We start from the raw sequence: 56,320 nt of genomic DNA, 5'->3' as shown, positions 1-56,320 counted from the left end.
ATTTCCGGGTACTGCGCCTGGAATTGGCTCAACAGCGGTGCAATCCACATCGTTCCCATGGAGTAGGGCACGGTGAAACGCAGCCAGCCGCGTGGGCCGGATTGCAGCTGGCTCACCGCGCTTTCAGCCTGTTCCAGTTCGCGGGCGATGCGCTGGCAGTGCTCGTAGTAGACCGAGCCGGCTTCGGTGAGGCCCAGGCGGCGCGTGGTCCGGTTCAACAGGCGGGCGCCAAGTCGGCTTTCCAGTTCCTGCACCTTGCGGCTGACCGTGGTCTTGGGTTGCCCGAGCAGGCGGGCGGCAGCGGTGAAGCTGCCCTGTTCGACCACCTTGACGAAGATCAGGGTGTCGTTGAGATCGTTGGCCATTGGGGGGCGCTCTTGCGGCAGCGGGATTGTGCCGGCGACGGGATGATTATTCCCTTCAATTCGTACTAATCAAGTCTGGATTAGAGGATTACTGTTCCCTCCTCCGCCAAGTCCGGATCTGCAGCCATGCGCCTGCGCTACCTCCCACAATTTCGACAGACCCGCCGTGTCCCGGCGCTCTCCGGTAATTCCCGTTACCGTTTTTTTGCCAACAAGCTGAATCCATTGGACTTTGAAGGGCGCTTCAGTGGCCCCGATGTGACGGATTTGTCTGTCGTTGATGGTGTGGAGCGGAAGGCCAGGGTGCGCTGGTTGCCCGTCTTTGTCCCACCAGTGGGAGAAAAATTTCCGTGAGCGGGACACTTCGCCTCGCTATTCGGTGGCCCATCGCCGCCATTTCGGCCGCACCTGCGCGCTGCCGCGCAGAAACGCCTCCGGGTTTTGACGCATGTGCCCGCACGTCCACCCGATTCGCCTTGTTGTTTTCCCCCGCTCTCCAGGATGCATGACATGAACGGTATCTCCTTCCCCTCCCGCATCACCCGGCGTCTTGCCGGCTTTGCCCTGTCCGCGCTCGCTGTTGCGGTTCTGGCCGCCTGCAGTGGCGGCCATGCCGAAGAAGCCGGCATGCCGCCGGCCCCCGAGGTCAGCGCTGCGCCTGTGCTGATCAAGCAGGTCAGCCAATGGGACGAGTTCAGCGGCCGCGTCGAAGCGGTGCAGAGTGTTGAGCTGCGCCCGCGCGTGTCCGGCTATATCGACAAGGTCAATTACGTCGAAGGCCAGGAAGTAAAGAAGGGCGATGTGCTGTTCACCATCGACGCCCGCAGCTACCAGGCCGAGTTCAACCGCGCGCAGGCCGAACTGGCACGCGCACGCACACAGGCGGGCTTGGCACGCAGTGAATCCGAACGCGCGCGTCGTCTTGCCGAACAACAGGCCATTGCCGCGGAAACGGCCGAACAGCGCCGGGCTGCTGCCGACCAGGCCGGTGCGCAGGTGATGGCCGCCCAGGCCGCATTGGACGCAGCGCGCTTGAACCTGGAGTTCACCAAGGTGCGTGCACCGATTGATGGCCGTGCCGGGCGCGCGATGGTCACCGCCGGCAACCTGGTTACCGCCGGTGACGCGGCCAGCGTGCTGACCACGCTGGTGTCGCTGGATACGGTGCACGTGTACTTCGATGCCGACGAATCCACCTTCCTGCGTTACGCGCAGATGGCACGCGAAGGCGAGCGCCCGAGCGAGCGCGACCAGGCATTGCCGGTGCAGGTGGGCCTCAGCGGCGAAGAAGGTTTCCCGCATGAAGGCAAGGTCGATTTCCTCGACAACCAGGTCGCGCGCAGCACCGGCACCATCGGCGTGCGTGCCCTGCTGGACAACCGTGAGCGCCAGTTCACCCCGGGCCTGTTCGCACGCGTGCGGTTGCTGGGCAGCGGTGAGTTCCAGGCCATGTTGATCGACGAAAAGGCCGTGCTCACCGACCAGGACCGCAAGTATGTGTACGTGGTGGACAAGGACGGCAAGGCACAGCGGCGTGATGTGGCGCTGGGTCGCAATGCCGAGGGCCTGCGCATTGTCGAACAGGGCCTGGCTGCGGGTGACAAGGTGATCATCGATGGCGTGCAGAAGGTCTTCATGCCCGGCATGCCGGTGCAGGCCAAGCCGGTGGCGATGCAGCCCTTGCCGGTTGCCGCCGGCAAAACCGCATCGCTGAACTGATCCACGGTTTGTTTTGATGCCGGCGCCAGGCCGGTCACGCGTCTTCGTCCAAACGGCCGAGGGCAGGGTGGCTGCATGCCGACGCCGGCCTTCTCAAGGATTTCCTCACATGGATTTTTCCCGTTTCTTCATCGACAGGCCGATCTTCGCGGCGGTGTTGTCGATTGTGATCTTCGCCGCTGGCCTGATCAGCATCCCGATCCTGCCCATCGGTGAGTACCCGGAAGTGGTGCCGCCGTCGGTGGTGGTGCGCACGGTGTATCCGGGCGCCAACCCCAAGGTCATCGCCGAGACCGTGGCCACGCCGCTGGAAGAGGCCATCAATGGCGTCGAGGGCATGATGTACCTCAAGTCGGTGGCCGGCTCCGACGGCGTGCTGCAGATGACCATCACCTTCCGCCCGGGCATTGACCCGGACGAAGCGGCGGTGAAAGTGCAGAACCGCGTCGCCCAGGCGCAGGCGCGCCTGCCCGAGGATGTACGTCGCCAGGGCGTGACCACGCAGAAGCAGTCGCCCACCTTCCTGATGGTGGTGCACCTGACCTCGCCCAATGGCAAGTACGACACGCTCTACCTGCGCAACTACGCACGCCTGCACGTCAAGGACGCGCTGGCGCGCATCCAGGGCGTGGGCGATGCACAGATCTTCGGTGGCGGTGACTACGCCATGCGTGCGTGGCTGGATCCGGACCGCGTGGCCTCGCGCGGGCTGACCGCCAGCGATGTGGTGCGCGCCATGCGCGAGCAGAACGTACAGGTGTCGGCTGGCCAGCTTGGCGCCGAGCCCATGCCCAACAGCCAGTTCCTGACCCTGATCAACGCCCAGGGCCGCCTGCGCAGCGAGCAGGAGTTCGGCGACATCGTGCTCAAGAGCGGTGCCGATGGTGAAGTGGTGCGGCTGTCGGATGTGGCCCGCGTTGAACTGGGCGCCGGCGACTACACCCTGCGTTCGCAGCTGGACGGAAAGAACGCGGTCGGCATCGGTATCTTCCAGGCCCCCGGCGCCAACGCGCTGGAAATCCGCGATGCGGTGATCGGCACCATGGACGAGATGCAGAAGCGCTTCCCGGCCGACGTGAAGTACGAGGCGGTGTACGACACCACCATCTTTGTGCGTGATTCGATCAAGGCCGTGGTCACCACGCTGCTGGAAGCCATCGCGCTGGTGGTGCTGGTGGTGATTCTGTTCCTGCAGACCTGGCGCGCCTCGATCATCCCCTTGATCGCCGTGCCGGTGTCCATCGTCGGTACCTTCGCCGCGCTGTACCTGCTGGGCTTCTCGATCAACACGTTGAGCCTGTTCGGCCTGGTGCTGGCCATCGGCATCGTGGTCGATGACGCCATCGTGGTGGTGGAAAACGTCGAACGAAACATCGAGGAAGGTCTGTCGCCGACGGCTGCGGCGCACCAGGCGATGAAGGAAGTGTCCGGGCCGATCATCGCCATCGCGCTGGTGCTGTGTGCGGTGTTCGTGCCGATGGCGTTCCTGTCCGGCGTCACCGGCCAGTTCTACAAGCAGTTCGCGGTGACCATTGCCATTTCCACGGTGATTTCGGCAATCAACTCGCTGACCCTGTCGCCGGCGCTGGCCGCGCGTTTGCTCAAGCCACACGGCGCGCCGAAGGATGGCCCGACGCGCTTGATCGACCGTCTGTTCGGCTGGGTATTCCGCCCGTTCAACCGTTTCTTCAAATCCAGCTCGGAGAAGTACGAGCGCGGAGTGTCGAAGATTCTCGGCCGTCGCGGCGCGGTGTTCCTGGTGTATGCGGTGTTGCTGCTGGGCACCGGCGTGATCTTCAAGCTGGTCCCGCCGGGCTTCATTCCCACCCAGGACAAGCTGTACCTGATTGCGGGCGTGAAGCTGCCGGAAGGTTCGTCCATTGCACGCACCGATGAAATGCTGCGCAAGGTGGCCAAGATTGCCCAGGAAACCGATGGCGTCGCGCACACTATTTCCTTCCCCGGCTTGAATGCGCTGCAGTTCACCAACACGCCCAACACCGGCGTGGCCTTCATCCCGCTCAAGCCGTTCAGTGAGCGCAAGGGCCGCACCGCCGCGCAGATCAACGCCGAGATCAACCAGAAAATCGCTGGTTTGAAAGAGGGCTTTGCGTTCGCAATGATGCCGCCGCCGATCCTTGGACTGGGTAACGGCAACGGCTACCAGATGTTCATCGAGGACCGTGGCAACCTTGGCTACGGCGCGTTGCAGAATGCGGTGCAGTCGATGCAGGGTGCGGTGGCGCAGACACCGGGCATGGCGTATCCGATCACCAGCTACCAGGCCAACGTGCCGCAGCTGGATGCGGAAGTGGATCGCGTCAAGGCCAAGGCGCAGGGCGTGCAGCTGACCGAGTTGTTCGACACGCTGCAGACCTATCTGGGTTCGGCCTACGTCAACGACTTCAACCAGTTTGGTCGTACCTGGCAGGTGATCGCACAGGCCGACGGCCAGTTCCGCGACAGCGTGGAAGACATCGGCAAGCTGCGTACCCGCAATGATCGCGGCGAGATGGTGCCGATTGGTTCCATGGTGACGGTCAAGGAAACCTACGGCCCCGACCCGGTGCTGCGTTTCAACGGCTACCCGGCCGCTGATCTGGCCGGTGAAGCCGACCCGCGCATGCTGTCCTCGGCCGAGGCGATGAACAAGCTGACCGAGATCGCAGGCAAGGTGTTGCCGGCCGGCATGGTCACCGAGTGGACCGACCTGAGCTACCAGCAGGCCACGCAGGGCAAGGCGGCGTTCATCGTGTTCCCGGTGGCGATCCTGCTGGCGTTCCTGGTGCTGGCGGCGCTGTACGAAAGCTGGTCGCTGCCGCTGGCGGTGATCCTGATCGTGCCAATGACCCTGCTGTCGGCCCTGTTCGGCGTGTGGTTGACCGGCGGCGACAACAACGTGTTCGTGCAGGTGGGCCTGGTGGTGTTGATGGGCCTGGCATGTAAGAACGCGATCCTGATCGTCGAGTTCGCCCGCGAGTTGGAGATGGGCGGCAAGGGCATCGTTGAAGCCGCGCTGGAAGCCTGCCGCCTGCGTCTGCGTCCGATCGTGATGACCTCCATCGCCTTCATCGCCGGCACGATTCCGCTGGTGCTGTCGCATGGTGCAGGCGCTGAAGTGCGCTCGGTAACCGGCATCACGGTGTTTGCCGGCATGTTGGGCGTGACGCTGTTCGGCCTGTTCCTGACCCCGGTGTTCTACGTCGCACTGCGCAAGTTCGTCTCCCGCAATGGCGGCGGCAAGCTGGTGCAGCACGGCGAGCCGACCATTTATCACTGACAGCTGGCGCATCGTCATTCACGCTGGTGCGGGAATGACGATCCCCTCGCGGAAATGAGGGGCTAACAACCCCTCGCGAGAATGCTGGGCTAACAATCCCCTCTCCCGTTTACGGGAGAGGGGTAGGGGTGAGGGCGCTCTTGCCCTCAATCCGTCATTCCTGCAAAGGCGGGAATGACAATCTGAAAGCCCTCTGCAGTCGTCCCAATCAAATCCCCCATGAGAAGAAATCAATGAACACTCACAACGACAAGATCGCGCTGGTCACCGGCGCCACCCGTGGTATCGGCACCGAAACGGTGCGCCAGTTGGCGCAGGCCGGTGTGCATACCTTGCTGGCGGGCCGCAAACGTGAAACAGCGGTGGAGCTGGCACTGAAGCTGCAGGCAGAAGGCCTGCCGGTGGAAGCACTGCAACTGGATGTCACCGATGCCGACAGCATCGCCGTTGCGGTGGAGCAGGTGGCCGAACGACACGGCCGCCTCGACATCCTGGTCAACAACGCCGGCGTGCTGCTGGAAGACCCCGCCGTGGCGCCATCCGCGCAACCGCTGGAAGCCTGGCACCGCACCTTCGACACCAATGTGTATGCGCTGGTGGCGGTGACCCAGGCCTTCCTGCCGCTGCTGCAGAAGTCCAGCGCCGGCCGCATCGTCAATGTGTCCAGCGTGCTGGGCTCGCAGACACTGCATGCCGACCCGGCCTCCGACATCTGGGATTTCAAGATCCCGGCTTACAACGCGTCCAAGGCGGCAGTGAACAACTGGACACTGAGCCTGGCCTACGAGCTGCGCAACTCGCCGATCAAGGTCAACACCGTGCATCCGGGCTACGTCAAAACCGACATGAACGGTGGCGAAGGTGAGATCGAGATCGCCGATGGCGCGCGTTCCAGCGTGCAGATGGCGTTGATCGGCAACGATGGCCCGACTGGCAGCTTCACCTATCTGGGCGAGGTGCTGCCATGGTGATGCGCGTGTTAACCGCCGCCGTCGCCAGCGCGTTGCTGGCCGGCTGCGTCAGTGTCGGCCCCAATTACAAGGCACCGCCAGCGCAGGCGGTGCAGTTGCAGGGCAGTGTTGATCCCGCTTTCAGTACGGTCTCGCCGGTGGCCAATTGGTGGTCGCAGTTTGACGACCCGGTGTTGGCACAGCTGGTGCACGGTGCGTTGGCGGAAAACCTTGATCTGCGCATTGCGATGGCGCGGGTGCGTGCCGCACGTGCGGTCTTCACCGAGCAGCGCCTGGACCAGGCGCCGCACGTGACCGCCGGTGGCAGCCAGGACCGCCGCAAGCAGCCCGATCCAGGCTGGGGCGGCGAGCGCATCTACAGCGAAAGCTACCAGCTCGGTTTTGATGCCGGTTGGGAGCTGGACTTGTTTGGCCGGCAACGCCGCGCCGCTGAAGCGGCACGCGCCGATCTCGGCGCCGAGCGCGACAACCTGGTCGATGCACAGGTCACGGTCGCGGCCGAAGTGGCCCGCAACTACTTTGAACTGCGTGGCACGCAGAAGCGTATCGCTGTGGCAAAGCAGACATTGCTCAACCTGCACGAAACCCAGAAGCTCACTGAAACACGGTGGGAGCTGGGTGCAGGCAGCGAGCTGGACGTGCAGAGCAGCCGCGCACGCTTGAAGGCAATTGAAGCTGATATCCCGTTGCTGGAAGTGGCGCAGGTGCAATCGCGGCATCGGCTCGCGGTGCTGCTGGGGCAACGCCCGGATGCATTGAACAGCTTGTTGGAGCCGCGCGAAGTGCCGGCCTTCGCCAAGGCATTGCCGCTGGGCGATACCACCGATCTGCTGCGTCAACGCGCCGATGTACGCGTGGCCGAGCGCCGCCTGGCGGCGGCAACGGCACGCGTGGGTGTGGCGACGGCGGATCTGTTTCCGCGCATCAGCCTGAGTGGTTTTGTCGGCTTCCTCGGCGGTGATGCCAATGGCCTGGTGAACGGCAACAACAAGGCCTGGTCACTGACCCCGTCGATCAGCTGGGCCGCGTTCGACTTCGGTACGGTGCGCGCACGCTTGCGTGCCAGCAAGGCGCAGGCTGACGGTGCCGCGGCTGAGTACGAAAAGGCGGTGCTGCTGGCATTGGAGGACACCGAGAACGCCCTGGTGCGTTACGCCAAGGAGCAGGCGCGTCTGGCAATCATTGCCGAGCAGGCACAGGCAGCGCGTCGCGCGGCAAGCCTGGCGCAGATCCGTTACCGCGAAGGCTCGGAGGATTTCCTCGCCTTGCTGGATGCGCAGCGCAACCAACTGGCGGCGGATGATGCATTGGCGTCGGCCGAAGCAACGGTGAACGTCAATGTGGTGGCGGTGTACAAGGCGCTGGGTGGTGGTGTGGTGCCGGTGGAGAGTGTGGCGCTGCATTAAGTCGATGTGCGATGGCGGTTGCTTTCCCCCTCTCCCCAACCCCTCTCCCGCGAGGGGAGAGGGGCTCTATGTCATGCGAGCTGAAGCAATATCGGCAACTGCAGCTGTAAAGCCCCTCTCCCCCCGCGGGAGAGGGGTTGGGGAGAGGGGGGAGAGCGACCCCAACAAAAAGAGGCGGCCAATGGCCGCCTCTTCTCATTCAGCGCTGGCTACCGCAGCTCAGGCCGCGTTGGCCTGCTCACGGCGCGGGCCTTCAACCAGCGCGCGGCCCACCATCTCCACCAGCAGATCGAGTTCTTCTTCATCCATGTCGAAATGCGGGGTGAAACGCAGCGAGTTCTCGCCACCGTGGATGACGTTGACACCGTGCATGCGCAGCCATTCCTCGGTGGAACCGGCGCCATAGCACTTGAACTGCGGCGCAAGTTCGCAGGAGAACAGCAGGCCGGTGCCCTGCACCTTGGTGATCAGCCCGCCGAGCTTGGCTTTCAAGGCTTCCAGCTTCTGCACCGACTGTTCGCCACGCAGGCGGATGTTCTCGCGCACCTGCGGCGACAGGCGGGCGAGGGTGGCGCAGGCCACGTCCAGCGCTCGCGGGTTGGTGGTCATGGTGTTGCCGTACACACCCTTGCGATACAGGCCAGCGGCATGCTCGGTCACCGCCAACACGGAGAGCGGGAACTGCGCGCCGTTCAGTGCCTTGGAATAGGTTTCCATGTCCGGCGGGTCGAGCGTTTCGTAGCCGGGGTAATCGACGAACGACAGCGTGCCGTGCGCGCGCAGCGCGGCCTGGATGGAGTCGATCAGCAGCAGGCTGCCGTGCTCGCGGGTCAGTTCGCGTGCCAGCTTGTAGAAGCTGGCGGGCACCGCGCGGCCCGGGTCGCCTTCGCCCATCACCGGCTCCAGGAACACCGCTTCAACAAACCAGTTGTTGGCTTCGGCGTCGGCAAATACCTTGCGCAGTGCAGCCTCGTCATACGGGGCGATGGTGATGACGCTGTTTTCGCCGCGGTAGCTGGCCAGGTGCTGGTCATAGGTCTTGCGGCTGGAATCGGAGTACAGCGCCGGGCGATCGGTGCGGCCGTGGAAGCTGCCCTTGATCACCACGCGCTTGATGGTGGCGCCGGCATGGCGCGCGCCCGGGTCGGTCTGCAGCTTGGCGTTGATGTCGGCGATGCGTGCGGCCAGGCCAACGGCTTCGGAGCCGGAGTTCAAACACATGAAATGCGAGAACGGACAGCCGCCACGGGTGTGGCCGATTTCCTGCTGCAGGGCGCGGGTGAAACGGCGCTGGGCCAGGCTTGGGGTCATGATGTTGGCCATCACCTGCGGCTTGGCTGCAGCGGCCATCACGTCGGCGGGCGTGTGGCCGAAACCGAGCATGCCGTAGCCGCCGGCGTCGTACAGCACCGCGCCCTTGAGCGAGACCACCCACGGGCCGGAGGCGGCCAGGGCGATGTAGGGCACCACGGCGTCGTCGGCGTAGAAGTTGACGAAGCCGGCCTGCATGGCGGCGATCTGGTCCTTTTCATCCAGCTCCAGCAGATCGGCGATTTCCGCCTTGACGCGGGCGTATTCCTTGCCGGCCGCTTCGATGGCGCGGGCCAGGTCGGGATGGGCGATGGCCAGGCGCTCGACGCTGGCATCGTCCAGACCCTGGGTAAGGCGGGTGCCGGCGTGCGCGCGAAGCGGGGCGAGGGGGCCGAGTACGGTCATGCTCATCTCCAGAAAAGTCTTGTATAGCCATTATCTGGAGATTCTGGACATATGGCAGCTGTGATCTCGACGTTTTTTCGGTTAATTTCGTCGAATCGACGATTCGGGTGTGCAATGTGAAGATTTCGGCTGCAGATGAGCGCTTGCTTTCGGTCCTGCGCGAGGACGCGCGTGCCTCTACTGCGCAGATTGCCCGGCGGCTGGGCCTGTCGCGTACCACCGTGCAGAGCCGCATCGACCGCATGGAACAGCAGGGGGTGATCGCCGGTTATACGGTGCGCACCCACGAGGACTACGAACAGGGGCAGGTGCGCGCGCACGTCCTGATTACCGTGCTGCCCAAGAAGATGCCGGCCGTGGTCAAGGCGCTGCGGGACATTGCCGAGGTGCGCTCGCTGCATTCGGTCAGCGGCAATCACGACCTGATTGCGATGGTGGTGGTGGGAGGCGTGGGCGAGATGGACGTCGTCACCGATGCCATCGGTGCGGTGGACGGTGTGGAGCGGACCACCAGCGCGATCATTCTTTCGACCAAATTCGAACGCTGAGAGGGTCGGGGAGCCATGGATTGGCGCTGTTTTGGCGTTGCTTTATAAGCCGTCATTCCCGCGAAGGCGCGAATGACGGCAATAAAGGGCAGAGGCAGGGCAGGAGCAAGAACAAGGGCAAAAAAACAGTCCTCCTGTCCCCGAGAGCTACAATAGCCGGCTCCCCCGCAAGACGTTCCGGCCTTGAAGAAGTCCGATTTCCACTACGACCTGCCCGAGGCGTTGATCGCCCAGGCCCCCCTGGCCGAGCGTTCGGCCAGCCGTCTGCTGCTGGTGCCGCCGGTGCCGGGTGCGTTCGATGATCGCCATGTGCGCGACTTGCCGCAGCTGCTGCAGCCCGGCGACCTGCTTATTTTTAATGACACGCGGGTGATTCCGGCGCGCCTGTTCGGGCAGAAGGCCACGGGTGGGCGTGTCGAGATCCTGATCGAGCGCCTGCTCGGCGGGCAACAGGCGCGGGCGCAGATCGGCGCCAGCAAGTCGCCCAAGCCGGGTAGCCGCATCCAGCTCGATGCCGACGGCGAGGCCGAGGTGCTGGGGCGCGATGGCGAGTTCTATGTGCTGCGCTTTGAGATCCCCGAGCCGCTGGAATCCTGGCTGGTGCACGAAGGCCGCCTGCCGTTGCCGCCGTACATCCACCGCGAGCCTGGCGCCGATGACCGCGAGCGTTACCAGACCGTGTTCGCCAAGCAGGTGGGCGCGGTAGCGGCGCCGACCGCGGGCCTGCATTTCGATGAAGCCCTGTTGGCGCAACTGCGTGAGCGCGGTGTCGAGTTCGGCCATGTCACCTTGCATGTGGGCGCGGGCACCTTCCAGCCGGTGCGCGTGGATGACCTCAGTCATCACGTCATGCACCGCGAATGGCTCAACGTCGGCGCCGAGCTGGTCGACAAAGTGCGCCGCACCCGCGCCGCCGGCGGCCGCGTGATTGGTGTGGGTACCACCGTGGTGCGTGCACTGGAGAGTGCCTGGCGCAGGAGCGATGCGATGCCTGAGGGCGAGCTGCTTCCGTATTCGGGTGAAACCCAGATCTTCATCACCCCGGGTTACCGCATCCGCAGCGTCGATGCGATGGTCACCAACTTCCATCTGCCGGAAAGCACGCTGCTGATGATGATCAGCGCATTTGCCGGCAAGGAGCGGGTGTTCGAGGCCTATGCGCATGCCATCGCGCAGCAGTACCGCTTCTTCAGTTATGGCGATGCGATGTTGCTGTTCCCCGCGCAGCAGGGTGCGGCAGTTTGACGCAGTGGGCGTGGCGATGAAAATGAGATAAGTTCTCATTTGTAACCGTTGCCGGCCATGATGGCCGGTTCCGACGACCACTTCTGGAGAATCAAATGCGTCATCCGAAGCGCGCCGCCGGCCATCTGGCTGCCCTGTGTTCCCTCCTTCTTCTGGGCGCCTGCGCCAAGACCGAAACCGCGCCTGCGGCGGCGGGCGACAAGCCTGCGGTTGCCGCGGCAGGCGAGGTCAACCTTTACACCACGCGCGAGCCGGGGCTGATCCAGCCACTGCTGGATGCCTTCACCGCCGACACCGGCATCAAGGTCAACACCGTGCTGCTCAAGGACGGCCTGACCGAGCGTCTGGCTGCCGAAGGTGAGCGCTCTGCCGCCGACGTGCTGATGACCGTGGATACCGGCCGCCTGCTGGACGTGGTGGAAGCCGGCCATACCCAGGTGGTGGCCTCGGACGTGCTCAATGCCGCCATCCCGGCCAACCTGCGTGGCGCGGACGGCCAGTGGTTTGCGCTGTCGCTGCGTGATCGCGTGCTGTACGCGGACAAGGACCTGAAGCTGGACGGCTTCACCTATCAGGACCTGGCCGACCCGAAGTGGAAGGGCCGGGTGTGCATCCGCTCGGGCCAGCACCCGTACAACACCAGCCTGTTCGCCGCGATGATCGCCCATGACGGTGCCGAGAAGACCGAAGCCTGGTTGCGCGGCGTGAAGGACAACCTGGCGCGCAAGGCCGCCGGTGGCGACCGTGATGTCGCCCGCGACATCCTTGCCGGCATCTGCGACATCGGCATCGCCAATGCCTACTACGTGGGCCGCATGAAGAACGCCGAGGAAGGTTCCGAGCAGCGCGCCTGGGGTGAAGCCATCCAGGTGGTGCGCCCGGTGTTTGCCGGCGCCAACGGTGGCACCCACGTGAACATTTCCGGTGCAGCCGTGGCCAAGCATGCGCCCAACCGCGACAACGCCGTCAAGCTGCTCGAATACCTGGTCAGCGATGGTTCGCAGAGCCTGTACGCGCGTGCCAACTACGAATATCCGGTCAAGGCTGGCGTCGAGCTGGACCCGGTGGTGGCCAGCTTCGGCACGATGAATATCGACTCGCTGCCGCTGACCGAGGTGGTGGCCAACCGCAAGCTGGCCAGCGAGCTGGTGGACAAGGTTGGTTTCGACAACTAAGGGTTGCCCGGAAATACGATCAGCCGGTGCCCTCGCAAGGGGCGCCGGCATCGTTTTTTCTGGAATATGCACGTGATGATGATGCGTCGATGGAATCCCTGGCTGGCCACCGCGGTGCTGGCGGCAATGGTCATGCTGGCGCCGGTGGTCGCGCTTGCATTGGCGGCGCTGCAGGGCAGTGCGGGCTTGTGGGGGCACCTGTGGGCGAACGTGTTGCCGGTGGCCTTGCGCAATACCGTGGTGCTGCTGCTGGGGGTTGGCGCCCTGGTCACCGTGCTGGGCACGGGCAGTGCCTGGCTGGTCACTGCCTACCGTTTCCCGGGCCAGCGGTTGTTGAGCTGGGCATTGTTGCTGCCGCTGGCGGTGCCAACCTATATCGCCGCCTACGCCTACCTGGACGTGCTGCATCCGCTGGGGCCGGTGCAGGGGCTCATCCGCGATCTGCTGGGCTACAGCAGCCCGCGTGAATTCCGTCTGCCCGACATCCGGCACCTGGCCGGTTGCATCGTCCTGCTCGGGTTCGTTCTGTATCCGTACGTCTATCTGACAACCCGCGCCCTGTTCATGACCCAGGCTGCAGGTCTGCTGGAAGCGGCACGGACGCTGGGCGCGACACGGGCGCAGCTGTTCCGGCGGGTGGCTCTGCCGCTCGCGCGTCCGGCCATCGCCGTGGGCGTGGCCTTGGCACTGCTGGAGGCACTCAACGATATCGGTGCGTCCGAGTTCCTTGGCGTGCAGACGCTGACTGTCTCCATCTACACCACCTGGGTCAGCCGCGGTGACCTGCCGGGCGCGGCGCAGATCGCCTTGGCGATGCTGTTGCTGGTGGCGGCGCTGCTGATGCTGGAAAAGCACGGTCGGCGTCGTCAACGCTATGCCAGCACCTTGCGGCCACGGCCGATGCAGCCGCAGCGATTGCGCGGAACCAAGGCTGTGTTCGCCTTCGCACTGGGCGCCTTGCCGGTGATGGTGGGCTTTGTGGTGCCTGCGGCGTATCTGGCGTGGGAAGCCGTGCAGCGTGTGCGCATTGCAGGTGTCTCGCCGCAGTTGTGGGGCGCCTTGCAGAACACCATCGGCATTGCCCTGGCGGCAACCGCCGTGGTGATGGCGGTGGGCCTGGTCGTGGCCTGGGCGCTGCGGCTTGCGCAGGTGCGGCGTGGCGGGCGGCTGGCGGCGGCCTGCAGCCGTGTCGCCTCACTGGGGTATGCCATTCCCGGCACGGTGTTGGCGATCGGCCTGCTGGTGCCGATGGGCGCGCTGGATGCGGCGTTCGCCGAGCTGCGTTTCGCCATTGATGGTGGGCGCGCGCAGATGCTGCTGATGGGCACGGCAACCGCGCTGGTGGTGGCCTACACCTTGCGGTTTTTGGCCATATCGGTGGGTGGCATCGAGGCGGGCCTGGCCCGCGTGCCGCAATCGCTGGACCAGGCGGCGGCCAACCTCGGCGAGAGCGCTGGCGGCATGCTGCGCCGTGTCCACCTGCCATTGTTGCGGCCAGCGCTTGCGGCCGCAGCGCTGCTGGTGTTCGTGGACACCATGAAGGAGCTGCCGGCCACGCTGGTGCTGCGGCCCATGAATTTTGAAACCCTGGCGACCTGGCTGTATGCCGAGGCGGCGCGGGGCACCTATGAGGAAGGCGCGGTGGCGGCTTTGTTGATCGTATTGAGTGGCCTGCTGCCGGTGATTCTGCTGGCACGGGCAGGCGCAGCCCATGGAGCGCGGCCATGACGGGTTCACCTCAGTTGCAGTTGCAGGCGCTGCAGCTCGGCTATGCCGGCGCGGGCGGCTTCAAAACGGTGGTCGATGGGCTGTCACTGGAGTTGGAACGCGGTGAAATCGGCTGTCTGCTGGGGGCGTCCGGTTGCGGAAAGACCACGGTGCTGCGCGCCATCAGCGGTTTTGAGCCGTTGCAGCAGGGGCGCATTGTCCTGGGTGGGCGCGAGCTGGATGGCCCCGGCGGCGCGGTGCCAGCGGAGAAGCGTCGGGTCGGGATGATGTTCCAGGATTACGCGCTGTTCCCGCACCTGGATGTCGCCGCCAATGTCGGCTTCGGGCTGCGCGGGCTTGCGCGGGCGCAGCGGCAGCAGCGGATCGATGCGATGTTGTCGCAGGTTGGCCTGGAAGGGCTGGGCAACCGCTATCCGCATGAATTGTCCGGTGGCCAGCAGCAGCGGGTGGCGCTGGCGCGTGCGCTGGCGCCCATGCCTGAACTGCTGTTGCTCGATGAGCCGTTCTCCAACCTGGATGTGACGACCCGCCAACGCCTGGCCGAGGAACTCCGGCAACTGCTCAAGGCCACCGGCACCACGGTGTTGATGGTCACCCATGACCAGTCCGAAGCCTTCGCCATGGCCGACCGCATCGGCGTGATGCAGGCTGGGCAGCTGCTGCAGTGGGATGCAGCCCCGCATTTGTACGGAGCGCCGGTGGACGCCTTTGTCGCCGGCTTCATCGGTCGCGGCGTGGTGCTGCCGGCGTCCTTGCTTGGGATGGGCGATGGAAGCGTGCTGGTGCGGCCGGAAGACCTGCAGCCTGATCCGGGCGGCCAACTGCAGGGCGTACTGGAATCGGTGGTGTTCCGCGGCCCGGGCTACAGCGGCTGGGTCCGTTTGCCGGGTGGTCAGCGCCTGGCGTTGGATTTCGCCGGCCTGCCACCTGCTGTGGGGGAGGGTATTGCCCTGCACTGGGCCAATCCGGCGCCGGTACGCTTCGGCCAATAGCGGCGGCAGCCTGCGATTCGCCCCGGCGGCGCATATCCGCGACAATTGCACGCATTCGTCAGCTATCGATTTCCATGTCCAGATTGCAGTTCAAGCTCCAGACCACCGATGGTCGCGCCCGACGCGGCCAGTTGTCGTTTCCACGGGGCACGGTGCAGACCCCGGCGTTCATGCCGGTCGGCACCTATGGTTCAGTGAAGGGCGTCCTGCCCGAGCAGGTCCGCGCGCTGGGCGCCGAGATCATCCTTGGCAACACCTTCCACCTGTATCTGCGGCCGGGCCTGGATGTGATCGCCGACCACGGCGGCCTGCATGGCTTCTGCCGCTGGGATGGCCCCATCCTCACCGATTCCGGCGGCTTCCAGGTGTTTTCCCTGGCGCATCGCCGAAAGATCACCGAAGAAGGCGTCACCTTCGCTTCGCCCACTGACGGCGCCCGGGTGTTCCTGGGCCCGGAAGAGAGCATGAAGATCCAGAAGACGCTGGATTCGGACATCGTCATGATCTTCGACGAATGCACCCCGTACCCGGCAACCGAGCCGGTGGCGCGCACCTCGATGGAACTGAGCCTGCGCTGGGCCCAGCGCAGCCGCAACGCACACGACGCGCTGGGCAACGATGCGGCGCTGTTCGGCATCGTCCAGGGCGGCGTGCACACCGACCTGCGCAGCCGCTCGGCCGAGGGCCTGCAGCAGATCGGTTTCGACGGCTACGCCATCGGCGGCCTGGCCGTGGGCGAGCCCGAGCACGAGCGCAACGCCATGCTCGACCACATGCACCCGATCCTGCCCGCTGACCGTCCGCGCTACCTGATGGGCGTCGGCCGGCCGGAGGACCTGGTCGAAGGCGTGGCCCGGGGCGTGGACATGTTCGATTGCGTCATGCCCACCCGCAATGCCCGCAACGGGCACTATTTCACCTCGTTCGGCACGGTCCGCATCCGCAACGCCAAGTACGAGCGCGACATGGACCCCATCGAGCCGGGCTGTGGCTGCCATGCCTGCACCAGCGGCTATACGCGCTCCTACCTGCGCCACCTGGACCGCTGCAACGAGATGCTGGCGCCGATGCTGGGCACCCTGCACAACCTGTTCTATTACGAAAAACTGATGGCCGACATGCGCGCGGCCATCGAGGCGGGAACCTTCCTGGCCTTCCGCGAGTCTTTCTACGCAGCCCGGGGCGCCAGCGTCCCGGCGTTGTCGGGGGAGTAGCGGCGCGTTCACGCCGCCCGGGACGATGTCCCGGGGGCGTGGCATACTTCACGGCTGACCACGTTTCGTGGCGATCTCCGGCCCCCGGCCGGGCAGGTCGCCGCCCAACACCAAGGACACAAGATGAATCCGATGGCTATCTTCCTCCCCGTCGCACAGGCCGCTCCGGCCCCGGGCATGGGCACTTTCCTGCTGCCGATCGCCCTGATCGCGGTGATGTACTTCCTGATGATCCGCCCGCAGATGAAGCGCCAGAAGGAACACAAGGCCATGCTGGACAAGATCAGCAAGGGCGATGAAGTGCTGACCTCCGGCGGCATCGCTGGCGTGGTCACCGACATCGGCGACAACTTCGTCACCGTGGAAGTGGCCGACAACGTCCGCATCCGCGTGCAGAAGGGCTCCATCGGCAATGTCCTGCCCAAGGGCACGCTCAAGTCCGCTGCCTGAGGCTGAGTTTCCTTTCCGTCATGTCGTGACGCCGGGGAAGGCGTCACGCAGGAATCCGCAATGCTCGAATTTCCACGCTGGAAGTATTTCCTGATCCTGATCGTCCTGGCGGTCAGCACGCTTTACGCACTGCCCAACATCTACCAGAAGGATCCGTCGGTTCAGATCACCGCCGGCCGTGGTGGCCAGGTTGACGATGCGCTCAAGCAGCGCGTCACCACCGCGCTGACCGAGGTGGGGGTCACGCCCAAGTCGGTGGAAGAGGAGGGCGAGAACAACCTCATCGTCCGCCTGTCGTCGCTGGATGAGCAGTCCAAGGCCAGCGAAGTGCTGCGCGAGACCACGGGTGAGAACTACACCGTGGCCTTGAACCTGGCCTCGACCGTGCCGGACTGGCTGTCCAAGCTGGGCGGCAAGCCGATGGTGCTGGGCCTGGACCTGGTGGGCGGCGTGCACTTCGGCATGCAGGTGGACCAGAAGGCCGCCATGGACAAGCGTTTCGAGGCGTTCGCCGAAGACGTGCGCACCACCCTGCGTGACAACCGTGTTGCCTACCGTTCGGTGGAGCGCCGTGGTGAGAGCGACATCGTTGCGACCCTGGGCAATGCCGCCGACGCCGACAAGGCGCGCGTGGCGCTGGCCAAGTCGCAGCCGACCCTGACGTATTCGGTCAGCGGCGAGCGCATCACCATCGGTGTGCCGCAGACGGAGATGGCCCAGATCGCCTCCGGCGCCATCGAGCAGAACCTGACCACGCTGCGCAACCGCGTCAACGAGCTGGGCGTGTCCGAGCCGATCATCCAGCGCCAGGGCGAAGACCGCATCGTGGTCGAGCTGCCGGGCGTGCAGGACACGGCTGAGGCCAAGCGCATGATCGGTGCGACCGCTACCCTGGAATACCGCGCAGTAGTGGACGGCAACGCGCAGGATGCCGTCACCAGTGGCCGCATTCCGCCGGAAGCCAAGTTGTACCGCGACCGCAGCGGCGCCCCGATCCTGTTGAACAAGCGCACCATCGTCACCGGCGACCAGATGGTTTCGGCCAGTGTGGCGACTGACCAGAACGGCATGCCGGCGGTCAGTGTCAAGCTGAATAGTGCCGGTGGCCAGCGCATGTTCGACTTCACCAGCGGCAATGTCGGCAAGCCGATGGCCGTGGTGTACACCGAGCGCATCCCGCAGGTGACCGTGGTCAACGGCAAGGAAGAGCGCAGCTTCCGGGTCAAGGAAGAAGTGATCTCGGTGGCCAACATCAACGGCGTGTTCGGCAAGGAGTTCCAGACCACGGGCCTGGAGAAGACCGAAGCCGAAAATCTGTCCAAGCTGCTGCGTGCCGGCTCGCTGGCCGCGCCGATGGATTTCGTCGAGGAATACGTGATCGGCCCGAGCCTGGGCAAGGAAAACGTGAACCGCGGCGTCAAAGCGGTGGTGTTCTCATTCGTGTTCACCCTGGTGTTCTTCACTGTCTACTACCGCATGTTCGGCGCGATCACCTCGGTGGCACTGCTGTTCAACTTGCTGATCGTGGTGGCGGTGATGTCGCTGTTCGGCGCCACCATGACCCTGCCGGGTTTCGCCGGCCTGGCGTTGTCGGTGGGCCTGTCGGTGGACGCCAACGTGCTGATCAACGAGCGTATCCGTGAAGAACTGCGGTTGGGCATGCCGGCCAAGGCTGCCATTGCGGCCGGTTACGAGAAGGCCTCCGGCACGATTCTGGACGCCAACCTCACCGGCCTGATCGTCGGCGTGGCGCTGTATGCGTTCGGTACCGGCCCGCTGAAGGGCTTCGCCCTGACCATGATCATCGGTATTTTCGCCTCGATGTTCACTGCGATCACCGTGTCGCGCGCCCTGGCGGTGCTGATCTACGGTCGCCGCAAGAAGCTCCAGTCCGTGGCGATCTGAGGAAGAGACCGAATACATGAAACTGTTTCCACTTCATATCGTCCCGAACGACACCAACATCGACTTCATGAGTCACCGCAAGCCGGTGCTTGCGGTGATGGTGATCCTGCTGCTGGCTTCGTTCGCGATCATTGGTTTCAAGGGCTTCAACTACGCGCTGGAATTCACCGGCGGTACCGTGGTGCGCACCCACTTCGAGAAGGCAATCGACGCGGACGACGTGCGCGAGCGCCTGTCCAAGGCCGGCTTCGAGAATGCGCAGGTGCAGAGCGTGGGTGGCGGCAACGACGTGATGATCCGTCTGCAGCCGGACGGTGAGCACAACAACGCCGCCGACGCCGCCGCGCAGGTGGCCGAGGAAGTGCGCGTGGCCGTGACCGCGGCTGACAACGTGGCCACGGTGCAGCCGGGCGAGTTTGTCGGCCCGCAGGTGGGCAAGGACCTGGCGATGAACGGCGTGTATGCCACGTTGTTCATGGTGATCGGCTTCCTGATCTACATCGCTGCCCGCTTCGAGTGGAAGTTCGCGATGGTGGCCAGCATCACCGCATTCTTCGACCTGATCCTGACCGTGGCGTACATGTCGCTGATGGGGCGTGAGTTCGACCTGACCGTGCTGGCCGGCATGTTGTCGGTGATGGGTTTTGCCATCAACGACATCATCGTGGTGTTCGACCGCGTGCGTGAGAACTTCCGCAGCCTGCGCGTTGAGTCGCTGGAAGTGCTGAACCGTTCGATCAACCAGACGTTGTCACGTACGGTGATCACCGCGGTGCTGTTCTTCCTGTCGGCACTGGCGTTGTACCTGTACGGCGGTGAGTCGATGGAAGGTCTGGCCGAAACCCACATGGTGGGTGCGGTGATCGTGGTCATTTCCTCGATCATCGTGGCGGTGCCGATGTTGAGCATTGGCCCGTTCAAGGTCAGCAAGCAGGATCTGCTGCCCAAGGCCCGCGACGAGGAAGAGCTGGCCCGTCGTCCCTGACGGTTCCACTGTCCTGCTGTGAAGAAAAGCCGCGCCCTGCGCGGCTTTTCTTTTTGCCGGTGGCGCCTGTGTGGCAAAGAAATTCCATGCGGTAGCGTCGGTTGTGTTCAATGCAGGCGCACACTACGATCCTTCGGGTTCAGCGCATGCCGGTGCCTTTGGCACCGTTTGTTGTTGCTGTTTTCCTGCTTACCTAGTTGAGGTTCTCATGGTCATCAAACCGCGTGTGCGCGGCTTCATCTGCGTCACCACCCATCCGACCGGCTGCGATGCGGCGGTCAAGGAACAGATCGACTACATCAAGGCACAGCCCAAGCTGGCCAACGGCCCGAAAAAGGTGCTGGTGCTGGGCGCATCGACAGGTTATGGCCTGGCTGCGCGCATCAAGGCGGCATTCGGCAGTGATGCTGCCACGCTGGGTGTGTTCTTCGAGCGTCCGGGTAGCGAGAGCAAGCCGGGCACCGCGGGCTGGTACAACTCGGCGGCGTTCGAAAAGTACGCCCACCAGGCCGGGTTGTATGCGCGTAGCGTCAATGGCGATGCATTCTCCGATGAGGTGAAGCAGAAAGTCATCGAGGTCATCAAGGCCGACCTGGGCCAGGTGGACCAGGTGGTCTACAGCCTGGCCGCGCCGCGCCGCAAGCACCCGAAGACCGGCGAGGTGATCAGCTCCACGCTCAAGCCGATCGGCGCGCCGATCACCCTGCGTGGCCTGGATACCGACAAGGAAGTGCTGACCGAAACCACGCTGCAGCCGGCCAGCGCTGAGGAAATCGCCGGCACCGTGCAGGTGATGGGCGGCGAAGACTGGCAGATGTGGATCGATGCGTTGCTGGAAGCCGGCGTGCTGGCGCCGGGCGCCACGACCACCGCGTTCACCTATGTCGGCGAGGAAATCACCCAGGCCATCTACTGGAACGGTTCCATTGGCGCGGCCAAGAAGGACCTGGACAACAAGGTGCTGGATATCCGCGGCAAGCTGCAGGGCATTGGCGGCGACGCGCGCGTGTCCGTGCTGAAGGCGGTGGTGACCCAGGCCAGCTCGGCCATCCCGACCATGCCGCTGTATCTGTCGCTGCTGTTCAAGGTGATGAAGGAGCAGGGCACGCACGAAGGCTGCATTGAACAGCTCGATACGCTGTACGACATTCTGTACAACGGTGCGCAGGGCGGGGCCAATGCCGCCGACCACATCCGCCAGCAACTGGTGGATGGCAAGGGTCGTGAAGTCGCACTGGTGGACGCTGAAGGTCGCCTGCGTGCGGACTACAAGGAAATGGCGCCGGAAGTGCAGGCCAAGGTGCTGGAACTGTGGCCGCAGGTCACCAATGAGAACCTGTACGAGATCAGCGACCTGGCCGGTTACAAGGCCGACTTCCTGCGCTTGTTCGGGTTTGGCATCGATGGCGTGGATTACGACGCCGATGTGAATCCGGACGTGGCGATCCCGGGGATCGTCGAGGTTTGATTCCCGGGTTCTGCTGGAAACGAGAAGGGCGCGCATTGCGCGGCCTTCTCGTTTTTGAAGTTTTGCGATTTAGAAGCTTGCCCTCACCCCAACCCCTCTCCCGTAAACGGGAGAGGGGCTTCAAATGCAACAGCGCTTCGCTTTAGCCCCTCTCCCGTTTACGGGAGAGGGGTTGGGGTGAGGGCAAGCTCTTGATGTCAAAAATCAGTTGAACTCAAAATCCATCTGCGCCGTAGGCGGCCCCACGAAATCACCCTGCACGTAGTCCACGCCGGCACTGAACAGCAGGCTCATCGTGGCCGCATCGGTCACGAACTCGGCGATGGTGCGAATGTCGGCGGACTGCGCCTTGGCAGTGATTTCCTGGGTCTTCTCCAACTGCTCCTTGGCCAGCGCGGGATCAGCAGTGAAGCTGCTGTCCAGCTTGAGGAACGCAGGCTGGAAGTGCGCCAGCAGCTGGAACGAATCCAGCCCTGAGCCGAACTGCTCCAGGCCGACCTTGCAGCCCATCGCGGCGGCCTGTGCCAGGAACTGCTGTGCATTGCGCAGGTGGGTGAACACCTTGGCTTCGGGAATCTGCAGCCACAACTGGCTGCCATCCACACCCTCGGCCTTCAAGCCGTCGCTGATGACCTGCAGCAGCGCGGCGTCGGAGAACGACTCCGGGGTGATGCGCACCATCAGGTGGGTGGTGTGCCCGGCACGATGACGCTCGCCCAGTGCGCGGATGGCGCTGACCACCACCCAGCGGTTGACCGGGGCCAGCAGGTCGTGGTCCTGGGCGATCGGCAGGAAGGTGTTCGGCCCGACCAGTTCGCCGTTGTTCTCCATCAGCAGCGAGGTGTCGTACAACTGCATCGGCTCGCCCATCAGGTTCAGCACCGGGCGGAAGCGCAGCTGGAAGCCATCGCCGGCAATGGCGTCGTGGATGCGCTGCACCCAGCGCTGGATGCGCTCTTCCTCGACACGGTCGGCCGCGCCAGGGTCGAACACCTTGACCGTGTTGCCGCCCAGTTCAACCGCGGCGCGGGTGCAGTCGTTGGCGCGGTTCAATACCTGGCCAACGCTGGCGATCTTCTCGCCCACCTGCACGCCACCGATGCTGACGGTGACCGTAGCCGAACGGTCGCCAATGCTGAAGACATGCGAGGCGAAGGCCTCGCGCACGCGTTCGGCCATGTCGGTGGTGTGCGCGTACTGGCCCTGGGTAAGCAGGGCGAAACTGTGTTCGCCGAAACGTGCCAGCTGTGCATCGTCGCCGAGGGTGGCGGCCAGGTGCTGGCCCATCGCGGCGATCAGGGCGTCGGCCGAATCCAGGCCGATATCCGGCAGCAGGCGTGCGTAGTGGTCCGGCTCGACCAGCAGGAAGCCGTACTGGCCGTCGCTGCGGGTAACCTGGGCCACAGCGTTTTCCAGGTGCACCATGAAAGTCGGGCGATTGAGCAGGCCGGTAACCTGGTCGCGCTGGCGCAGTTCTTCCACTTCGCGGGCCAGCTCCGGGTCGAATTCCTCGCGGCGGCGGAACACCACCTGGAAGCAGGCCTCGCCCTCGTAGGTGGCGGCGGTGAACTCCATCGTTGCCGGGAACGTGTCACCGTCCTGGTTGCGTGCATCCACCTCGTACTGCGGCGGCGGGGTTTCGCCCTTGCTCAACGACTTGAGCAGGTTCTTGAAATCCTCGACATGCTGCGGCGCCACCATGTCCAGCAGCGAGATGCCTTCCACGTCCTCGAACGATTCGTACCCGAACATGTCCAGGTAGGCCTCGTTGGCGCGGATATGCATGCCTTCATGGATATAGGCGATGGGGTCGCGCGAGGATGAAATCAGCGCATCGCAGCGGCGCTCGGTCTCGCGCATCTGCACTTCGATGCGGCGCAGGCCGCGGCGCGCCTGCAGGTCGATCCACTCGTTGCGCACCACCGAGAGCAGGTGGTCCGGTTGCTGGCGCAGGGCGATGGAGCGGATGCCGTTGGCCGCCGATTCCAGCAACTGCTGTGCGTCCACCTGGTCGGCCAGCAGGATCATCGGAATGTCCTTGCCGCTGGCGGCGATCTGCTGGGTCAGCAGCAGCTGCGGGATGCTGTAGGAGCTGGCTGCCAGCACCAGGTCGATGGGCTGGTTGGTGACTGCCTGGGCCAGCTCAGCCGGGCTCTGGGGCCGGAACGGGCGCACCGCGATGCCACTGTTGCGCAGCGTACTGACGATGGCTTCAGCGCTTTCAGGGCTGTCGTCAACGATCAACAGGCGCAAGGTGATGTCTTTGGCGTTCTGCATTCAGTACTCCCATGAGACGGGGTTTAATACACGAAGGGCAGGCGTGGCGTCTATGCGCGAACCGATTGACGTGACGGTTTTCTGACGTAATGCCGAATCACCGCCTCAAACCGCTTGTCCGGCAGCGTGGCCGGAGGCCCACGCCCATTGGAAGTTGTAACCGCCCAGCCAGCCGGTCACGTCCAGCACCTCGCCGATGAAATGCAGCCCCGGCACCAACTGCGACTCCATGGTCGAGGATGACACCTTGCGGGTATCCACGCCGCCCAGGGTGACTTCGGCGGTGCGGTAGCCCTCGCTGCCACTGGCCACCAGCGGGAAGTTGTTGAGCAGGTCGGCAGCGGTTTTCAGCTCGCGTTCGTCGAACTGGCGCACCAGCTTGTCACCCAGCCACTGTTCGCACAGGCGCAATGCCAGGCGCCGCGGCATCACTTCGGACAGCACCGTGCGCAGTTCCGAGGCGCCGCGCTCGCGCTTCATCGTGCGCAGCCACTCGCCGGCATCCTGGCCGGGCAGCAGATCCAGCCGCAGGTCATCGCCGGGTTGCCAGTAGGAAGAGATTTGCAGGATCGCCGGACCGCTGACACCGCGATGGGTGAGCAGCATGAAGTTGCGGAAGCGCTGCCCGTTGCAGCGTGCCTCCACCGGCACAGCGACGCCGCTGAGGTCGGCAAAACGTTCCTGGTGCTTGCCGCTGAGCGTCAACGGCACCAGGCCGGCGCGGGTGGGCAGGACGTCATGACCAAAGCGGCGCGCCACGTCGTAGCCGAAGCCGCTGGCGCCCATGCTGGGAATGGACAGGCCGCCGCTGGCGATCACCAGCGAGGCGCAATGGAACAGCCCCTGCGCGGTCTGCACACGGAAACCGTCGGCACCGCGCTCGATGTCCTGCACGGCGCAGTCGGTGCGCAGTTGCACACCGGCTTCCGCGCATTCGTCCAGCAGCATCCTGACGATCTGCTTGGAAGAGATGTCGCAGAACAGCTGGCCCAGTTCCTTCTCGTGATAGGCGATGCCGTGGCGCTCGACCATGTCGATGAAGTCACCCGGCGTGTAGCGGGCCAGGGCCGATTTGCAGAAATGCGGGTTGGCCGACAGGAAGTTGGCGGGGGTGGTGCCGGTATTGGTGAAATTGCAGCGCCCGCCGCCGGACATCAGGATCTTCTTGCCCGGCTTGTTGGCATGGTCGATCACCTGCTCCAGCCGGCCGCGCTGGCCGGCGGTAAGTGCGCACATCAGGCCGGCTGCACCGGCGCCGATCACCAGCACGTCGCAGCGAATGGGTTGGCTTGCCACGGACTGCTTACTCCGCCCTGGGCTTGCGCCAGGCCGGGATCACATCCAGCTGCATCTGGTCGTTGATCAACTGCACCTCGCCGTCCTGGATCAACACGCTCCAGCGCATTGCCCGCTGGATCTGCGTGCCCCAGCGCTCGACGAAGTCGGGCGGCAGGTCGAGCACGGAAAGGTTGTCAAAGCGTGCCAGATGCTTGCTCTGCTTCTGCCACCAGATGTCCGAGGCATTGCCGCCATAGTTGATGACCTGCACGCGGCCGCTGCGGTTGCAGGCCTTGCGGATGCGCGATTCGTCCGGATGCCCCAGGTCGATCCACTGCGCGATGTCGCCGGTGTAATCGAGCTCCCACAGGTCCGGTTCGTCGTCGGTGCTCAGGCCGCGGCCGAACTCCAGGCGGTCGTCGGCGTTCAGCGCAAAGGCCAGCAGGCGCACCATCAGGCGCTCGTCGGTTTCGGAGGGATGCTGGGCCAGGGTCAGGTTGTGGGTCGCGTAATAGCCGCGATCCATGTCGCTGATCTGCAGTTCGGCCTTGCGGATGGTGGCGGTGAGGGCCATGGGAACACCGGAAACAAAGAGCGCCATGATAATGGTTGCGTCATGACCCCGTTTGAATCGACCACCGATGCCGCTGTGCCCAGCCGCCTGCAATTGCCGCCTGGCAACTGGGAGTGCCTGCTGGACGGGCTTTGCGCGCGATTTCCCCGCATCACGCCTGAGCAATGGCGGGACAGGTTCGCGCGCGGCCGGGTGCAGGATGCGCAGGGCAGGGCGCTGTCGCCTGCGCAGCCGTGGCAGGTGGGGCTGGAAATCCGTTACTTCCGCGAAGTGGCCGACGAGCCGGTGATTCCCTTCGAGGAGCGCATCGTGCACCTGGACGAGCACCTGCTGGTCGCGGACAAGCCGCATTTCCTGCCGGTTACCCCGGCCGGGCGTTTTGTACACCAGACCTTGTTGGCGCGGCTGGTCTCGCGCACCGGCAATGGCGAGCTGGTGCCGCTGCACCGTATTGACCGGGGTACGGCGGGGTTGGTGCTGTTTTCCTGCAATCGGCAAAGCCGCGCGCGTTACCAGGCCTTGTTTCGTGAGCAGCGCATGCAGAAGCGCTATCAGGCGCTGGCACCGGCCTTGCCGGCGCTGTCGTTCCCGCTGCAGCGGCACAGTCGCATCGAGCGGGGCGAGCCGTTCCATGTGATGCGTGAAAGCAGCGGCGAAGCCAATGCCTTGAGCCGGATCGATGTGCTCGACGCAGAAGGGGACATCTGGCGCTATGCGCTGGAGCCGGTCAGCGGGCGCAAGCACCAGTTGCGGGTGCACATGGCGGCACTGGGGGCACCGATTCTTGGGGATGACTGCTATCCGCAGGCGCGGCAGCGGGCACCGGATGACTACACCGCGCCACTGCAGCTGCTGGCCAGCGAGTTGGCCTTCGATGATCCACTGAGCGGGGCACGGCGGGTGTTCCGCAGTACGCAGGTGCTGGGGGCCGATTCCCTTATCCATCGGGCTGGATGACACGGGGCCGGGTTTAGCTGTTGCCCTCAGCTGCCGGGGCGTCGTGCAAGCCAGCGGTCCAACTGCGCGGCAAAGGCCTGGCGGTCACGAGGGTGCAGCGACGACGGTCCGTCGGTCTGGATGCCGGCGCCACGCAGCTCTTCCATGAAATTTCGTACCGATAGACGTTCGGCAATGGTGTTGGCCGTATACAGCTCGCCGCGGGGATTGAGCGCCACTGCATTCTTCTCCAGTACGCGGGCAGCCAATGGAATGTCCTGGGTCACGACCAGGTCACCGGCAGCGAGGCGTTCGACGATGGCGTCATCGGCCACATCAGGCCCGCCGGCAACCTGCAGCGAGCGGATGAAACGGGAGGGCGGCGTGCGCAGGTACTGGTTGGCGACCAGGACGGTTTCGATCCGGGCACGCTCGGCAGCCCTGAACAGAATGTCCTTGATAACGACCGGACAGGCATCGGCATCGACCCAGATGCGGGCGGCGGGGGGATTGGGTTCCATTTGCGCAGTCTATCGATTGCCGGGCGTTGGGGCCGCTGTCTGAAAATGGCCGTGAACCCGGGCAAGTTGATGAATTTGCCCGGTTTGTTGACGGTGCTGAACCTGTGCGACTAGATGAATACGGTATTTATCGCTTTTTCGGCAAAAGGTGCGTATCTTTCGTCCCACTGTGCTTGCAAGGGTCACCGTGAATCGTGGCCTGATGCAGTTGATCTCACCGATCCGCTCATCGATCCGCTTTACCAACGCCTGCAACTCAGTCTCGGCCCCGATATCCGGTGGCTGCGATTTTTTTTCAACTTATGTTTCAGGAGTTTGTAATGTCTGATCGTCAGACCGGCACGGTTAAGTGGTTCAACGATGCCAAGGGCTTTGGCTTCATCACCCCGGAAAGCGGCCCGGACCTGTTCGTGCACTTCCGTGCCATCCAGGGCAACGGCTTCAAGACCCTGCAGGAAGGCCAGAAGGTGACCTTCGTCGCCGTGCAGGGCCAGAAGGGTATGCAGGCTGACCAGGTGCAGGCGGTCTAATCGACCCCCGCCACCGCAAGGTAGCCAAGAACGCCGGGAGCGAAAGCTCCCGGCGTTTTCTATTGTGGTGATGCCGCAACGACGCGGCTGTTCCGGCAGGCCAGATAGGATGGTTGCCGGCAATCGCAGGAATGTCCTGGCAGGTTGGAACTGACGGCCGGCATTGAGCGGAGTAGCGGGTAATCCGATGAGTAACGTGAAACTGCAATTCGACAACGCCTTGCTGCGTGAGCTGCCCGGCGACACTGAAACCGGCGCGCGTCGTCGCGAAGTACGGGGTGCGGTGTGGTCGCAGATTGCGCCGACTCCCGTGGCTGCGCCGCAACTGCTTGCCTGGTCGCCGGAGGTTGCAGCTTTGTTGGGGTTCGATGCGGCGATGGTGCAGGCGCCGCAGTTCGCCGAGGTGTTCGGTGGCAACGCGCTGTACCCGGGCATGCAGCCGTGGGCGGCGAACTATGGCGGCCATCAATTCGGCCATTGGGCAGGGCAGTTGGGCGATGGCCGTGCCATTTCGCTCGGTGAGCTGGTTGCGGGCGGGCAACGCTGGGAACTGCAGCTCAAGGGCGCCGGGCCGACGCCGTATTCACGCGGCGCCGATGGGCGCGCGGTGCTGCGCTCGTCGATCCGCGAGTTCCTGTGCTCCGAAGCCATGCATCACCTGGGCATACCGACCACGCGTGCCCTGAGCCTGGTGGCCACTGGTGAGGCGGTGGTGCGCGACATGTTCTACGACGGCCATCCGCAGGCCGAACCGGGCGCGGTGGTATGCCGGGTGGCGCCGTCGTTCATCCGTTTTGGCAGCTTTGAGCTGCCGTCCTCGCGTGGCGATGTTGCCTTGTTGCGGCAACTGGCCGAGTTCTGCATCCGCCGCGATTTCCCCGAACTTGCCGATGCCGGCGAGCAGCGCTTTGCACGCTGGTTCGAGCTGATCTGCACGCGTACCGCCGTGATGGTGGCGCAGTGGATGCGGGTGGGCTTCGTGCACGGCGTGATGAACACCGACAACATGTCTGTTCTCGGGTTGACCATCGACTACGGCCCCTACGGCTGGGTGGAAAACTACGACCCGGATTGGACACCCAACACCACCGATGCGCAGGGCCGGCGTTATCGCTTCGGCACGCAGATGCAGGTGGCGTACTGGAACCTGGTGCGTCTGGCGCAGGCGCTGTCGCCGTTGTTCGACGATGCGCAGCCTTTGCAGGCGGGGCTGGATGCATTCCGTGCGCGCTATGCGGATGAAGACCGTGCGCACCTGGTGGCCAAGCTGGGCCTGGGTGAATTCCGTGACGGTGACGAAACCTTGATGGAGCAGTTCCGTGAACTGCTGCAGCAAGGTGAGATGGACATGACGATTGCCTTCCGCGCCCTGGCCGATGTTGCGCCGTCGGCGCCGGATGCAGCGGTGCTGGACGAGGCGTTCTATTCGACCGAGGCGCGTGAACAGGTATTGCCAGCGTTGCAGGCCTGGCTGCAGCGCTATGCGCGGCGTGTGCTTGAGGCGGGGCAGCCGGAAGACGCGCGTCGCCGCGTCATGCAGGCGGCCAATCCCCGATATGTGCTGCGCAACTGGTTGGCGCAGGAGGCCATCGACCGTGCCGAACGTGGCGATCCGGCCGGCATCACCGAGTTGCTGGACGTGATGCGGCATCCTTGCGATGAACAGCCCGGCCGCGAGGCCTATGCCCGCAAGCGCCCGGAATGGGCGCGTGAACGTGCGGGCTGCTCGATGCTTTCGTGCAGCTCCTGACTTCTCCTTGATTGATCCGATATGACGACTTCCTACCCTGCGTGGTCCCACGCAATCCGTGATGTAAATGACTTCCCCAAGCCCGGCATCCTGTTCAAGGACATCACGCCCTTGCTGGCTGATGCAGACGGGCTGAGCGCTGCGATCAAGGCGATGGCCGCGCCGTGGCGCGACGCCGGTGTGCAGGCGGTGCTGGGCGTGGAGGCGCGCGGCTTCATCCTGGGCGCGGCCTTGGCGCTGGAGCTGGATGCCGGCTTTGTGCCGGTGCGCAAGCCGGGCAAGTTGCCGGGCGCCACGCTGAAGCAGGAATACGCGCTGGAGTACGGCAGCGACCGCATTGAGGTCTGTGCCGGCGCCATTGCCCCGGGCACGCGCGTGGTGCTGGTCGATGACGTGCTCGCCACCGGCGGGACTTTGGCAGCAGCACTGCTGCTGGCCGGCCAATTGCAAGCCCAGGTGCTGGGCGCGGCGGTGCTGGTGGAACTGGACGGCCTGGGGGGCCGTGCGCGGCTTCCGGCCGGCGTTCCGCTGCAGGCCACCCTGGTTTACTGAACCCGATACCTTTTCGTTCCTGATTGGAGTTGCCATGCCGAGTTTGAGCGAACTGCTGTCCTCCTTCGATGTGAAGCAGGGGCTGGTGTTGCCCGACAGTTGGCGGCAGGGGCGCACGGCTTATGGCGGCATCATCACCGCGCTGGGTGTGGCGGCGGCGATGCAGGCACATGCGGGGCCGATGCCACCGCTGCGTTCGGTGCAGGTGTCCTTCATCGGCCCGGCGGTTGGGCAGCTGTCGTTTACCCCGCAGCTGCTGCGCGAGGGCAAGTCCGTGGTGAATGTCGGCGTGGATGTGCACGCCGATGGCGCGCTGGCGGCGCGCTTGATTCTGGTGTTTGGCCGCGCGCGTGACAGTGCCATCGCCCATGACTTCTGCGAACGGCCGGCGGTCGCCGAGCCGCTGGCCTGCCGGGAGTTCAAGATGTCGGAGATGCCGTTTGCGCCGGCGTTCACCCGTAACTTCCAGATGCGACCGGCTGGCGGCGCCCTGCCGGTTTCGGGCGCGACGCATCCGGAATTTCTGATCTGGATGCGGCACAACGACGCCAGCGGTGTGGATCCGGCCGTGGCACTGGTGGCCATGGCCGATGCGCTTCCCCCGGCAGCGTTCACCGGCTTCACCGCACCGGCGCCGATCAGTTCGATCAACTGGAGCTTTGATCTGCTGGAGCCGGTGCCGGCGGGTGAATGGTTCCTGCTGCGTTCCTTCAGCGAGCATGCGCGCGACGGTTATTCATCGCAGGACATGCATGTCTGGAACGCACAGGGGCAGTTGCTGATGCGTGGCCGCCAGAGCGTGGCGGTGTTTGCCTGAGCGTGCGCCACAGGCAATGATCGCGGCTGGATTTCCCGGGGGAGAGGCGCATGCGGATGTTCGGCAGCGTGGCGCTGTTGGTGGCGATGCTGGGCTGGAGCGCCTGGTTTGTGATCTGCAATGTCTATGAGTTCGCCCCGGCGCTGAACCCGTGGGCGCTGGCGGTGGGTTGGGTAGTTGCGTTGCCGGGTTGGATCGGTGCCTGGCGGTCAAACAAGCGCAGCCGATGGGGCTGGGGGCTGTGTGGATTGGCCGCCAGCGTCGGCGTGTATCTGCTGCTGATCCACCGCGGCGTACTACTTTGAGTTGCCGGCCAGCGCCTTGCGAAGGAACGCCAGCACCGCCGGGCCGCTTTCGCGGTCAGCCCGCGCGTAGCCGGAAGGCGTGCCGCCCACCGGGACATACGGGCCGGTGTCATGGCGGAACGTGGTGGGCTGGTACATCTGCGTGATCAGGTGGCCGGCGTCGGAGTAATAGAGCACTGCGTCAGGTTGCGGCACGCTGCGGCGTTGCAGGCGGCGCAGCGCCACGGCCGCCATCTCACCGGAAGCACCCAGCTGGTCATCGCCCCCGGCGACCAGCAGCACCGGGCCGTTGATGCGCTCGATGGGCAGGGTGGCCTTCTCCAGTGCCGCGGCATGTTCGCCGGGTTGGTTCCAGTTGATTTTTTCCAGATACGGCAGGAACGGTAGGTCGCGTCCCTTGAAGGTAAGCGCGGGCAGATCCACCGCCCTGTAATCCGCCGGCGGAACATCGCGACGAATGCCGCGGAACGGTGCCGGGCTGCCGACCCACGACACCACGGCCTGCAGGCGCGGGTCGTGCGCCGCCGACGCCATGGCAACAATGCCGCCCCAGGAGCCGCCCATCACTCCGATGCGGCCGGCAAACGGCTGCGTCTGCAGCCAATCCGCCACGCGGCTGACTGGGTCAATCGGCACGCGCACCAGGTCGCTCGGCAGGCCGGGCATGCGGTAGTACGCCACCGCCACGGCGACAAAGCCGTTGGAAGCCAGCCACGCGGCGTAGTAATTGGCGGTGGCAATGCCGCCTTCCGCACCGCCCAGGGTGATGACGACCGGATGCCTGTGGCCATCGCGCAGTGCGCCGTGTGGACGATAGAGGTTGCCGACCACGCCTTCGATTTGCAGCGGTTCGGCGCGCACGTCGGCGGCGTTGATGCGGCGGAGCAGGGTCTGTTCGCCGATCAGGGTGTCGTCAACATAGGCCTGCAGCGTGAAGCGGGCTGGTGCATGGAGCAGACCATCGGCGCTGCTGACCATCGGCAGTGGACTGGGTTGGCCGCGGCCGTTCTCCGGCTGCATCGACCAGAACAGCCCCATCGCGTCCACGCCGATGTAGCTGCCGTGTTCGGCGCCCGCGCTGGCGGTGTCCATCTGGCCGTGGATGTCGGCGCGGAAGCGTGCCTGCGATATCCACTCGACTCCGCGGCTGTCACGCATGGACAGGCGAAGCTGCACGGCCTGGGTGGGCAGCAGGCCTTCCACGGTCATGCGTACGGGCTGATCGGCCGGGCCATCAAGCGGCGTGGCGACGAGCCGGGCGGCGAGGGCGGGCGCTGCGCAGGACAGCAGCAGAGCAGTGAGCAGGAATCGGCGCATGGGCGGCAACAGTGCGGAAAGGCCGCCATGGTGCGGTGATGCGAGGGGACTCCACAGGGTATTTGGCTTGAGGCGTGCGCCGGCTGGCGCGAGTGGGGCGCGCGCTCAGTGCGGCGATGTTCCCTGCATGCAGGCATCGAACGTCACGCGATACAGCCGGCTCAGTGGCAGGCGTGTGTCGTCGCTCAGGAACAGGGTGGCGTCGCCGTTGCGGCGGGGTTCCAGCGCGCGGATACGCGCACGGTTCACGATCACCGCACGCTGCACCTGGATGAAGCCGGCATCGGCCAGTTGCTCGGCCAGGCGGCTGATGCTCTCGCGCAGCAGGTGCACCTGCCGGCCAACATGCACGCAGGCGTAGTGGCCGGCGCTGTCGATGTAGTCGATGTCCTGCAGGGCGATGTAGTCGACGCTGCCGGCATTGCGGATGCAAAGTGATTGCGGGGTGTTGCCGGTGTCGCGCGACAGCTGGCGGCGCGCGCGGTCCAGTGCCAGGGCAAGGCGCGCGGCATCCAGCGGTTTGAGCAGGTAGTCCACGGCACCGAGCGCGTACGAGGCCACGGCATGCTCGGCATGGGCGGTGGTGAAGATGATCAGTGGAGCGGGTGCGGGAAGCTCGCGGGCCAACTGCATGCCGTCCTCCCGACCGAGCTGGATATCCAGCAACAACAGGTCCGCCGGTTCGCGTTCCAGCAGTTGCCGTGCCCGGGCGCTGTCGCCGGCCTCGCCGCTGACCTGCATGTCGCTGTGTGCGGCCAGCAGGTGGCGCAGTTTGTCGCGTGCCAGCGGCACGTCATCGACCAGCATCACCTTGATCATGCGGGCGCCTGTTGCTGCATGGGCAGGACAATGCGGGTGCGGCAATGCCGGCCCTCACGCTGGACTTCCACCTGCGCGCCCGCACCGTGCAATGCCTGCAGCCGCTCGCGGCTGGCCTGCAGGCCGATGCCCAGGCCCGCGCCAGCATCGCCGCATGGGTTGGTAAGCAGCAGTTCGAGCTGGCCGTCCTTCACCTCCATCGCCAGTGCGATGGGTGCGGCCGGCGCACCGGGGGCAGTGGCGAAGCGCACCGCGTTGTCGATGAACGGCTGCAACAGCAGGGTTGGCACCACGGCCTGCCACGCGTCGGCGGTGGCGCTCAGCTGCAACGGCAGTGGCCGCTCCTGCAGCAGTTGCTGCAACTCAACGAAGGCCACGGTGTTGGCGACTTCCTCGCGCAGCGTGATCTGCGGTGCGCTGTCGAGCAGGGTGCGCAGCAGTTCGCCCAGCTGTGCCAGCGCGGCGTCGGCGCGGCTGGCATCCCGGTAGCCGAGGCTGCCGATGGCATTGAGCGCATTGAACAGGAAGTGGTGATTCAACCGTGCGGCCAATGCTTCCTGGCGTGCCTGCGCCAGTCGCTCGCCGCGGCGTCGATACCGTTGCATGTAGGCCAATGTCTGACCGATGCCGATGACGGCGAAGTAGGTGGGCAGGGCGAACAGGCTGGTGGCCAGCATCGTCTGTCGCCACGCGTCGGGCAGTGCCATCGGCTGTGGCAACTGCGACAGGAGAATTCCCAGCAGCCAGCCACTGCTCGAAAGCACGGGGATCACCAGCATGCCGGTCAGCAGCAACCGGCCGAGCGCGGCGGTATTTTTCCCCAGCCCAAGCGGCCAGCGGTCACATAGCCGCCACAGCAGCGGGGTGGCCAGCATCCAGGGCAGGTAGACGCCCAGCAGGAAAATACCGTTGCCGAGCAGTGAGGCGAGCAACGGCTTGCTGCGGATCGGCCCGGTGATCTGCACCGCCGGCAGGGTCAGCAGGCCCAGCAGCAACCAGCCGCCAATGATCCACGGCCACGGGACGTTGACGGCCCTGTGGTGCGGCGTGGTTGCGGAGCGGGTCGAGGATGCCGGTTGCATCTGGGCAAAGACGTGCGGCGCCGTTGGACGCCGCTGTCGCTTACATCTTGCGCACGCGGAAGCGCTTGCCCTTGATCTTGCCGGCTTCCAGCCGCGAGATGGCCTTGCCGGCCTGCTCGCGGGCGATGGCCACATACGAGCGGGTGGGGAAGATGTCGATCTTGCCGATGGCCTTGCCCGGCAGGCCGGCATCGCCGGTCAGTGCGCCGAGGATGTCACCGGCGCGCAGCTTGTCGGTCTTGCCGCCATCGATGCGCAGGGTGGTCATCGCCGCCTGCGGCAGCTCGGCCGGGCGTGCGGTGGCCAGCGGGGTCTTCTGCCAGTTCAACGGATTGCCCTGTGCTGCTTCGACGGCATCGGCGCGGTTGCGTTCGCGGCCACTGACCAGGCTCATCGCCAGGCCACGGCGACCGGCGCGGCCGGTGCGGCCCACGCGGTGCTGGTAGGTGTCGATGTCGGTGGGCAGCTCGTAGTTGATCACCGCAGCAAGGTCTTCCACGTCCAGGCCACGCGCGGCCACGTCACTGGCGACCAGCACGTTGCAACTGCGGTTGGAGAACTGCAGCAGCACTTCATCGCGGTCGCGCTGCTCCATGTCGCCGTGCAGGGCCAAGGCCGAGAAGCCAAACTGGCGCAGCGAGTTGGCCACTTCGTCCACGTCCTTGCGGGTATTGCAGAACACCACCGCGGATTCGGGCGTGTACTTGAGCAGCAGGCCGCCCAGGGCTTTCTGCCGGTGTGCGGGCTCGGCCTCGAAGAACAGGTGCTGGATGGCCGGTGCTTCAGCCTGGCCGTCAACGGTGACTTCCACCGGATCGTTGAGCAGCGCGCGCGCCAGCTCGCGGATTTCGTCCGGGAAAGTGGCCGAGAACAGCAGGCTCTGGCGTTCCTTGTGGGTGCGGCCGGCGATTTCGCGGATCGGCTCCTCGAAGCCCATGTCCAGCATGCGGTCGGCTTCGTCCAGCACGAAGCTGCGGACCTGGCCGAGGTTCAACGCGCGCTTGCGCGCCAGCTCCTGCACACGGCCGGGGGTGCCGACCACGACCTGCGGGTCATGCGCTTCCAGCGAGGCCAACTGCGGGCCCAGCGGCATGCCGCCGGTGAGGATCAGCAGTTTGAGGTTGGGAATGCCGGTGGCCAGCTTGCGCAGCTGCTTGCCGACCTGGTCAGCCAGTTCGCGGGTAGGGCAGAGCACCAGTGCCTGGGTGCGGCCGATGGCCGGGTCCAGGCGGTTGAGCAGGCCCAAGCCGAAGGCAGCGGTCTTGCCACTGCCGGTAGGGGCCTGCGCGATCACGTCGCGGCCTTCCAGGATCGGCGGTAGGCTCAGTGCCTGCACGGGCGTCATCGTGGTGTAGCCCAGCGCGTCGATGCCGGGAGCGAGTGCCGGCGACAGCGGCAGGGAGGAGAAGTCATTCATGCGGCATTTTCGCAGAAGCCGCGTGTACATGCCTGCTCTGCTGTCAAAGCCCCTCTCCCGCGCGCGGGAGAGGGGTTGGGGTGAGGGGAGGCTTCCAGCTCACATAGCTCGCGCAGCTCAAAGCCACCTCCATCCGCCCCCTGCTTTCGTGAAGGCAGGCTCTACACGCACCTTCCCCCGCAGGCGGGAGAAGGCAGGGTCATAGCAATGCTCGAACTCCGAGGTTGATCACCAAACCACCAGCCAACAGCCAGGCGAACAGCAAGGCCGCCAGCAGCATCGGTTTGGGGCCGGCCTGGCGCAGGGCCGAGGCGTGCGTGGTCAGGCCCAGCGCAGCCATCGCCATGGACAGCAGTGCGGTGTCCAGGTCGACCATCAATTGGACCAGCGAAGCGGGCAGCAACTGCAGGGAGTTGAACGCGACCATGGCGATGAAGCCGAACGCGAACCAGGGAACAGTGATCTTCGAGCGTTCGCCGCCACCCTTGCGCTCACCACGGGCCAGCAAGGCCGACAGCCCGACCAGGAACGGCGCCAGCATCATCACCCGCACCATCTTGGTGATGACGGCCGCATCGGCCGCCGGTTCGCTGATCGCCCGGCCAGCGGCCACCACCTGCGCCACTTCATGCACGGTGGCGCCGGTGAATACACCGAAGCCGGTTTCATCCAGCGGCATCCAGCCGGCGCTGGCGCCCCATTGGTAGAGCAGGGGATACAGGAACATCGCCAAGGTGCCGAACACCACCACCGTGGCCACGGCGACCGCTACCTGCTCGGCGCGGCCCTTGACCACAGGTTCGGCGGCCATCACCGCCGCAGCACCGCAGATCGAGCTGCCGGCACCGATCAGCAGGGCCGAGTTGCGGTCCAGCCCCAGCATGCGGGTGCCCAGCCACCAGGCCAGGGCGAAGGTGGAACACAACACCAGGGCATCGATCACCACGCCCGCAACACCCACCTGGCCGATGTCCTGCAGGGTCAGGCGCAGGCCGTACAGGATGATGCCGGCGCGCAGCAGGGTGGCCTTGGAGAAGCCGACGCCCGCCGCAGCGCGTGGCGCCAGCGTGGTGTAGGCGGTATTGCCGATGGCAATGCCGATCACGATGGCCAGGGTCAGTGCGCTGATGCCATGGGCCTGCAGCCACGGCAACGAGCCCAGCCAGATCGAGACGCCGGCAATGGTGGCGGTCAGCAACAGGCCGGGCAGGAGTTTGGGAATCGGGTGGCTCAGGCGGTGTGCGGCGGTGTTCATGACGATGGGTTATCAGAAGATGCCCCATCCTGATCCCGGCGTTATCAGCTGTAAAACGGATAGTATTTGTAAATTCAACCTGTCTAATGGGTAGGTCATGCATCTGTCACTGCGCCAACTGCAGATCTTCTCGGCCATCGCTGAGGCCGGCACGACAACCGCGGCGGGCGAAACCATTGGCCTGTCGCAGTCTGCGGTGAGTGCCGCACTGAACGAGCTGGAGAGCCTGCTTGGCCTTGCGCTGTTTGATCGGGTCGGCCGGCGCCTGGTGCTCAATGGCCATGGCCGGGCGCTGCTGCCGGAAGCGCGCACGCTGCTGGCCGGCATGGCCGATATCGAGCGCCGCTTCAGCACGAGGCAGGAAGCGACCGCGCCGGTACGATGGCGGCTTGGGGCCAGTACCACCATCGGCAATTACCTGATGCCGGCACGCATTGCCGATCTGCTTGAGGTAAATCCCCGGGCGCATGTTGACCTGGTCATCGGCAACACCCGCGAGGTCACCAGTGCTGTCCAGCGGCTGGAAGTGGATATCGGCCTGATCGAAGGCCCCAACCATGAGCCCGGACTGGAGGTTGCCGAGTGGATGGATGACGAGTTGGTCATCGTGTTCGGCGCGCGTCATCCCCTGGCGGCGGAACTGAAGCAGGGCGCGGACATGGGCCTGTTGCGCCGGGCGTGCTGGCTGCTGCGTGAACCCGGCTCGGGCACCCGCGAGGCTGCTGAGCAGGCCTTGTTGCCGCATCTGCAGGGCTTTGCCGAAGTGCTGCAACTGGGCGGCACCGAGGCAATCAAGCAGGGCGCGGTAGCCGGACTGGGGCTGGCCTGCCTGTCGCGGCATGCGGTGGCCGACCTGGTGGCGCTGGGCCGGCTGCAGGTATTGCGCACCCCGTTGCCGCCGTTGAGCCGCCGTCTTTGGCTGGTGCGCCACCCCGGCAAGCGGGTGCCGGCCAGTCTGCGGCAGCTGCTGGGCTTGCCCGCGAACGTCTTCGCTGACGGCTAGTCCCGTACAATGGGCGGATGTCCTTGATTACTTTGCAGAACGTCGACTACAGCGTCGGCGGCCCGTTGTTGCTGGAAAAAGCTGAACTGTCGATCGAAGCCGGCGAGCGCATCGCCCTGATCGGCCGCAACGGCGCCGGCAAATCCACCTTGATGAAGTTGATGGCCGGCGAGCTCAAGCCCGACGACGGCGAAGTGCGCGTCCAGCAGGGCGTTCGCGTCACCCGGCTGGAGCAGTTGGTGCCGCACGGCGCCGACGGCAGTGTGTTCGACGTAGTCGCCGATGTCTTGGGCGAACTGGGCCACTGGCTGGCCGAGTTCCACCGCCTGAGCCACGCCGAGGTGTTCGATGGCGACGCCATGGGCGATGTGCAGGCCAAGATCGACGCCGCCGACGGCTGGGGCCTGGACCAGCGCGTGGCTGAAACCCTGACCAAACTTGAGCTGGATGGCGAGGCCGAATTCGGCCGCTTGTCCGGCGGCATGAAGCGCCGTGTGCTGCTGGCGCGTGCGTTGGTGGCCGGCCCGGACGTGCTGTTGCTCGACGAACCGACCAACCACCTGGACATCGAAGCCATCGATTGGCTGGAAGGTTTCCTCAAGGGCTGGAATGGCTGCGTGGTGTTCGTCACCCATGACCGCCGCTTCCTGCGCGCGCTGGCCACCCGCATCGTCGAGATCGACCGTGGCCAGGTGACCAGCTGGCCGGGCGACTGGGAGAACTACGAGCGCCGCCGCGAGGAGCGCCTCAACGCGCAGGCACAGGAAAACGCCCGCTTCGACAAACTGCTGGCGCAGGAAGAAGTGTGGATCCGCCAGGGAATCAAGGCCCGTCGTACCCGCGACGAAGGCCGCGTGCGCCGCCTCAAGGCGATGCGCAACGAGCGCAGCCAGCGCCGTGAACTCAGCGGCAACGTCAAGCTGGAAGCGGCCGGCGCGGAGAACTCCGGCAAGAAGGTCATCGACATCAAGGAGGTGAACTTCGCCTTCGGCGAGCGGGTGATGATCAAGGATTTCTCGACCACCATCCTGCGTGGCGACCGCATCGGCCTGATTGGCCCCAACGGCAGCGGCAAGACCACGCTGCTCAAGCTGTTGCTGGGCGAACTGCAGCCGGACAGCGGCGAAGTGCGCCAGGGCACCAACCTGCAGATCGCCTACTTCGACCAGTACCGCGCCACGCTGCGCGAGGACTGGAGCGCGATCGAGAACGTGGCCGAAGGTGCGGACTTCATCGACCTCAACGGCAAGCGCAAGCATGTGCATGCCTACCTGCAGGATTTCCTGTTCACCCCGGAGCGTGCGCGCGCGCCGATCACCCGCCTGTCCGGCGGTGAGCGCAACCGCCTGCTGCTGGCCAAGCTGTTCGCGCAGCCATCCAACCTGCTGGTGATGGACGAACCGACCAACGACCTGGACGTGGAAACCCTGGAGCTGCTGGAAGAGTTGCTGGGCGACTACAGCGGCACCTTGCTGCTGGTCAGCCACGACCGTGACTTCCTGGACAACGTGGTCACCTCCACGCTGGTGCTGGAAGGCGAGGGCAAGGTGGGCGACTACATCGGCGGCTACAGCGACTCGCTGCGCCAGCGTCCGGCGCCGGCCATGAGTGGCATGGCCGTGGCCAAGGCCTCGGCAACCGCCGCGCCTGCGGCCAAGCCGGCGGCACCTGTGGCCGAAGCAGCACCGGCCAAGCGCAAGCTCAGCTTCAAGGATGCACGCGAGCTGGAGCAGCTGCCGGGCAAGATCGAGCAACTGGAACTGGACGTGGAAGGTCTGACCAGCGCGATGAACGATCCGGCGTTCTATACCCGTTCCAGCGCCGAAGTCACCGCGCACACGCAGAAGCTGAGCAAAGTGCAGGCGGAGCTGGATGCGGCGTATGCGCGCTGGCAGGAGCTGGATGCCTGAGTGGCTGGTACGCGGTTGAGGCCTGACCAGCGTCGTGCCTCGGCTGCTGAGATTGAGCCCCTCTCCCGCCTGCGGGAGAGGGGTTGGGGTGAGGGGGCGCCGCAGACGCCTATCAGCCGCAGCGATGAAGAACGCGTCGCCACGCGTCCAGGAGGCAAACCATGAAAAGCTCTCCTCATCCGCCCCTTCGGGGCACCTTCCCCCCAAAGGGGGCTGCAGTCCCGCTCACGGGAGAAGGAATTGGTCTCATGCAATTGCGGTTGATGCGTCTGGCGGCCAGCTCGGACGGCCAGATCAGGTCAGTACTGCCAACCCGTTTTCCATTGCGTTGATGCAGGCAGCACGCCCGCTTAATCCTCCGCCGCTTCCCCATCAACGCCAGGCTCCGAGCCTGCATTGGGCAGTTCCAGGAAGGCCCAGAACGGCACATTGTCCTCGGCCCAACTGGCCGAGGCTTCGGAAAGGATGTCGAGCAAGGTGTCAAAGTCGCCGCTGCTGCCTTGGCGCAGGTCGTCGGCGTCACTGAACAACAACGCATAGCCATTGGCCGGCAACCACGACAGGTCGCGCAGGCCGTCGGATAGGGCGTCCCAGTTGCGGCCCCAGCCGGGTGGGAAATCCAGCTGCGTTCCGATGCGCATCAACAGCGTGCGCTTGTCGATGCAGCCTTCCATGTCCACCCGCAGCACCTTGAGCCCGGCATCGCGCGCTGCGGCGGCCAGGCCGCCCAGGTCGCCGTCGCCCACGCCATACACGCCGGCCTGGCTGGCATCTTCCAGGCCCATGTCGAAACCGCTGTCACTCATGGCGTTCTCCGGTGGCGGGTACTTCAAAGCTGCGGAAACTCTCGTAATGGTCGTCGGTGTAGTACCAGGCATCCGGTGGATTGCCGCCGGTGACGATGCGCTTGGCGCCGCGGTGACCCAGGCCGGGCGTATCGACGGTGTATTCGCGGTAGTAGCCGCGCGGGCGCTGCGGCAGCTGCCGTTCGCGGTTGCCGAACACGCTGCCGTCCTTGCTGTATGGATACGGCCCGCCCTGTTGGATCAGGGTGATGGTGCGGCGTGCTTCAGCAGGCAGGAAGGCGGGCAGGGGATCCTTGTCCGCCTTGTTCGCATGCGGCGGCGTGGCCACATCGCCGGCGACGTCCTGGGTCAGCGAAGGCGCAAACCGGGGAGCGGGCGGCTGCTGCAGCGTGCGCATTCCCCATAGCCCAACAATGAGCAGGATTACAGCAGTGACCAGTAATTGGGGCTTGCGCATTGGTGGCGAAAAGGCAGCGGACAAGGCTGCGATTATTACGCGCACGTGCAACTTTTTTTGAACGGGAGATTCATCGGCGCATGTTTCACGTCGAGGTAACAACCGCAGCGCAAGTTGCGTTGCGCCGGGCCAGGCCCAGAGACGGGACAAAGTTTCCTTTACATCGGCCTTGGTAAGTTGTGGCTTCGTCCCTACTATTCACTGCGCACCGCCCGGTTTTCCGCCGGGCGCAGAACCCAGGCAATCAGACGGAGATCCCTCATGGCCTACACCCTTCCCAAGCTGCCTTACGCCTACGACGCCCTTGAGCCGCACATTGATGCGGCGACGATGGAAATCCACCATTCCAAGCACCACCAGACCTACATCAACAACGTCAATGCGGCACTGGAAGGCACCGAATACGCCGACCTGCCGGTCGACGAGCTGGTCAAGAAGACCAAGTCGCTGCCGGAAAACCTGCAGGGCCCGGTGCGCAACAACGGTGGCGGCCATGCCAACCACTCGCTGTTCTGGACGGTGATGTCGCCCAACGGCGGCGGCAATCCGGTTGGTGACGTGGCCAAGGCCATCGATTCGCAGCTGGGCGGCTTTGAAAAGTTCAAGGAAGCCTTCACCAAGGCCGCGTTGACCCGTTTCGGCAGCGGCTGGGCGTGGCTGAGCGTCACCCCGGACAAGAAGGTGGTCGTTGAGTCTTCGGCCAACCAGGACAGCCCGCTGATGGACGGCAACACCCCGATCCTGGCGCTGGACGTGTGGGAACACGCCTACTACCTGAAGTACCAGAACCGCCGCCCGGAATACATTGGCGCGTTCTTCAACGTGGTTGACTGGAACGAAGTCGAGCGTCGTTACCAGGAAGCCATCGCCTGATACGGCGGTGACAAGGCCGCTTCAGTGCCCGATGGCGCTGGAGCGGGCTGAAAGACAAAGGCCGGGCATTGCCCGGCCTTTGTTGTTTGTGTGGACCCGCACGCGCGGCGGTCAATGCGCCCCGTTGAGGCTTTCGGCCGGTTCTGTGGCTTCGGCAGGGATGACACGGGTCAAACGCAGGGTAGCCATCGCGCCCAGCCGTTGCGCCGGACGTGATTCGCTGGCGGGCAGTTCGATGGATTGCTGGCGGATATCGGCGAAGCTGCGCACCTGGTACAGCACATCCATGCCGTGCTCATCGCTGTTGCGGGCACGGGTGTCTCCCTGGCGCATGGAAGGGTTGCGTCGTGCGGGCTGGAAGCCGGGCAACTGACGCACCAGCTCCTCGGTGGGAGCGGCGAAGTCGCCAACGATCAGGGTTGGCAGGCCGCCGCTGGTGGCATCCATCCAGGAGCGCAGGTCGGCGGCCTGGTGGCCACGGGCGACCGGAGAGTTGTCGGTGGGGCGCATGGTTGCCGCATAGAGGTTCAAATGCGCGTGCTGCAACTGCAGGCGCTGCATGCCGGCTGCGGCAGGCGTCTGGTCGCCATGCAACAGGGTGACGGCGTCCTCCAGCGTGGTCAGGCGGGTCAGGACGGCGTGGCCGTGGCGCAGCGGCTGGCTCGGGCGGTCGGCACTGATGAAGTCGCAGCTGTATTTCAAGCGGTTGCCCAGCCAGCAGGCCGGGTTTGCGGTGCCGGATTGGTTGACGTCCTGTACCACGATGACGTCGGCGCGCAGTTCCTCCATGAGGGCGGCAATGCGGTCGCGGCTGTCTGTCCAGCCGCTCTCCATGGCCGGCAGGTGCAGGCTGGCGATCCTGATCACCGGCATTGCCGGCTCGGCCAACGCGGAAAAGGACAGCGCCAACAATCCAAAACAACCCAGACGCAGCATTGCAACGGCTCAGGGAAAGGAGGTGCATATCGTAATCCGGGCACCGTCCAAGCCATGTGCAGAGTGTGGCCGTCACCCTGGGATACGGGCACGCACGGGCGCGTGATGACGGCATGATGGGTTACGCTTGCAACCTTTGTATTAACTGATCGCCTCCTGATGACGACCAACCACGCAGCCGCCACTCCCGCCCCGACGGGCAAGATGCCCCGCCAGATTCCCTACATCATCGGCAACGAGGGCTGCGAGCGCTTCAGCTTCTACGGGATGCGCAACATCCTGGTGCAGTTCCTGATCACCTCCACGCTGCTGCAGCACATCCTGGATTCGGGTGAGCGCGCGCTGGCGGCCAAGGACCTGATGCACACCTTCATGATCGGTGTGTACTTCTTCCCGCTGCTGGGCGGCTGGGTCGCTGACCGCTTCTTCGGCAAGTACAACACCATCCTGTCCTTCAGCCTGGTGTACTGCCTGGGCCATGCCTTCCTGGCGGTGTTCGAGGAAAGCCGCATGGGCTTCTTCGCCGGCCTGGGCCTGATTGCCTTTGGCGCCGGCGGCATCAAGCCGCTGGTGGCTTCGTTCGTCGGTGACCAGTTCGACCAGAGCAACAAGCATCTGGCCAAGAAGGTGTTCGACGCCTTCTACTGGATCATCAACTTCGGCTCGCTGTTTGCCTCGTTGACGATGCCGCTGTTCCTGAAGAACTTCGGCCCGGCCGTGGCTTTCGGTATCCCGGGCCTGCTGATGTTCATTGCCACCTTCGTGTTCTGGCTGGGCCGCAAGAAGTACGTGCTGATCAAGCCGGATATCGCTGAGAACCCGCATTCCTTCAGCAGAGTGATCCGTACCGCATTGTTCGCGGAAAAGGCCGGCAAGAGTCGCCCGGGCCTGCTGCTGGCGGGCCTTGGCCTGGTGGCTGCGGTGGCGGCGCTGGCGATGACGCCGGTGCTGGGCTTCGTGATTGCCGCCTGTATCGCGCTGGTGCTGATCATTGCCGGCGTGGGTGGTGGCGCTTGGTTGCAGCTGGATCGCGCCCGTGGCATCCACCCCGATGAGGCGGTCAATGGGGTGCGCAATGTGCTGCGGGTGCTGGTGATCTTTGCGCTGGTCACGCCGTTCCATTCGCTGTTCGACCAGAAGGCCTCGACCTGGGTGCTGCAGGGCGAAGAGATGACCAAGCCGGCCTGGTTCGTGGCCTCGCAGATGCAGGCCTTGAACCCGGCGCTGGTTATGATCCTGATCCCGTTCAACAACCTGGTGCTGTACCCGATGCTGGCCAAGTTCGGCTGGGAGCCGACCGCACTGCGCCGCATGACCGCGGGTATCGCCTTCAGCGGCCTTGCCTGGATTGTGATCGGTGGCATCCAGGTGGTGATGGATGGCGGCGAGCCGATGTCCATCGTCTGGCAGGTGTTGCCGTACGCGCTGCTGACCTTCGGTGAAGTGCTGGTCTCGGCCACCGGCCTGGAGTTTGCGTACAGCCAGGCGCCGCAGTCGATGAAGGGCGTGGTGATGAGTTTCTGGAACCTGACCACCACCATCGGCAACCTGTGGGTGCTGCTGGCCAACTTCGCGGTGCGCAATGACACGGTGACAGGTAACATCGCCACCACTGGATTGAGCGTGACCGCCTTCCAGATGTTCTTCTTCGCCGGCTTCGCATTGTTGGCGGCCCTGGCGTTCGGCTTGTATGCGCGGCGTTACAAGGTGGTCGACAACTATCGCGCGGCGGCCTGAGCCCCCAAGAGATCCACGGCATGTTCACCCTGATCCTGATCGCCATCACCGCGCTGGTGTCCTGGATGGCGTTTTCCAACCGCAAGCTGGCCGACCGGCTGATCCTGTGGCCGCCGGCCATCGACCGTCACAAGCAGTACGACAGGTTGGTGACTTACGGCTTCCTGCATGCGGACTTCCCGCACCTGCTGTTCAACATGGTCACGCTGTTCTTCTTCGGGCGGCCCATCGAGGCATTGATGGGCCGGTTGACCGGGCACTGGTGGGTGTTCCCGCTGTTCTACCTGGCCGCGTTGGTGGTTTCGATCCTGCCCAGCTACCTGAAGAACCAGAAGAACCCCAATTACCTCAGCCTGGGTGCTTCAGGTGCGGTGTCGGCAGTGTTGTTCGCCTTCATCCTGGTGTCGCCGTGGTCACTGATCTTCGTGTTCTTCATCCCGGCGCCGGCCATCCTCTACGCCCTGTTCTATGTGGGCTACAGCATCTGGATGGACAAGAAGGGCGCTGACAACGTCAATCACAGCGCACACCTGGCCGGTGCTGCATTCGGCGTGATGTTCATGCTGTTCATGTCGCCGGACCTGCTGCAGCACTTCATGACCAGCCTGATGAACCCCAGTTTCGGCCGCTGATCCCTGCGGTTGGGGCAACGCAACAAGGCGGCGCATTGCGTCGCCTTGTTCGTTTCCGGGACATCCGCAGCAGGCGTACAGTTGCACAGAACAGTTTGCGCGGCCTTGACCTGGCCGCGGACACAATGCCGAAAGTAGCCTGTGCCAGCCCGAATGAATTTTCCGGACCAGGCCCGACTCCCACTCTGGAATGACGCACATGACAAGCACCCCCGAGCAACACCCCATCGACCACAACCCGGCCCAGGCCTGTTTCGAGACCGCGGTGGACGGCCATCGCGCCGTCCTGGAATACCAGCTTGAAGATGGCGTCATGGTCATCACCCACACCGGCGTGCCCGAGGCCATCGGCGGGCGCGGTATTGCCGCCGAACTGACCCGCGCCGCACTGGCCCATGCGCGTGCGACCGGCCTGAAAGTGGTGCCTGCCTGCGCCTATGCGGCGGCCTTCATGCAACGTCATTCCGAGTACACGGACCTGCTGGGATAATGCGCAGGGGCGGCCGGCCCATGGGGGGCCCGGCAGTAACACCGAGGACAGAACGAATGAACAGGTTTGCACAGGGAACGTTTGCGGCAGCAGCCATGCTGTTGGTCTTGGCAGGATGCAAGAAAGAGGGGCAACCGGACACGGTGACGGCTACGCCGGAGCAACCGGCCACGCCAGTGGAAACCGCGCCGGAGGCAACACCCAGCAACTTGAGTGATGTCATCGAACACACCCCCAACTACATGGTGGGCATCAGCTATCCGCCGGCGGCGGCCAAGTACCCGGGCCTGGCGCAGGAGCTGACCAGCTACGCCGGGCACGCCAGGGCCGAGCTGCTCAAGGCCGCCAGCGAACTGGGTAACGACAAGCCTACTGCACCCTACGAACTGTCCCTGTCCTTCGACATGCTGATGGATACCCCGAAGGTCGTTGCCGTCTCGGCCGATGGCAGCAGCTACACCGGCGGTGCACACGGCCAGCCGCTGGTGGCGCGTTTTGTCTGGCTGCCGGAACAGCAGAAACTGCTCAAGGCCGAAGACCTGATCAACACGCCCAAGGGGTGGCAGGCGGTCAGTGATTACGTGGAAGACAAGCTGCTGGAGCAGGCCACCGTTCGTGCCCAGGGTGAAGACCTGTCGCCGGAGGAACAAGTGGAGCAGGTGCGCAACCTGTCGCGGATGATCGATGAAGGCACCGCGCCGGAGCCGGCCAACTTCTCGCAGTTCCAGCCGGTGCTGGACGACGCGGGCCGCGTCAGCGGGCTGCGTTTTGTGTTCCCGCCGTATCAGGTTGGGCCGTATTCCGACGGCACCCAGACCGTGGACGTGCCGGCCGCCGTGCTGCTGCCGAACGTGGCAGCGGACTACCGGGAGTTGTTCTCGCAGAACTGAACCATGGAGGCCAGCGATGGATGCAGGGTTGCAACGACGTGTCGAAGCATTGCTGCAGGAAGCGGATGTGGTTCCTGGTGGAACCCGCCCGCAGGATATCGACATCCTCGACCCGCGCTTTCATGCGCGGGTGCTGGCCGAGGGTTCGCTTGGCTTGGGTGAGAGCTACATGGAAGGCTGGTGGCAGGCCCATTCGCTGGATGGGTTCCTGACCCATCTGCTGGACGCCCGCCTCGACGAACGCGTGCATGGCAGTGGTGAAGTCTGGGACGCGCTCAAGGCCAAGCTGTTCAACCTGCAGGCCGGGCAGGGCAGTTACGAAGTCGGCAAGCGCCACTACGACCTGGGCAACGATCTGTACCGGGCCATGCTCGGCAAGCGGCTGGTCTACAGCTGCGGGTACTGGCGCAATGCCGACACCCTTGACGCCGCCCAGGAAGCCAAGCTGGAGTTGATCTGCCGCAAGCTCGGGCTGCGCCCGGGCATGCGCGTGCTGGATATCGGCTGTGGTTGGGGCGAGGCGCTCAAGTACGCGGCCGAGCACTACGGCGTGCAGGGCGTTGGCGTGACCATCTCCGCCGAGCAGGCGGCATTTGCACAAACGCTGTGTGCGGGCCTGCCGGTGGAGATTCGCCTGCAGGATTACCGCGAGCTGGACGAACCCTTCGACACGATTCTGTCGGTGGGCATGTTCGAGCACGTCGGGGTCAAGAACTACCGCACCTACTTTGAGGTGGCCCGGCGTTGCCTGGGCGAGGAAGGCTTGTTCCTGCTGCACAGCATCGGCACCAATGTCAGTCGCGATCGCACCGACCCGTGGATCGCCAAATACATCTTCCCCAACTCGATGTTGCCCTCGGCCGCGCAGATCACCGACGCGATGGAAGGGCTGTTCGTGCTGGAGGACTGGCACAACTTCGGTACGGATTACGACCGCACGCTGCAGGCGTGGCGTGCCAATGTCGAGGCTGCCTGGGATCAACTCGACGCGCGCTACGACGAGCGCTTCCGCCGCATGTGGCGGTTCTACCTGGCCGCGTCGATGGCGACATTCCGCACCCGGCATTCGCAGCTGTGGCAGCTGGTGCTGTCGCCGCGCGGGGTGCGTGGGGGGTATCTGGGGGTTAGGTGAGGCGGGGGTTGCGGCTGATCTTCTCGCGCGTGAATCCTTCCCCTCTCCCCAACCCCTCTCCCCAACCCCTCTCCCGCCTGGGGAGAGGGGCTTTTAAAGCTGCAATTACAGGCATCGCCTCAGGTCGCAGTACACGAAGCCCCTCTCCCCAGGCGGGAGAGGGGTTGGGGAGAGGGGGCCGGACCTCACTAGCAAGACTCAAACCACTCTGAGACTTCAGCCCTGCCGGGCTTCTCCGCATTCAGGAAAAAAATTTTACTCACTTCTTTATATTTTAGTTCTGTACTATATCGGCGTCCCCCAACCATGACGCCTCCGATGAGCCGTTTCGATCCAACCGAAGCCCGTATTGATGCCACCTGCCAGCGATGGCCCGGGTTCCCGCGTGAACCGGCGGTGCTGGTGCGGTTGATCAAGGCGCTCTACAAAAGCGTGCATGACCACGCCAATGCAGTGCTGCGTGACTTCGACCTGTGCCACGGCGAATACAACGCGCTGATGATGCTGTACAGCACGCCGGACCGCTTGTTGAGCCCATCGGAGCTTGCCGGCGCGGCGACGGAAAAATCCGCCAACATCACCCGGCTCACCGACCTGCTGCACCGCAAGGGGTTGATCGAGCGCATCCCGCATGCCGAAGACCGGCGCAAGCTGGAGCTGCGGCTCACCCCCGAAGGCGTCGCCTGCGTGGAGCGCCTGCTGCCCAGCATGTCGGCGCTGCTGGTGACGGAGATGAAGGGCTTGAACGGCGAGGAACAGCATCAGCTGGAAGCGCTGTTGAAGAAGATGCTCGACGGTCTGGAACCTGTCTGAAACCATCATGTCCAGTGTCCCCACATCCGCCACGCCGAACACCGGGGCCGAGCCTTGGTTTTCGGGTTTTCGTGGTTTCCTGAAAGGCGAAGCCGGTGCCTGGCTGTTCGTGCTGCGGGTAACGCTGTCGTTCTTCATCACCGGCTGGCTGGCCATGCGCATGCAGCTGCCCTTGCCGGGCACGGCGATGTTGACCACGGTCATCGTCATGCACCGGCAAAGCGGCATGGTGCTGGCCAAGAGTTTCTATCGCGTGCTCGGCACATTCGCCGGCGCGGCGGCGGCATTGGCGATGGTGGCGCTGTTTCCGCAGCAGCCGGAGCCATTTTTGCTGGTGATGGCGCTGTGGATCGGGGCCTGTGCGGCGGGTGCCACGCTGCACCGCAACTTCAAATCCTATGCGTTCGTGCTGGCCGGCTATACGGCGGCAATCATTGCCTTGCCGATCATCACCACGCACCCGGGCAACGTCTTCGATTCGGCGGTGGCACGCATCAGCGAGGTGATGTTGGGCCTGGTGGTCAGCGCGGTCATCAGTGACACCGTGCTGCCGGTGCGCCTGCGCGACAGCCTGCGCAGCGCTGTACGCGATCAATATGCAAACTTCCTTGGCTTCGTCAGGGAGGCGTTGCTGGGGCAGCTGCCGCGTGAGCGCATGGAGCAGGAACACCTGCGCATGGTGCGCGCAGCGGTTGCGCTGGAAGACCTGCGCAGTTCGGTGATCTTTGAAGATGCCGAAGCGCGTGCACGCAGCATGCACCTGCTGCAGTTCAACCAGAATTTCATGGCGGCATCGACCAGCTTCCAGTCACTGCATCACCTGATCAATCGCCTGATGCGGCAGGAATCACCGCAGGCAGCACAGGCATTGTTGACCCTGTACCGGCCCTTGGGCGAAGTGATGCAGGCATCGCCGCAGGATGTGCCGGCCGAGCAGTTGGCTGCGCATATCCGCAAGGTGCGGTTGGAACTTCCGGCGCGTGGCAAGGCATTGCATGCCACGCTGGAAAACAGCGGGCAGGCAGAAGATTTTGACGTGGGTGCGGCACTGTTGCGCCGTTTCAGCCAGGAGCTGGAGTCCTACATTCGGGCGCGTGGTCAGCTGCTGCAGCGGGTGGCGCCTTCCAAGGGTGTAGAGCGGGTGCGCTTCGTGCGTGGCAATGATCAGGCCGGTGCGATGCTGGCGTTCGTCCGCACCACCGCCACCATGCTGTTGCTGGGGCTGTTCTGGGCGGGTTCGGGTTGGCCGTTGGGGGCCAACGTGATGCTGTTGGCGACCATCTTCTCCTGCTTGTTTGCCAGCGCACCCAACGCCGCGCGGCTGACCAGCAAAGTGTTGTCCGGCTATATCGCCGGAATGCTGGCCGGTTACTTCTGCGAGTTCCTGGTGCTGACGAAGATGGACGGCTACGCGATGCTGGTGGCAGGTGTGTTGCCGTTCTTCATCATCGGGCCGTACCTGACCACGCGGCCAAAGCTGTCGAGCCTGGGCCTGGGCTACACGATAGGGCTGGTCAATATTCTTGCGCTCAACAACCCGATGGCATTCAACCCGCAGCACTTCTTCAACGATGCGCTGTCGCAGGTGATCGGCCTGGGCGCGGCGACGGTGGGCTTTGTGCTGCTGCCGTCGGCGGTGGGCAGTGCCTGGCTGCGGCGGCGGCAGATGGCAGCGTTGCGGGCGCAGGTGCGCTTGGCGGCACAGGCGCCTTTGCCGGGGCTTCGGCATCGCTTCGAGAGCATCAACAGCGACCTTGTGCATCAGATCGTCGCGCATACCGTGCCGGGCAGCGAGGATGCACGCATGCAACTGGCGTGGGCACTGGCGGTCAATGAAACCGGGCGCGCCTTGATTCACCTGCGCCATGACATTGCCCGGCAACCCCTGCCGGTGTCCCTGCATCGCGAAGTGGAAGCGGCGGTGGATGCGATTGCCGCGTTCTTTGGCCAGCCCAGCCGGCCGGCCTGGCTGCGTGCCGACGCTGCGCTGCGCCGTGCCATTGATGCCGCACGGGCTGATGCCCAGGCACCGGATATCGCGCGGCAGGTGCTGCACCACCTGCGCCTGGTGCGTCTGGCCATGGTGGATGACCACTCGGTGATGGCGGCCTACATCGTCGCGGCCGATGACTCGAACGAGGGGGTGACCCATGCCGATTGAAATCGCCTTTGGCGGCAGCCTGTTCCCGGGTTTGCTGGTGCTGTTCTGTGTGGTCTGCGCGCTGCTGTGGGCATTGGACGTGGTGGCCGGGCGACGCGGTTGGTACCGCTATGTATGGCACCCGTCGTTGTTCCGCATCGCAGTATTCGTTTGCCTGTTCGGCGGGCTTGGCCTGCTGCTGTTCTGAGACATTCCCATGACCCCCAAGACCCAGACCTTGCTCCGTTTCACCCTCACCACGGTTGTCGTGGTGGCTGCGGCACTGATCGCCGTGGCGATGTGGCGGCATTACATGTACTCGCCGTGGACGCGCGAAGGACGCGTGCGCGCCGAAGTGGTACGCGTGGCGCCGGATGTTTCCGGGCCGGTGACCAACGTGGCGGTGCACGACAATCAGTTGGTCAAGCGCGGCGATCTTTTGTTTGCCATTGACCCGTTGCGCTACCGCAATGCCGTGGCGCAGGCGCGCGCGAATCTTGATGCCGCCCGCGCTGCTGCACGCGCCGCCGGTGCCAGCATCCAGGCTGCGGCAGCGGGTGCCGCGCAGCAGGGCGTCAATGCCAGCCGCTACGAGCTGCAGTACGAACGACGCCAGCGCATTTCCGGCAGCCTGATTTCCGAAGAAGCGCGCAGTGATGCCTTGAGTGCCGCCCAAGCCGCACGTGCCGGTGTTGCCCAGGCGCAGGCCAACCGGCAGCAGGCCAGCGCCTCGCAGCAGCAGGCATTGGCGTCGGTGGAGCAGGCGCAGGCTGCGTTGGACACCGCCGAGTTGAACCTGGAGCGCACGGAGGTGCGCGCGCCGGTGGACGGCTACGTCACCAACCTGGAAGTGCGCACCGGCGACTATGCCAGCGCGGGTGCGGCGCGTTTGGCCTTGATCGATACGGCGTCGTTCTGGGTATACGGCTACTTCGAGGAAACTAAACTCTCACAGCTGCATCTTGGCGATGGCGTGAAAGTGCAGTTGATGAGCGGCCATGAGCTGCACGGCCACATCGAGAGTATTTCCCACGGCATCACCGATGCGGACAGCCCGACCGGCAGCGACCTGCTGGCCAACGTCAACCCGACCTACAATTGGGTGCGTCTGGCACAGCGCATTCCGGTGCGGATCAAGCTTGATGAGAGCGCACTGGCGAAGGGCGTAGTGCTGGCCAATGGCATGACTGCGACGGTGATTGTGGAGCAGGGGCGCGAGGGTTGAGCTGGGTGCGCCTGGTGACGGGCGCTGGTTGTACGCAGTTCGGAGCACAAAGCTAGAAGCGCGAAGCTAGAAGCACAAAGCTAGAAGCACAAAGCTAGAAGCACAAAACCCCCTCATCCGCCCTCCGGGCACCTTCTCCCGCAGGCGGGAGAAGGGACTGCAGGCTGCTGCTTGGGCTGATGGTTCGCCGCGCAATGCATGAGCGCAAGGAATGTCCCAGTTCAGCGGTGCAGTGTGCGATCCCGTTCTCCTGCAGGCGGGAGAAGGGACTGCAGGTTGCTGCTTGGGCTGATGGTTCGCCGCGCAATGCATGAGCGCAAGGAATGTCCCAGTTCCCCGATGCAGTGTGCGATCCCCTTCTCCCGCAGGCGGGAGAAGGAACTGCAGGCCGTTGCTTGCTTGGGCTGATGGTTCGCCGCGCAATGCATGAGCGCAAGCAATGTCCCAGTTCCCCGGTGCAGTGTGCAATTCCCTTCTCCCGTTTACGGGAGAAGGTGCCCGAAGGGCGGATGAGGGGGGCTCTTGATCTGCCCGCACGAAGCAAAAGAAAACGCCCGGCAGATGCCGGGCGTTCTCATTCAAACCAACCGCGAACGAACGCTTACTTGCCAGCCTCGCCGGTGGTCAAGCCACGCTTTTCCAGCAGCGGTTCGATCTGCGGCTCGTGGCCGGCGAAGTTGCGGAACAGCTCCATCGCGTCAACGCTGCCGCCCTTGGACAACAGCGTCTTGCGGAAATGATCGCCGTTGGCGCGCGACAGGCCACCATTCTCGCGGAACCACTTCTGGGTGTTGGCGTCCAGCACTTCGGACCAGATGTAGGCGTAGTAACCGGCCGAGTAGCCGCCCATGATGTGGCTGAAGTACGGGGTCTTGTAGCGCGGCGGGACCGGCGCGTAGTAGATGCCGTCCTTGACCAGCGCTTCGTGCTCGAACTTCATCACGTCCTTCGGCGCCGGGATCTGGCCAACGCCAATCTGGTGCCAGCTCTGGTCCAGCATCGCCGCACCCAGGTATTCGGTGGTGGCAAAGCCCTGGTTGAACTTGGACGCGGCAATCACCTTGTCCAGCAGCGCCTGCGGCATGGCCGAGCCGTTCTGGTAGTGCTTGGCGTAGTTGGCCAGGATGGTCGGCTCGTCGGACCACATTTCGTTGACCTGCGACGGGAACTCGACGAAGTCACGCGGCACCGCGGTGCCCGAGAAGTACGGGTACTTCACGTCGGAGAACATGCCGTGCAGCGCGTGGCCGAACTCGTGGAAGGTGGTGGTCACTTCGTCCCAGGTCAGCAGGGTCGGCTTGCCGGCCGGCGGCTTGGGAATGTTGAGGTGGTTGGCCACCACCGGCTTGTCGCCGGTCAGTTCCGACTGCGACACGTAGGAGTTCATCCAGGCGCCACCGCGCTTGGACTCGCGTGCGTAGGGGTCGAACAGGAAGATCGCCAGCTGGCTGCCATCGGCGTCGAACACGTCATAGACGGTGACGTCTTCGTGGTAGACCGGCAGGTCGGTGCGCTGCTTGAAGGTCAGGCCGAATTCCTTGCCGGCGGCAAAGAACACGCCGTCTTCCAGCACCGACTTCAGCTCGAAGTAGGGCTTGAGCTGGGATTCGTCGAAGTTGTACTTGGCCTGGCGCACCTTCTCGCTGTAGAAGGCCCAATCCCACGGCTGCAGCTCGAAGGTCGGCTTGCCGGCGGCCTTCTGCTCGGCGTCGATCATGGCCTGCAGGTCAGCAGCTTCGCGCTTGGCGTTGGTCACGGCTGCCGGTGCCAGCTGGCCCAGCATGGCGTTGACCGCTTCCGGGGTCTTGGCGGTCTGGTTGCCCAGCGAATAGGTGGCGAAGTTCGGGAAGCCCATCAATGCGGCCTTTTCGGCGCGCAGGGTCATGATCCGCGATACCAGCGCGGTGTTGTCGTATTCGCCGCCCTTGCTGCCGCGGGAGATCGAGGCTTCGTAGATCTTCTGGCGCAGCTCGCGGTTGGTCAGGTTGGTCAGCGGCGGCTGGCCGGTGGTGTTGAGCAGGGCGAGCACATACTTGCCGTCCAGCTTGCGGGCCTTGGCCGCTTCGGCGGCGGCGGCGATCTGCTCGGCGGACAGGCCATCCAGCTGCTGCACGTCGTCAACGACGATGTAGGAGGCGTTGACCTCGGCCAGCACGTTCTGGCTGAACTTGGTGCCCAGGTTGGCCAGCTCACCGTTCATGGTCTTGAGTTTGGCCTTGTCGGCGTCGGACAGCTTGGCACCGGCGCGGACGAAATTGTCGTGGTACTTCTCGACCAGGCGCAGGCCTTCAGCGTCCAGGCCCAGCTTGGCGCGGTCGTTGTAGAGCGTCTCGATGCGCGAGAACAGCTTGCCGTTGAGGTTGATGGCGTCACTGTGCGCGGCGAACTTGGCCGAGTAATCGGCCTGCAGCTTCTTGCGCGTGTCGTTGGTGTCCGCGCCGATCAGGGCGAAGAACACGGTGGTGGCGCGGTCCAGCACGGCGCCGCTGTTCTCCAGCGCGATCAGGGTGTTCTCGAAGGTCGGCGCGGCCGGGTTGTTGGCGATGGCTTCCACTTCCTGCAGCTGCTGCGCCATGCCGGCGTCGAAGGCCGGCGCGAAGTCGCTGTCCTTGATCTTGTCGAACTGCGGGTAGTGCAGCGGAAGGGTGCTTTCGGCGAAGAACGGGTTGGCCTGCTCAGCGGTCTGGCTGGTCGCGGCGTGGGCGGTCACGCTGTAGGCCGGGAGGGCAAGGCCCAGGGTAGCGGCGAGGGCAAGGGCGAGGCGGGTGTTCAAGACGGAAGCTCCGTGAAAATGCTGATCGCGAAGATTAACCCGCGGACGCCGGGCCACGGGTGTGTCGAACGGCATGGTTGCAACTGAAAGCACCGTACCCGGTGGGCCAATGGCGTACGCTGGCGGCACCGCCCGGGAGCCTGCCATGACCACTGCATTCGACTTCACCACCACCGCGTTGGACGGCCAAGCGCTGGATCTGCGGGCCTACGCCGGCAAGGTGCTGCTGCTGGTCAATACCGCCTCCAAGTGCGGTTTCACCCCGCAGTACGAAGGGCTGGAGCAGCTGTGGCGGCAACTGGGGCCGCAGGGGCTGGTGGTGATTGGCTTCCCCTGTGACCAGTTCGGCCACCAGGAGCCGGGCGAGGCGGCTGACATCCAGTCGTTCTGCGCGCTCAATTACGGGGTGAGCTTCCCGATGTCGGCCAAGGTCGAGGTCAATGGCGCCAATGCCCATCCGCTGTGGAAGTGGCTCAAGCAACGCAAGCGTGGGGCCCTGGGCATCGGCGCGATCAAATGGAACTTCAGCAAATTCCTGGTCGGCCGCGACGGCCAGGTGATCGAGCGCTATGCACCGACGGCCAAGCCGGAGTCACTGGAAGGCGATATCCGCGCGGCGTTGGCCCGTTGAGGTGCAATTGATGCAGCAGCTGCTGGAGCAGCTGAGCGTATGGAGCAAGCACAGTCGGACTGCTGCGCAGGGTGGTTTGGTTGTGAGGTGCGCCGGGTGAGCTTTGCCTGCTCTGGCTACCCCGGGTGGTTCCAGCCTGGCTCAGGCCGCTTTCAAGTCGAGCTTGCGGACGCTGCGCAGATCGACATGCTGGCGCGCGACCCACAGGTCGTGGGCGTCCTGCATTGCCAACCAGCTTTCGGGGCTGCGGCCCAGCGACTTGGCCAGACGCAATGCCATTTCGGGGGTGACCCTGCTGGTACCGTTGAGTACCCGGCTGAGCGTGGATGCCGCGACGCCAAGCTTCTGCGCAAGCTCGCGCCCGCTGATGCTGTTGGGCTCAAGGTAGATGCCGGTGATGAACTCGCCCGGATGCGGGGGAGCGTGCATTTTCATTAGTGATAGTCCTCATAGTCCAGCACGTAGGCGTTGCCGTCGTTGAACTCGAATGTGATACGCCAGTTGCCACTGACGGCGATGGACCAGCGGCCCTTCATTGCACCTTTCAGAGCATGCAGGCGAAATCCGGGAATGTTCATGTCTTCAATGACGTGGGCTGTATCGAGCGCGGACAGTTGTAATCGCAGTCGTTTTGCATGGCTGGCCTGGATGCCCGACGTACGTCCGGTCTCAAACAGCCTGCACAGCCCTTTGTGCCGAAATGACTTTATCATGCATGAAGTGTTGCATGTTGCGCGCTGCGCAACACTTGGCCGAGTCGGCCGCTGCAGTGTCAGTCTTCCGGGCGCATGCCCGTTGCCCAAAAGACAACGGCCGGACCCTGAGGCCCAGCCGTTGTTTGTCGCGGTACTGCTCGATTGCTCCACTACCTGGGCAGCGGCTTACTTCTCGACGAAGGCGCGCTCGAACACGTAATGGCCTGGCGTACCGATGCGCGAGGAAACCTCAAAGCCGCGTGCGTCCAGCACGCTGCGCAGGTCGGCCAGCATCTGCGGGCTGCCGCAGATCATGAAGCGGTCGTTGGCCGGGTCCAGCTGCGGCAGGCCAAGGCTCTGCTGCATCAGGCCGGTTTCCATCAGCGTGGTCAGGCGGCCCTGGTTGGGGAAGGGCTCGCGGGTGACGGCCGGGTAATACAGCAGCTTGTCGCGGACGATATCGCCCAGGATCTCGTCGTTGGGCAGTTCCTTCTCGAAGTAGTCGCGGTAGGCGAGGTCCTTCTCGAAACGCACGCCGTGGCAGACGATGACCTTCTCGAAGCGCTCGTAGGTTTCCGGG

The 56,320-nt window shown here is 64.6% G+C and carries 52 protein-coding genes (2 of these 52 cut by a window edge); 34 read left to right on the top strand and 18 right to left on the bottom strand.

The features are described 5' to 3' along the window. Positions 1 to 365: the start of a LysR family transcriptional regulator gene (locus ACVOLO_RS01120; RefSeq protein ID WP_481568427.1), read on the bottom strand. 655 nt of this gene lie to the left of the window's left edge; 365 of the gene's 1,020 nt are visible here — the first part of the coding sequence; it begins with the start codon at positions 363 to 365; its stop codon lies off the left edge, out of view. A 126-nt stretch (positions 366 to 491) separates the two neighbouring features. On the opposite strand from ACVOLO_RS01120, the gene ACVOLO_RS01115 reads away from it, so the two are divergent. The 5 genes from ACVOLO_RS01115 (at position 492) to ACVOLO_RS01095 (ending at position 7,741) form a co-directional block, all read left to right on the top strand. Next, a complete protein-coding gene (locus ACVOLO_RS01115) occupies positions 492 to 719 on the top strand; it encodes a hypothetical protein (RefSeq protein ID WP_481568426.1) in 228 nt (75 codons plus the stop codon). 156 nt (positions 720 to 875) lie between these two features. Beyond that, the gene (locus ACVOLO_RS01110) at positions 876 to 2,084 is read left to right on the top strand and encodes an efflux RND transporter periplasmic adaptor subunit (protein ID WP_481568425.1); all 1,209 of its coding nucleotides are present in this window, start codon (positions 876 to 878) and stop codon (positions 2,082 to 2,084) included. Between the two features lie 109 nt (positions 2,085 to 2,193). Continuing rightward, a complete protein-coding gene (locus tag ACVOLO_RS01105; protein WP_481568424.1) occupies positions 2,194 to 5,364 on the top strand; it encodes an efflux RND transporter permease subunit in 3,171 nt (1,056 codons plus the stop codon). A 233-nt stretch (positions 5,365 to 5,597) separates the two neighbouring features. Then, positions 5,598 to 6,335: an SDR family oxidoreductase gene (locus ACVOLO_RS01100; RefSeq protein ID WP_481568423.1), complete on the top strand. Its 738-nt coding sequence runs from the start codon at positions 5,598 to 5,600 to the stop codon at positions 6,333 to 6,335. Continuing rightward, positions 6,329 to 7,741, top strand: a complete 1,413-nt coding sequence (locus ACVOLO_RS01095; RefSeq protein ID WP_481568422.1) for an efflux transporter outer membrane subunit — start codon at positions 6,329 to 6,331, stop codon at positions 7,739 to 7,741. The genes ACVOLO_RS01100 and ACVOLO_RS01095 overlap by 7 nt, the downstream gene beginning before the upstream one ends. A 219-nt stretch (positions 7,742 to 7,960) precedes the next feature. Here the strand turns inward: ACVOLO_RS01095 and ACVOLO_RS01090 are convergent, their stop codons facing one another. Continuing rightward, entirely contained in the window at positions 7,961 to 9,457 is a 1,497-nt protein-coding gene (locus ACVOLO_RS01090; RefSeq protein ID WP_481568421.1) for an aminotransferase class III-fold pyridoxal phosphate-dependent enzyme, read from the bottom strand. A gap of 116 nt (positions 9,458 to 9,573) precedes the next feature. Here ACVOLO_RS01090 and ACVOLO_RS01085 point away from each other — a divergent pair, with 116 nt between their 5' ends. The 10 genes from ACVOLO_RS01085 to fabV all read left to right on the top strand — a co-directional run bounded on the left by ACVOLO_RS01085 (position 9,574) and on the right by fabV (position 21,167). After that, positions 9,574 to 10,005 carry an Lrp/AsnC family transcriptional regulator gene (locus ACVOLO_RS01085; protein WP_481568420.1) on the top strand — a complete coding sequence of 144 codons (432 nt, stop codon included), beginning with the start codon at positions 9,574 to 9,576 and terminating at the stop codon, positions 10,003 to 10,005. 183 nt (positions 10,006 to 10,188) lie between these two features. Next, positions 10,189 to 11,250: a tRNA preQ1(34) S-adenosylmethionine ribosyltransferase-isomerase QueA gene (queA, locus tag ACVOLO_RS01080; protein WP_481568419.1), complete on the top strand. Its 1,062-nt coding sequence runs from the start codon at positions 10,189 to 10,191 to the stop codon at positions 11,248 to 11,250. A gap of 95 nt (positions 11,251 to 11,345) precedes the next feature. After that, positions 11,346 to 12,425, top strand: a complete 1,080-nt coding sequence (locus ACVOLO_RS01075) for a Fe(3+) ABC transporter substrate-binding protein (RefSeq protein ID WP_481568418.1) — start codon at positions 11,346 to 11,348, stop codon at positions 12,423 to 12,425. Positions 12,426 to 12,500: 75 nt separating this feature from the next. After that, positions 12,501 to 14,153, top strand: coding sequence for an ABC transporter permease (locus tag ACVOLO_RS01070; RefSeq protein ID WP_481568417.1), 1,653 nt, complete (start codon positions 12,501 to 12,503; stop codon positions 14,151 to 14,153). After that, on the top strand, positions 14,150 to 15,145 hold the full coding sequence (locus tag ACVOLO_RS01065; RefSeq protein WP_481568416.1) for an ABC transporter ATP-binding protein: 996 nt from the start codon (positions 14,150 to 14,152) through the stop codon (positions 15,143 to 15,145). Before ACVOLO_RS01070 ends, ACVOLO_RS01065 begins: the two co-directional genes overlap by 4 nt. A 74-nt stretch (positions 15,146 to 15,219) precedes the next feature. Beyond that, entirely contained in the window at positions 15,220 to 16,359 is a 1,140-nt protein-coding gene (gene tgt / locus ACVOLO_RS01060) for a tRNA guanosine(34) transglycosylase Tgt (RefSeq protein WP_481568415.1), read from the top strand. Positions 16,360 to 16,482: 123 nt separating this feature from the next. Further along, positions 16,483 to 16,809, top strand: coding sequence for a preprotein translocase subunit YajC (yajC, locus tag ACVOLO_RS01055; RefSeq protein WP_481568414.1), 327 nt, complete (start codon positions 16,483 to 16,485; stop codon positions 16,807 to 16,809). 60 nt (positions 16,810 to 16,869) lie between these two features. Further along, positions 16,870 to 18,714, top strand: a complete 1,845-nt coding sequence (secD, locus tag ACVOLO_RS01050) for a protein translocase subunit SecD (protein ID WP_481568413.1) — start codon at positions 16,870 to 16,872, stop codon at positions 18,712 to 18,714. Between the two features lie 16 nt (positions 18,715 to 18,730). Then, complete coding sequence (secF, locus tag ACVOLO_RS01045; protein WP_481568412.1) at positions 18,731 to 19,699, top strand: protein translocase subunit SecF; 969 nt, start codon at positions 18,731 to 18,733, stop codon at positions 19,697 to 19,699. A gap of 208 nt (positions 19,700 to 19,907) precedes the next feature. After that, positions 19,908 to 21,167 (top strand): enoyl-ACP reductase FabV, encoded by a 1,260-nt coding sequence (gene fabV, locus ACVOLO_RS01040; protein ID WP_481568411.1) that lies wholly within the window; start codon positions 19,908 to 19,910, stop codon positions 21,165 to 21,167. Positions 21,168 to 21,371: 204 nt separating this feature from the next. On the opposite strand, the gene ACVOLO_RS01035 is transcribed toward fabV, so the two are convergent. The 3 genes from ACVOLO_RS01035 to ACVOLO_RS01025 all read right to left on the bottom strand — a co-directional run bounded on the left by ACVOLO_RS01035 (position 21,372) and on the right by ACVOLO_RS01025 (position 25,296). Beyond that, positions 21,372 to 23,444 (bottom strand): EAL domain-containing response regulator, encoded by a 2,073-nt coding sequence (locus ACVOLO_RS01035; RefSeq protein ID WP_481568410.1) that lies wholly within the window; start codon positions 23,442 to 23,444, stop codon positions 21,372 to 21,374. A gap of 105 nt (positions 23,445 to 23,549) precedes the next feature. Next, a complete protein-coding gene (locus ACVOLO_RS01030) occupies positions 23,550 to 24,740 on the bottom strand; it encodes a BaiN/RdsA family NAD(P)/FAD-dependent oxidoreductase (RefSeq protein WP_481568409.1) in 1,191 nt (396 codons plus the stop codon). A 7-nt stretch (positions 24,741 to 24,747) separates the two neighbouring features. Next, entirely contained in the window at positions 24,748 to 25,296 is a 549-nt protein-coding gene (locus ACVOLO_RS01025) for a YaeQ family protein (protein WP_481568408.1), read from the bottom strand. A 42-nt stretch (positions 25,297 to 25,338) separates the two neighbouring features. On the opposite strand from ACVOLO_RS01025, the gene ACVOLO_RS01020 reads away from it, so the two are divergent. After that, positions 25,339 to 26,253 carry a pseudouridine synthase gene (locus ACVOLO_RS01020; RefSeq protein ID WP_481568407.1) on the top strand — a complete coding sequence of 305 codons (915 nt, stop codon included), beginning with the start codon at positions 25,339 to 25,341 and terminating at the stop codon, positions 26,251 to 26,253. Between the two features lie 26 nt (positions 26,254 to 26,279). Here ACVOLO_RS01020 and ACVOLO_RS01015 read toward each other — a convergent pair whose 3' ends face one another. Further along, complete coding sequence (locus tag ACVOLO_RS01015) at positions 26,280 to 26,753, bottom strand: YaiI/YqxD family protein (protein ID WP_481568406.1); 474 nt, start codon at positions 26,751 to 26,753, stop codon at positions 26,280 to 26,282. Positions 26,754 to 27,073: 320 nt separating this feature from the next. On the opposite strand from ACVOLO_RS01015, the gene ACVOLO_RS01010 reads away from it, so the two are divergent. From ACVOLO_RS01010 to ACVOLO_RS00990, 5 genes are all read left to right on the top strand, one after another. Continuing rightward, positions 27,074 to 27,283 (top strand): cold-shock protein, encoded by a 210-nt coding sequence (locus tag ACVOLO_RS01010; RefSeq protein ID WP_057631873.1) that lies wholly within the window; start codon positions 27,074 to 27,076, stop codon positions 27,281 to 27,283. Between the two features lie 187 nt (positions 27,284 to 27,470). Next, a complete protein-coding gene (locus ACVOLO_RS01005; RefSeq protein ID WP_481568405.1) occupies positions 27,471 to 29,033 on the top strand; it encodes a protein adenylyltransferase SelO in 1,563 nt (520 codons plus the stop codon). 21 nt (positions 29,034 to 29,054) lie between these two features. Then, on the top strand, positions 29,055 to 29,585 hold the full coding sequence (locus ACVOLO_RS01000; protein ID WP_481568404.1) for an adenine phosphoribosyltransferase: 531 nt from the start codon (positions 29,055 to 29,057) through the stop codon (positions 29,583 to 29,585). 34 nt (positions 29,586 to 29,619) lie between these two features. Beyond that, entirely contained in the window at positions 29,620 to 30,402 is a 783-nt protein-coding gene (locus tag ACVOLO_RS00995; protein WP_481568403.1) for a thioesterase family protein, read from the top strand. 50 nt (positions 30,403 to 30,452) lie between these two features. Continuing rightward, positions 30,453 to 30,707, top strand: a complete 255-nt coding sequence (locus ACVOLO_RS00990; RefSeq protein WP_481568402.1) for a hypothetical protein — start codon at positions 30,453 to 30,455, stop codon at positions 30,705 to 30,707. Here ACVOLO_RS00990 and ACVOLO_RS00985 read toward each other — a convergent pair. The 5 genes from ACVOLO_RS00985 to ACVOLO_RS00965 all read right to left on the bottom strand — a co-directional run bounded on the left by ACVOLO_RS00985 (position 30,699) and on the right by ACVOLO_RS00965 (position 36,597). Further along, a complete protein-coding gene (locus ACVOLO_RS00985; protein ID WP_481568401.1) occupies positions 30,699 to 32,024 on the bottom strand; it encodes an acyl-CoA thioesterase/bile acid-CoA:amino acid N-acyltransferase family protein in 1,326 nt (441 codons plus the stop codon). The genes ACVOLO_RS00990 and ACVOLO_RS00985 overlap by 9 nt on opposite strands. Before the next feature lie 105 nt (positions 32,025 to 32,129). Then, a complete protein-coding gene (locus ACVOLO_RS00980; protein WP_481568400.1) occupies positions 32,130 to 32,843 on the bottom strand; it encodes a LytR/AlgR family response regulator transcription factor in 714 nt (237 codons plus the stop codon). Continuing rightward, positions 32,840 to 33,925, bottom strand: coding sequence for a sensor histidine kinase (locus ACVOLO_RS00975; RefSeq protein WP_481568399.1), 1,086 nt, complete (start codon positions 33,923 to 33,925; stop codon positions 32,840 to 32,842). Before ACVOLO_RS00975 ends, ACVOLO_RS00980 begins: the two co-directional genes overlap by 4 nt. Before the next feature lie 40 nt (positions 33,926 to 33,965). Then, positions 33,966 to 35,342 (bottom strand): ATP-dependent RNA helicase DbpA, encoded by a 1,377-nt coding sequence (gene dbpA, locus ACVOLO_RS00970; protein WP_481568398.1) that lies wholly within the window; start codon positions 35,340 to 35,342, stop codon positions 33,966 to 33,968. A 199-nt stretch (positions 35,343 to 35,541) separates the two neighbouring features. After that, positions 35,542 to 36,597: a YeiH family protein gene (locus ACVOLO_RS00965; protein ID WP_481568397.1), complete on the bottom strand. Its 1,056-nt coding sequence runs from the start codon at positions 36,595 to 36,597 to the stop codon at positions 35,542 to 35,544. 97 nt (positions 36,598 to 36,694) lie between these two features. Between ACVOLO_RS00965 and ACVOLO_RS00960 the strand changes: the two genes are divergently transcribed. Together ACVOLO_RS00960 and ACVOLO_RS00955 are read left to right on the top strand one after the other, a co-directional pair. Continuing rightward, the gene (locus ACVOLO_RS00960) at positions 36,695 to 37,600 is read left to right on the top strand and encodes a LysR family transcriptional regulator (RefSeq protein ID WP_481568396.1); all 906 of its coding nucleotides are present in this window, start codon (positions 36,695 to 36,697) and stop codon (positions 37,598 to 37,600) included. Positions 37,601 to 37,617: 17 nt separating this feature from the next. Beyond that, entirely contained in the window at positions 37,618 to 39,510 is a 1,893-nt protein-coding gene (locus ACVOLO_RS00955) for an ATP-binding cassette domain-containing protein (protein WP_481568395.1), read from the top strand. Between the two features lie 350 nt (positions 39,511 to 39,860). Here the strand turns inward: ACVOLO_RS00955 and ACVOLO_RS00950 are convergent, their stop codons facing one another. Next, complete coding sequence (locus ACVOLO_RS00950; RefSeq protein ID WP_481568394.1) at positions 39,861 to 40,316, bottom strand: barstar family protein; 456 nt, start codon at positions 40,314 to 40,316, stop codon at positions 39,861 to 39,863. Then, the gene (locus ACVOLO_RS00945) at positions 40,309 to 40,773 is read right to left on the bottom strand and encodes a guanyl-specific ribonuclease (RefSeq protein ID WP_481568393.1); all 465 of its coding nucleotides are present in this window, start codon (positions 40,771 to 40,773) and stop codon (positions 40,309 to 40,311) included. Before ACVOLO_RS00945 ends, ACVOLO_RS00950 begins: the two co-directional genes overlap by 8 nt. A gap of 261 nt (positions 40,774 to 41,034) precedes the next feature. Between ACVOLO_RS00945 and ACVOLO_RS00940 the strand changes: the two genes are divergently transcribed. Further along, positions 41,035 to 41,646 carry a superoxide dismutase gene (locus ACVOLO_RS00940; protein WP_481568392.1) on the top strand — a complete coding sequence of 204 codons (612 nt, stop codon included), beginning with the start codon at positions 41,035 to 41,037 and terminating at the stop codon, positions 41,644 to 41,646. A 111-nt stretch (positions 41,647 to 41,757) separates the two neighbouring features. Here the strand turns inward: ACVOLO_RS00940 and ACVOLO_RS00935 are convergent, their stop codons facing one another. Next, entirely contained in the window at positions 41,758 to 42,582 is an 825-nt protein-coding gene (locus ACVOLO_RS00935; protein WP_481568391.1) for an endonuclease/exonuclease/phosphatase family protein, read from the bottom strand. Between the two features lie 159 nt (positions 42,583 to 42,741). Between ACVOLO_RS00935 and ACVOLO_RS00930 the strand changes: the two genes are divergently transcribed. From ACVOLO_RS00930 to ACVOLO_RS00890, 9 genes are all read left to right on the top strand, one after another. Continuing rightward, the gene (locus ACVOLO_RS00930; RefSeq protein ID WP_481568390.1) at positions 42,742 to 44,319 is read left to right on the top strand and encodes a POT-type proton-dependent oligopeptide transporter; all 1,578 of its coding nucleotides are present in this window, start codon (positions 42,742 to 42,744) and stop codon (positions 44,317 to 44,319) included. 20 nt (positions 44,320 to 44,339) lie between these two features. After that, the gene (locus tag ACVOLO_RS00925) at positions 44,340 to 44,951 is read left to right on the top strand and encodes a rhomboid family intramembrane serine protease (protein WP_481568389.1); all 612 of its coding nucleotides are present in this window, start codon (positions 44,340 to 44,342) and stop codon (positions 44,949 to 44,951) included. A 199-nt stretch (positions 44,952 to 45,150) separates the two neighbouring features. After that, positions 45,151 to 45,441, top strand: a complete 291-nt coding sequence (locus ACVOLO_RS00920; protein ID WP_481568388.1) for a GNAT family N-acetyltransferase — start codon at positions 45,151 to 45,153, stop codon at positions 45,439 to 45,441. A 56-nt stretch (positions 45,442 to 45,497) separates the two neighbouring features. Continuing rightward, positions 45,498 to 46,331, top strand: coding sequence for a DUF3298 and DUF4163 domain-containing protein (locus ACVOLO_RS00915; protein ID WP_481568387.1), 834 nt, complete (start codon positions 45,498 to 45,500; stop codon positions 46,329 to 46,331). 16 nt (positions 46,332 to 46,347) lie between these two features. Next, the gene (gene cfa, locus ACVOLO_RS00910; protein ID WP_481568386.1) at positions 46,348 to 47,463 is read left to right on the top strand and encodes a cyclopropane fatty acyl phospholipid synthase; all 1,116 of its coding nucleotides are present in this window, start codon (positions 46,348 to 46,350) and stop codon (positions 47,461 to 47,463) included. Positions 47,464 to 47,781: 318 nt separating this feature from the next. Beyond that, positions 47,782 to 48,276: a MarR family winged helix-turn-helix transcriptional regulator gene (locus ACVOLO_RS00905; RefSeq protein ID WP_481568385.1), complete on the top strand. Its 495-nt coding sequence runs from the start codon at positions 47,782 to 47,784 to the stop codon at positions 48,274 to 48,276. A gap of 7 nt (positions 48,277 to 48,283) precedes the next feature. After that, complete coding sequence (locus ACVOLO_RS00900; protein ID WP_481568384.1) at positions 48,284 to 50,437, top strand: FUSC family protein; 2,154 nt, start codon at positions 48,284 to 48,286, stop codon at positions 50,435 to 50,437. Next, complete coding sequence (locus ACVOLO_RS00895; protein WP_431594209.1) at positions 50,427 to 50,624, top strand: DUF1656 domain-containing protein; 198 nt, start codon at positions 50,427 to 50,429, stop codon at positions 50,622 to 50,624. Before ACVOLO_RS00900 ends, ACVOLO_RS00895 begins: the two co-directional genes overlap by 11 nt. Before the next feature lie 9 nt (positions 50,625 to 50,633). Further along, entirely contained in the window at positions 50,634 to 51,641 is a 1,008-nt protein-coding gene (locus ACVOLO_RS00890) for an HlyD family secretion protein (RefSeq protein ID WP_481568383.1), read from the top strand. A 601-nt stretch (positions 51,642 to 52,242) separates the two neighbouring features. Here the strand turns inward: ACVOLO_RS00890 and ACVOLO_RS00885 are convergent. Then, a complete protein-coding gene (locus ACVOLO_RS00885) occupies positions 52,243 to 54,414 on the bottom strand; it encodes a M3 family metallopeptidase (protein WP_481568382.1) in 2,172 nt (723 codons plus the stop codon). Positions 54,415 to 54,559: 145 nt separating this feature from the next. On the opposite strand from ACVOLO_RS00885, the gene ACVOLO_RS00880 reads away from it, so the two are divergent. After that, entirely contained in the window at positions 54,560 to 55,045 is a 486-nt protein-coding gene (locus ACVOLO_RS00880) for a glutathione peroxidase (protein WP_481568381.1), read from the top strand. 141 nt (positions 55,046 to 55,186) lie between these two features. On the opposite strand, the gene ACVOLO_RS00875 is transcribed toward ACVOLO_RS00880, so the two are convergent. From ACVOLO_RS00875 to ACVOLO_RS00865, 3 genes are all read right to left on the bottom strand, one after another. Beyond that, positions 55,187 to 55,480: a HigA family addiction module antitoxin gene (locus ACVOLO_RS00875; RefSeq protein ID WP_481568380.1), complete on the bottom strand. Its 294-nt coding sequence runs from the start codon at positions 55,478 to 55,480 to the stop codon at positions 55,187 to 55,189. Further along, a complete protein-coding gene (locus tag ACVOLO_RS00870) occupies positions 55,480 to 55,758 on the bottom strand; it encodes a type II toxin-antitoxin system RelE/ParE family toxin (RefSeq protein WP_481568379.1) in 279 nt (92 codons plus the stop codon). The genes ACVOLO_RS00875 and ACVOLO_RS00870 overlap by 1 nt, the downstream gene beginning before the upstream one ends. 168 nt (positions 55,759 to 55,926) lie before the next feature. Continuing rightward, positions 55,927 to 56,320, bottom strand: partial view of a ferredoxin--NADP reductase gene (locus ACVOLO_RS00865; protein WP_481568378.1) — the 3' portion only. Its footprint extends 389 nt past the window's final position; only the last 394 of its 783 coding nucleotides appear in the window; the start codon falls outside the window, past its right edge — the gene reads right to left on this strand; the stop codon is at positions 55,927 to 55,929.

This window comes from Stenotrophomonas sp. STEN056 (assembly GCF_056759635.1).
This window is presented reverse-complemented; position numbering and strand designations above follow the sequence as displayed.

Coding starts and splice junctions, on each gene's coding strand:
- ACVOLO_RS01115 (WP_481568426.1), top strand. CDS start 492: ATGCGCCTGCGCTACCTCCCACAATTTCGACAGACCCGCCGTGTCCCG.
- ACVOLO_RS01110 (WP_481568425.1), top strand. CDS start 876: ATGAACGGTATCTCCTTCCCCTCCCGCATCACCCGGCGTCTTGCCGGC.
- ACVOLO_RS01105 (WP_481568424.1), top strand. CDS start 2,194: ATGGATTTTTCCCGTTTCTTCATCGACAGGCCGATCTTCGCGGCGGTG.
- ACVOLO_RS01100 (WP_481568423.1), top strand. CDS start 5,598: ATGAACACTCACAACGACAAGATCGCGCTGGTCACCGGCGCCACCCGT.
- ACVOLO_RS01095 (WP_481568422.1), top strand. CDS start 6,329: ATGGTGATGCGCGTGTTAACCGCCGCCGTCGCCAGCGCGTTGCTGGCC.
- ACVOLO_RS01090 (WP_481568421.1), bottom strand. CDS start 9,457: ATGACCGTACTCGGCCCCCTCGCCCCGCTTCGCGCGCACGCCGGCACC.
- ACVOLO_RS01075 (WP_481568418.1), top strand. CDS start 11,346: ATGCGTCATCCGAAGCGCGCCGCCGGCCATCTGGCTGCCCTGTGTTCC.
- ACVOLO_RS01070 (WP_481568417.1), top strand. CDS start 12,501: ATGATGATGCGTCGATGGAATCCCTGGCTGGCCACCGCGGTGCTGGCG.
- ACVOLO_RS01065 (WP_481568416.1), top strand. CDS start 14,150: ATGACGGGTTCACCTCAGTTGCAGTTGCAGGCGCTGCAGCTCGGCTAT.
- tgt (WP_481568415.1), top strand. CDS start 15,220: ATGTCCAGATTGCAGTTCAAGCTCCAGACCACCGATGGTCGCGCCCGA.
- yajC (WP_481568414.1), top strand. CDS start 16,483: ATGAATCCGATGGCTATCTTCCTCCCCGTCGCACAGGCCGCTCCGGCC.
- secD (WP_481568413.1), top strand. CDS start 16,870: ATGCTCGAATTTCCACGCTGGAAGTATTTCCTGATCCTGATCGTCCTG.
- secF (WP_481568412.1), top strand. CDS start 18,731: ATGAAACTGTTTCCACTTCATATCGTCCCGAACGACACCAACATCGAC.
- fabV (WP_481568411.1), top strand. CDS start 19,908: ATGGTCATCAAACCGCGTGTGCGCGGCTTCATCTGCGTCACCACCCAT.
- ACVOLO_RS01035 (WP_481568410.1), bottom strand. CDS start 23,444: ATGCAGAACGCCAAAGACATCACCTTGCGCCTGTTGATCGTTGACGAC.
- ACVOLO_RS01025 (WP_481568408.1), bottom strand. CDS start 25,296: ATGGCCCTCACCGCCACCATCCGCAAGGCCGAACTGCAGATCAGCGAC.
- ACVOLO_RS01020 (WP_481568407.1), top strand. CDS start 25,339: ATGACCCCGTTTGAATCGACCACCGATGCCGCTGTGCCCAGCCGCCTG.
- ACVOLO_RS01015 (WP_481568406.1), bottom strand. CDS start 26,753: ATGGAACCCAATCCCCCCGCCGCCCGCATCTGGGTCGATGCCGATGCC.
- ACVOLO_RS01010 (WP_057631873.1), top strand. CDS start 27,074: ATGTCTGATCGTCAGACCGGCACGGTTAAGTGGTTCAACGATGCCAAG.
- ACVOLO_RS01005 (WP_481568405.1), top strand. CDS start 27,471: ATGAGTAACGTGAAACTGCAATTCGACAACGCCTTGCTGCGTGAGCTG.
- ACVOLO_RS01000 (WP_481568404.1), top strand. CDS start 29,055: ATGACGACTTCCTACCCTGCGTGGTCCCACGCAATCCGTGATGTAAAT.
- ACVOLO_RS00995 (WP_481568403.1), top strand. CDS start 29,620: ATGCCGAGTTTGAGCGAACTGCTGTCCTCCTTCGATGTGAAGCAGGGG.
- ACVOLO_RS00990 (WP_481568402.1), top strand. CDS start 30,453: ATGCGGATGTTCGGCAGCGTGGCGCTGTTGGTGGCGATGCTGGGCTGG.
- ACVOLO_RS00985 (WP_481568401.1), bottom strand. CDS start 32,024: ATGCGCCGATTCCTGCTCACTGCTCTGCTGCTGTCCTGCGCAGCGCCC.
- ACVOLO_RS00980 (WP_481568400.1), bottom strand. CDS start 32,843: ATGATCAAGGTGATGCTGGTCGATGACGTGCCGCTGGCACGCGACAAA.
- ACVOLO_RS00975 (WP_481568399.1), bottom strand. CDS start 33,925: ATGCAACCGGCATCCTCGACCCGCTCCGCAACCACGCCGCACCACAGG.
- dbpA (WP_481568398.1), bottom strand. CDS start 35,342: ATGAATGACTTCTCCTCCCTGCCGCTGTCGCCGGCACTCGCTCCCGGC.
- ACVOLO_RS00965 (WP_481568397.1), bottom strand. CDS start 36,597: ATGAACACCGCCGCACACCGCCTGAGCCACCCGATTCCCAAACTCCTG.
- ACVOLO_RS00960 (WP_481568396.1), top strand. CDS start 36,695: ATGCATCTGTCACTGCGCCAACTGCAGATCTTCTCGGCCATCGCTGAG.
- ACVOLO_RS00955 (WP_481568395.1), top strand. CDS start 37,618: ATGTCCTTGATTACTTTGCAGAACGTCGACTACAGCGTCGGCGGCCCG.
- ACVOLO_RS00950 (WP_481568394.1), bottom strand. CDS start 40,316: ATGAGTGACAGCGGTTTCGACATGGGCCTGGAAGATGCCAGCCAGGCC.
- ACVOLO_RS00945 (WP_481568393.1), bottom strand. CDS start 40,773: ATGCGCAAGCCCCAATTACTGGTCACTGCTGTAATCCTGCTCATTGTT.
- ACVOLO_RS00940 (WP_481568392.1), top strand. CDS start 41,035: ATGGCCTACACCCTTCCCAAGCTGCCTTACGCCTACGACGCCCTTGAG.
- ACVOLO_RS00935 (WP_481568391.1), bottom strand. CDS start 42,582: ATGCTGCGTCTGGGTTGTTTTGGATTGTTGGCGCTGTCCTTTTCCGCG.
- ACVOLO_RS00930 (WP_481568390.1), top strand. CDS start 42,742: ATGACGACCAACCACGCAGCCGCCACTCCCGCCCCGACGGGCAAGATG.
- ACVOLO_RS00925 (WP_481568389.1), top strand. CDS start 44,340: ATGTTCACCCTGATCCTGATCGCCATCACCGCGCTGGTGTCCTGGATG.
- ACVOLO_RS00920 (WP_481568388.1), top strand. CDS start 45,151: ATGACAAGCACCCCCGAGCAACACCCCATCGACCACAACCCGGCCCAG.
- ACVOLO_RS00915 (WP_481568387.1), top strand. CDS start 45,498: ATGAACAGGTTTGCACAGGGAACGTTTGCGGCAGCAGCCATGCTGTTG.
- cfa (WP_481568386.1), top strand. CDS start 46,348: ATGGATGCAGGGTTGCAACGACGTGTCGAAGCATTGCTGCAGGAAGCG.
- ACVOLO_RS00905 (WP_481568385.1), top strand. CDS start 47,782: ATGAGCCGTTTCGATCCAACCGAAGCCCGTATTGATGCCACCTGCCAG.
- ACVOLO_RS00900 (WP_481568384.1), top strand. CDS start 48,284: ATGTCCAGTGTCCCCACATCCGCCACGCCGAACACCGGGGCCGAGCCT.
- ACVOLO_RS00895 (WP_431594209.1), top strand. CDS start 50,427: ATGCCGATTGAAATCGCCTTTGGCGGCAGCCTGTTCCCGGGTTTGCTG.
- ACVOLO_RS00890 (WP_481568383.1), top strand. CDS start 50,634: ATGACCCCCAAGACCCAGACCTTGCTCCGTTTCACCCTCACCACGGTT.
- ACVOLO_RS00880 (WP_481568381.1), top strand. CDS start 54,560: ATGACCACTGCATTCGACTTCACCACCACCGCGTTGGACGGCCAAGCG.
- ACVOLO_RS00875 (WP_481568380.1), bottom strand. CDS start 55,480: ATGAAAATGCACGCTCCCCCGCATCCGGGCGAGTTCATCACCGGCATC.
- ACVOLO_RS00870 (WP_481568379.1), bottom strand. CDS start 55,758: ATGATAAAGTCATTTCGGCACAAAGGGCTGTGCAGGCTGTTTGAGACC.